General features: G+C 69.8%; 50 protein-coding genes and 3 tRNA genes (2 of these 53 only partly in view). 17 read left to right on the plus strand and 36 right to left on the minus strand.

Going from position 1 to position 57,019, the window contains the following annotated elements:
• Nucleotides 1–126 carry the start of an FtsK/SpoIIIE domain-containing protein gene (locus tag B7K21_RS05475; RefSeq protein WP_144016072.1) on the minus strand. The gene continues 4,320 nt to the left of window position 1, outside the view, so 126 of the gene's 4,446 nt are visible here — the first part of the coding sequence; its start codon is at nucleotides 124–126; its stop codon lies beyond the left edge, outside the window.
• A 148-nt stretch (nucleotides 127–274) separates the two neighbouring features.
• On the opposite strand from B7K21_RS05475, the gene B7K21_RS05480 reads away from it, so the two are divergent.
• The 4 genes from B7K21_RS05480 (at nucleotide 275) to B7K21_RS05495 (ending at nucleotide 5,701) form a co-directional block, all read left to right on the plus strand.
• Nucleotides 275–1,549, plus strand: coding sequence for a sensor histidine kinase (locus B7K21_RS05480; protein ID WP_159448421.1), 1,275 nt, complete (start codon nucleotides 275–277; stop codon nucleotides 1,547–1,549).
• Nucleotides 1,546–2,283 (plus strand): response regulator transcription factor, encoded by a 738-nt coding sequence (locus B7K21_RS05485; protein ID WP_234989187.1) that lies wholly within the window; start codon nucleotides 1,546–1,548, stop codon nucleotides 2,281–2,283. Before B7K21_RS05480 ends, B7K21_RS05485 begins: the two co-directional genes overlap by 4 nt.
• A gap of 146 nt (nucleotides 2,284–2,429) precedes the next feature.
• Complete coding sequence (locus B7K21_RS05490) at nucleotides 2,430–3,164, plus strand: ABC transporter ATP-binding protein (RefSeq protein ID WP_084074187.1); 735 nt, start codon at nucleotides 2,430–2,432, stop codon at nucleotides 3,162–3,164.
• Entirely contained in the window at nucleotides 3,164–5,701 is a 2,538-nt protein-coding gene (locus B7K21_RS05495; RefSeq protein ID WP_084074188.1) for an ABC transporter permease, read from the plus strand. Before B7K21_RS05490 ends, B7K21_RS05495 begins: the two co-directional genes overlap by 1 nt.
• Nucleotides 5,702–5,765: 64 nt before the next feature.
• Here B7K21_RS05495 and B7K21_RS05500 read toward each other — a convergent pair whose 3' ends face one another.
• Together B7K21_RS05500 and B7K21_RS05505 are read right to left on the minus strand one after the other, a co-directional pair.
• Nucleotides 5,766–6,833, minus strand: a complete 1,068-nt coding sequence (locus tag B7K21_RS05500; protein WP_255373743.1) for a UDP-N-acetylmuramate dehydrogenase — start codon at nucleotides 6,831–6,833, stop codon at nucleotides 5,766–5,768.
• A 5-nt stretch (nucleotides 6,834–6,838) separates the two neighbouring features.
• On the minus strand, nucleotides 6,839–8,164 hold the full coding sequence (locus B7K21_RS05505) for an MFS transporter (protein WP_084074190.1): 1,326 nt from the start codon (nucleotides 8,162–8,164) through the stop codon (nucleotides 6,839–6,841).
• Between the two features lie 106 nt (nucleotides 8,165–8,270).
• Between B7K21_RS05505 and B7K21_RS05510 the strand changes: the two genes are divergently transcribed.
• Nucleotides 8,271–9,356 (plus strand): LacI family DNA-binding transcriptional regulator, encoded by a 1,086-nt coding sequence (locus B7K21_RS05510; RefSeq protein WP_084074191.1) that lies wholly within the window; start codon nucleotides 8,271–8,273, stop codon nucleotides 9,354–9,356.
• 95 nt (nucleotides 9,357–9,451) lie between these two features.
• Here B7K21_RS05510 and B7K21_RS05515 read toward each other — a convergent pair whose 3' ends face one another.
• From B7K21_RS05515 to B7K21_RS05545, 7 genes are all read right to left on the minus strand, one after another.
• A complete protein-coding gene (locus tag B7K21_RS05515; protein WP_084074820.1) occupies nucleotides 9,452–10,927 on the minus strand; it encodes an NCS2 family permease in 1,476 nt (491 codons plus the stop codon).
• A gap of 96 nt (nucleotides 10,928–11,023) precedes the next feature.
• Complete coding sequence (locus tag B7K21_RS05520) at nucleotides 11,024–11,455, minus strand: MaoC/PaaZ C-terminal domain-containing protein (protein WP_084074192.1); 432 nt, start codon at nucleotides 11,453–11,455, stop codon at nucleotides 11,024–11,026.
• Nucleotides 11,452–11,898, minus strand: a complete 447-nt coding sequence (locus tag B7K21_RS05525) for a MaoC family dehydratase N-terminal domain-containing protein (protein WP_084074193.1) — start codon at nucleotides 11,896–11,898, stop codon at nucleotides 11,452–11,454. The genes B7K21_RS05520 and B7K21_RS05525 overlap by 4 nt, the downstream gene beginning before the upstream one ends.
• Before the next feature lie 55 nt (nucleotides 11,899–11,953).
• Nucleotides 11,954–12,982 carry an endonuclease/exonuclease/phosphatase family protein gene (locus B7K21_RS05530; protein WP_084074194.1) on the minus strand — a complete coding sequence of 343 codons (1,029 nt, stop codon included), beginning with the start codon at nucleotides 12,980–12,982 and terminating at the stop codon, nucleotides 11,954–11,956.
• A 124-nt stretch (nucleotides 12,983–13,106) separates the two neighbouring features.
• Nucleotides 13,107–13,271: a 50S ribosomal protein L33 gene (rpmG, locus tag B7K21_RS05535; RefSeq protein ID WP_084074195.1), complete on the minus strand. Its 165-nt coding sequence runs from the start codon at nucleotides 13,269–13,271 to the stop codon at nucleotides 13,107–13,109.
• Nucleotides 13,272–13,338: 67 nt separating this feature from the next.
• A tRNA-Met gene (locus B7K21_RS05540) sits at nucleotides 13,339–13,412 on the minus strand.
• 34 nt (nucleotides 13,413–13,446) lie between these two features.
• A tRNA-Thr gene (locus B7K21_RS05545) sits at nucleotides 13,447–13,519 on the minus strand.
• Between the two features lie 131 nt (nucleotides 13,520–13,650).
• Here B7K21_RS05545 and B7K21_RS05550 point away from each other — a divergent pair.
• The gene (locus tag B7K21_RS05550; RefSeq protein ID WP_084074196.1) at nucleotides 13,651–14,976 is read left to right on the plus strand and encodes a winged helix-turn-helix domain-containing protein; all 1,326 of its coding nucleotides are present in this window, start codon (nucleotides 13,651–13,653) and stop codon (nucleotides 14,974–14,976) included.
• A 101-nt stretch (nucleotides 14,977–15,077) separates the two neighbouring features.
• On the plus strand, nucleotides 15,078–16,511 hold the full coding sequence (locus tag B7K21_RS05555) for a sugar porter family MFS transporter (protein ID WP_084074197.1): 1,434 nt from the start codon (nucleotides 15,078–15,080) through the stop codon (nucleotides 16,509–16,511).
• 300 nt (nucleotides 16,512–16,811) lie between these two features.
• Here B7K21_RS05555 and B7K21_RS05560 read toward each other — a convergent pair.
• A tRNA-Tyr gene (locus B7K21_RS05560) sits at nucleotides 16,812–16,893 on the minus strand.
• A 74-nt stretch (nucleotides 16,894–16,967) separates the two neighbouring features.
• Here B7K21_RS05560 and B7K21_RS05565 point away from each other — a divergent pair.
• Entirely contained in the window at nucleotides 16,968–17,456 is a 489-nt protein-coding gene (locus B7K21_RS05565) for a YajQ family cyclic di-GMP-binding protein (protein WP_084074198.1), read from the plus strand.
• Nucleotides 17,457–17,463: 7 nt separating this feature from the next.
• Here the strand turns inward: B7K21_RS05565 and B7K21_RS05570 are convergent, their stop codons facing one another.
• The 6 genes from B7K21_RS05570 to B7K21_RS05600 form a co-directional block, all read right to left on the minus strand.
• The gene (locus tag B7K21_RS05570; protein WP_084074199.1) at nucleotides 17,464–17,823 is read right to left on the minus strand and encodes a nuclear transport factor 2 family protein; all 360 of its coding nucleotides are present in this window, start codon (nucleotides 17,821–17,823) and stop codon (nucleotides 17,464–17,466) included.
• A gap of 6 nt (nucleotides 17,824–17,829) precedes the next feature.
• Complete coding sequence (locus B7K21_RS05575; RefSeq protein WP_084074200.1) at nucleotides 17,830–19,557, minus strand: thiamine pyrophosphate-dependent enzyme; 1,728 nt, start codon at nucleotides 19,555–19,557, stop codon at nucleotides 17,830–17,832.
• A gap of 621 nt (nucleotides 19,558–20,178) precedes the next feature.
• A complete protein-coding gene (gene htpX / locus B7K21_RS05585) occupies nucleotides 20,179–21,087 on the minus strand; it encodes a zinc metalloprotease HtpX (protein ID WP_084074201.1) in 909 nt (302 codons plus the stop codon).
• An 88-nt stretch (nucleotides 21,088–21,175) separates the two neighbouring features.
• A complete protein-coding gene (locus tag B7K21_RS05590) occupies nucleotides 21,176–22,549 on the minus strand; it encodes an FAD-dependent oxidoreductase (protein WP_084074202.1) in 1,374 nt (457 codons plus the stop codon).
• A 129-nt stretch (nucleotides 22,550–22,678) separates the two neighbouring features.
• Nucleotides 22,679–23,335 carry a DUF4125 family protein gene (locus tag B7K21_RS05595; protein ID WP_200806272.1) on the minus strand — a complete coding sequence of 219 codons (657 nt, stop codon included), beginning with the start codon at nucleotides 23,333–23,335 and terminating at the stop codon, nucleotides 22,679–22,681.
• Nucleotides 23,336–23,375: 40 nt separating this feature from the next.
• The gene (locus B7K21_RS05600) at nucleotides 23,376–25,340 is read right to left on the minus strand and encodes a DUF4037 domain-containing protein (RefSeq protein WP_084074204.1); all 1,965 of its coding nucleotides are present in this window, start codon (nucleotides 25,338–25,340) and stop codon (nucleotides 23,376–23,378) included.
• A gap of 180 nt (nucleotides 25,341–25,520) precedes the next feature.
• On the opposite strand from B7K21_RS05600, the gene B7K21_RS05605 reads away from it, so the two are divergent.
• The 8 genes from B7K21_RS05605 (at nucleotide 25,521) to rarD (ending at nucleotide 34,384) form a co-directional block, all read left to right on the plus strand.
• Entirely contained in the window at nucleotides 25,521–26,567 is a 1,047-nt protein-coding gene (locus tag B7K21_RS05605; RefSeq protein ID WP_159448422.1) for a phosphatidylserine/phosphatidylglycerophosphate/cardiolipin synthase family protein, read from the plus strand.
• A gap of 313 nt (nucleotides 26,568–26,880) precedes the next feature.
• Nucleotides 26,881–28,641 carry a nitrite/sulfite reductase gene (locus tag B7K21_RS05610; RefSeq protein WP_304441279.1) on the plus strand — a complete coding sequence of 587 codons (1,761 nt, stop codon included), beginning with the start codon at nucleotides 26,881–26,883 and terminating at the stop codon, nucleotides 28,639–28,641.
• On the plus strand, nucleotides 28,638–29,357 hold the full coding sequence (locus B7K21_RS05615; RefSeq protein WP_084074207.1) for a phosphoadenylyl-sulfate reductase: 720 nt from the start codon (nucleotides 28,638–28,640) through the stop codon (nucleotides 29,355–29,357). The genes B7K21_RS05610 and B7K21_RS05615 overlap by 4 nt, the downstream gene beginning before the upstream one ends.
• Nucleotides 29,358–29,440: 83 nt before the next feature.
• The gene (gene cysD, locus B7K21_RS05620; RefSeq protein WP_084074208.1) at nucleotides 29,441–30,367 is read left to right on the plus strand and encodes a sulfate adenylyltransferase subunit CysD; all 927 of its coding nucleotides are present in this window, start codon (nucleotides 29,441–29,443) and stop codon (nucleotides 30,365–30,367) included.
• The gene (locus B7K21_RS05625) at nucleotides 30,367–31,767 is read left to right on the plus strand and encodes a sulfate adenylyltransferase subunit 1 (RefSeq protein ID WP_084074209.1); all 1,401 of its coding nucleotides are present in this window, start codon (nucleotides 30,367–30,369) and stop codon (nucleotides 31,765–31,767) included. Before cysD ends, B7K21_RS05625 begins: the two co-directional genes overlap by 1 nt.
• Complete coding sequence (locus B7K21_RS05630; protein WP_084074210.1) at nucleotides 31,767–32,570, plus strand: ABC transporter ATP-binding protein; 804 nt, start codon at nucleotides 31,767–31,769, stop codon at nucleotides 32,568–32,570. Before B7K21_RS05625 ends, B7K21_RS05630 begins: the two co-directional genes overlap by 1 nt.
• Nucleotides 32,557–33,363, plus strand: a complete 807-nt coding sequence (locus tag B7K21_RS05635; protein ID WP_084074211.1) for an ABC transporter permease — start codon at nucleotides 32,557–32,559, stop codon at nucleotides 33,361–33,363. The genes B7K21_RS05630 and B7K21_RS05635 overlap by 14 nt, the downstream gene beginning before the upstream one ends.
• Before the next feature lie 70 nt (nucleotides 33,364–33,433).
• Nucleotides 33,434–34,384 carry an EamA family transporter RarD gene (gene rarD, locus B7K21_RS05640; protein WP_234989188.1) on the plus strand — a complete coding sequence of 317 codons (951 nt, stop codon included), beginning with the start codon at nucleotides 33,434–33,436 and terminating at the stop codon, nucleotides 34,382–34,384.
• Between the two features lie 164 nt (nucleotides 34,385–34,548).
• On the opposite strand, the gene B7K21_RS05645 is transcribed toward rarD, so the two are convergent.
• The 18 genes from B7K21_RS05645 to B7K21_RS05730 form a co-directional block, all read right to left on the minus strand.
• A complete protein-coding gene (locus tag B7K21_RS05645) occupies nucleotides 34,549–36,111 on the minus strand; it encodes a hypothetical protein (RefSeq protein WP_084074213.1) in 1,563 nt (520 codons plus the stop codon).
• Entirely contained in the window at nucleotides 36,108–36,641 is a 534-nt protein-coding gene (locus tag B7K21_RS05650) for a sigma-70 family RNA polymerase sigma factor (RefSeq protein ID WP_234989189.1), read from the minus strand. Before B7K21_RS05650 ends, B7K21_RS05645 begins: the two co-directional genes overlap by 4 nt.
• Before the next feature lie 203 nt (nucleotides 36,642–36,844).
• Nucleotides 36,845–37,864, minus strand: coding sequence for a polyprenyl synthetase family protein (locus B7K21_RS05655; protein WP_084074214.1), 1,020 nt, complete (start codon nucleotides 37,862–37,864; stop codon nucleotides 36,845–36,847).
• 6 nt (nucleotides 37,865–37,870) lie between these two features.
• Nucleotides 37,871–39,442, minus strand: coding sequence for an NADH-quinone oxidoreductase subunit NuoN (gene nuoN / locus B7K21_RS05660; protein ID WP_084074215.1), 1,572 nt, complete (start codon nucleotides 39,440–39,442; stop codon nucleotides 37,871–37,873).
• Nucleotides 39,442–40,935, minus strand: a complete 1,494-nt coding sequence (locus B7K21_RS05665) for an NADH-quinone oxidoreductase subunit M (RefSeq protein ID WP_084074216.1) — start codon at nucleotides 40,933–40,935, stop codon at nucleotides 39,442–39,444. Before B7K21_RS05665 ends, nuoN begins: the two co-directional genes overlap by 1 nt.
• A complete protein-coding gene (gene nuoL, locus B7K21_RS05670; protein ID WP_084074217.1) occupies nucleotides 40,936–42,816 on the minus strand; it encodes an NADH-quinone oxidoreductase subunit L in 1,881 nt (626 codons plus the stop codon).
• A 3-nt stretch (nucleotides 42,817–42,819) separates the two neighbouring features.
• The gene (gene nuoK / locus B7K21_RS05675; RefSeq protein WP_084074218.1) at nucleotides 42,820–43,119 is read right to left on the minus strand and encodes an NADH-quinone oxidoreductase subunit NuoK; all 300 of its coding nucleotides are present in this window, start codon (nucleotides 43,117–43,119) and stop codon (nucleotides 42,820–42,822) included.
• A complete protein-coding gene (locus B7K21_RS05680) occupies nucleotides 43,116–43,901 on the minus strand; it encodes an NADH-quinone oxidoreductase subunit J (RefSeq protein ID WP_084074219.1) in 786 nt (261 codons plus the stop codon). Before B7K21_RS05680 ends, nuoK begins: the two co-directional genes overlap by 4 nt.
• A gap of 1 nt (nucleotide 43,902) precedes the next feature.
• Nucleotides 43,903–44,580, minus strand: a complete 678-nt coding sequence (nuoI, locus tag B7K21_RS05685; protein ID WP_084074220.1) for an NADH-quinone oxidoreductase subunit NuoI — start codon at nucleotides 44,578–44,580, stop codon at nucleotides 43,903–43,905.
• Entirely contained in the window at nucleotides 44,573–45,982 is a 1,410-nt protein-coding gene (nuoH, locus tag B7K21_RS05690; protein WP_234989190.1) for an NADH-quinone oxidoreductase subunit NuoH, read from the minus strand. Before nuoH ends, nuoI begins: the two co-directional genes overlap by 8 nt.
• Nucleotides 45,982–48,444 carry an NADH-quinone oxidoreductase subunit G gene (locus B7K21_RS05695; protein ID WP_084074221.1) on the minus strand — a complete coding sequence of 821 codons (2,463 nt, stop codon included), beginning with the start codon at nucleotides 48,442–48,444 and terminating at the stop codon, nucleotides 45,982–45,984. The genes nuoH and B7K21_RS05695 overlap by 1 nt, the downstream gene beginning before the upstream one ends.
• Complete coding sequence (gene nuoF, locus B7K21_RS05700; protein WP_084074222.1) at nucleotides 48,441–49,781, minus strand: NADH-quinone oxidoreductase subunit NuoF; 1,341 nt, start codon at nucleotides 49,779–49,781, stop codon at nucleotides 48,441–48,443. Before nuoF ends, B7K21_RS05695 begins: the two co-directional genes overlap by 4 nt.
• Nucleotides 49,778–50,440 (minus strand): NADH-quinone oxidoreductase subunit NuoE, encoded by a 663-nt coding sequence (gene nuoE / locus B7K21_RS05705; protein WP_084074223.1) that lies wholly within the window; start codon nucleotides 50,438–50,440, stop codon nucleotides 49,778–49,780. The genes nuoF and nuoE overlap by 4 nt, the downstream gene beginning before the upstream one ends.
• A complete protein-coding gene (locus B7K21_RS05710) occupies nucleotides 50,437–51,780 on the minus strand; it encodes an NADH-quinone oxidoreductase subunit D (protein WP_084074224.1) in 1,344 nt (447 codons plus the stop codon). Before B7K21_RS05710 ends, nuoE begins: the two co-directional genes overlap by 4 nt.
• Nucleotides 51,777–52,493, minus strand: a complete 717-nt coding sequence (locus B7K21_RS12740) for an NADH-quinone oxidoreductase subunit C (protein ID WP_084074225.1) — start codon at nucleotides 52,491–52,493, stop codon at nucleotides 51,777–51,779. Before B7K21_RS12740 ends, B7K21_RS05710 begins: the two co-directional genes overlap by 4 nt.
• Entirely contained in the window at nucleotides 52,490–53,041 is a 552-nt protein-coding gene (locus B7K21_RS12745) for an NADH-quinone oxidoreductase subunit B (protein ID WP_084074226.1), read from the minus strand. Before B7K21_RS12745 ends, B7K21_RS12740 begins: the two co-directional genes overlap by 4 nt.
• A 3-nt stretch (nucleotides 53,042–53,044) precedes the next feature.
• The gene (locus B7K21_RS05725) at nucleotides 53,045–53,404 is read right to left on the minus strand and encodes an NADH-quinone oxidoreductase subunit A (RefSeq protein WP_084074227.1); all 360 of its coding nucleotides are present in this window, start codon (nucleotides 53,402–53,404) and stop codon (nucleotides 53,045–53,047) included.
• A gap of 36 nt (nucleotides 53,405–53,440) precedes the next feature.
• Nucleotides 53,441–54,781, minus strand: a complete 1,341-nt coding sequence (locus tag B7K21_RS05730) for a geranylgeranyl reductase family protein (protein ID WP_234989191.1) — start codon at nucleotides 54,779–54,781, stop codon at nucleotides 53,441–53,443.
• A 78-nt stretch (nucleotides 54,782–54,859) separates the two neighbouring features.
• Between B7K21_RS05730 and B7K21_RS05735 the strand changes: the two genes are divergently transcribed.
• The gene (locus B7K21_RS05735; protein ID WP_234989192.1) at nucleotides 54,860–56,131 is read left to right on the plus strand and encodes an isochorismate synthase MenF; all 1,272 of its coding nucleotides are present in this window, start codon (nucleotides 54,860–54,862) and stop codon (nucleotides 56,129–56,131) included.
• Here the strand turns inward: B7K21_RS05735 and B7K21_RS05740 are convergent.
• Nucleotides 56,118–57,019, minus strand: the 3' portion of a protein-coding gene (locus B7K21_RS05740) for a hypothetical protein (protein ID WP_144016074.1). The gene runs 229 nt beyond the window's last position; 902 of the gene's 1,131 nt are visible here — the last part of the coding sequence; the start codon falls outside the window, past its right edge; its stop codon occupies nucleotides 56,118–56,120. The two genes, B7K21_RS05735 and B7K21_RS05740, sit on opposite strands and share 14 nt — an antisense overlap.

The raw sequence follows: 57,019 nt of genomic DNA on the forward strand, positions 1-57,019 counted from the left end.
ACCGCGGCTCGGGTCGGCGCGGAACAGTTGCTCGGCGAGCTCGCCGACGGTGGTACCCGCACCCGCTCCCACTGAGACCATGCGGACCGCACCCTGGGCGGAACCGACCGTCAACCTGTACGTCACGCGCACTCCCCTCTCCCCGCTGGCGATCGAACGGCCATCCTCGCCCGATCACGCATCCCAGCGATCCGTGACTGTGGATAACTCCTTGAAGGCGAGTGCTCGGATGTGCATCGGGGTGTCTGTCACCACGCCCGGCTACCCTGGGCGCGTGGACCTCAAGCTCCCTCGCGTCTCCGATGCGCTGATCGCCGCGGCGATGCTCGCGCTCGCGATCATCGTGGCGGTCGACCAGGGAGGGGAGCCGCCCGCGGGAGCCCACCCCTACGACGCGTTCGGCTACATCCTGCTCGTCCTGCAGGTCGGGCCGCTGGCGTATCGCCAGCGCTACCCGGTCGCTGTCCTGTGGATGTCGATGGTGACCTGGACCGTCGCGTCGGGCGTGGGCTACGTCGATACGCCCGCGACGCTGGTGGTGTTCGTCGCGCTGTACGGCGTGGCTGCATACATGCCGAGGCGGCTCGGCCTGCGGCACGGGGCCGCGGCGGCGCTGTGGCTGCTCGGCTGGACCGCGATCGGCATCGCGGCCACCGACTATGTCAAGCCAGGCGCGCTGCTCGCGAGCGTGCTCGCCGTGGTGGTGCCGATGACGATCGGCATGGTCGACTACCGGCGCAGCGAGCGCATCACCGAGCTCGAACTCGCGTCGCAGCGCCGGCGGCAGGCCGAGCGGGTGGCAGCGAACGATGCGGTGCGTGCCGAGCGCGCCAGGATCGCACGCGAGCTCCACGACGTGGTGGCCCACGAGATGACGGTGATGACGCTGCACGCCGAGGGAGCGCGTCGGCGCGCCGGCGAGGACCGCGTGCTGTCGGAGGCCCTGGAGACGATCTCCGACTCGGGACGCAAGGGCCTTGCCGAGATGCAGCGCATGATCGGCGTGCTGCGCACGTCCGAGCGCGAAGCGGAGGACGAGGCCGCCGAACTCACGGGCCGTACTCGCGGGGCAGCGATCGGGCCGGCTGTCGGTGATGAGTTCAGCCCGGTGCCGTCGCTCGCGACGCTGCCCGCGCTCGTCGAGCAGGTTGAGGAGGCCGGCATGCCCGTGGAGCTCTCGATCGAGGGCACGGCACACGTGCCGGCGGGAGTCGAACTGAGCGCGTATCGCATCGTCCAGGAGTCGCTCACGAACGCGCTCAAGTACGCCGGTCCCGGCGCCCGGGCACGCGTCGAGCTCACGCGCCGCGCCGGCGAGTTGTCGATCGTGGTCGAGGACGACGGCCGCGGAGTGATCGCCGAGGCCACGCGCAGCTCGGGAGGGCACGGTATCGCTGGCATGCGCGAACGCGTGCAGCAGTTGGGCGGCACGATGGACCACGGGCCGCGCAGCGGCGGCGGCTTTCGCGTCGAGGCGCACCTGCCCGCGTCCGACGACCAGGTGCGCGCGGCGGCCCCGCGCGACAGCACGCCGAAGGGGGCGAAGTGATCAGAGTAGGTCTGGTCGATGACCAGCAGATGGTGCGCGTCGGCCTGAGGATGATCCTCGAGTCCGAGGGCGACATCGAGGTGTGCTGCGAGGCCGCCTCCGGCGAGGAGGCGATCGCCGCTGCCGCGCACCACACGCCCGACGTGGTGCTCATGGACGTGCGCATGCCAGGCATGGACGGCCTCGCGGCCACGAGCGCCGTCGTGGAGGCGAACCCTGACGTGAGAGTCGTCATCCTCACGACCTTCGACGACGACGAGTACATCTACGGCGCGCTCCGCGCGGGAGCCTCGGGCTTCCTGCTCAAGAGCGCCGACGGCGACACCCTCGTGAACGCGGTGCGCGTCATCGCCGCGGGCGAGGCGCTGCTCGCACCCGAGGTGACGCGCCGCGTGATCGAGCGGTTCACGTCCACCCCGACCAGCGCGTCGGACGGGCCCGAGGCGACAGTCACGACGCCCGACGCCGGCATCGCCACCGCGATGGCCCCCGCCGATCCCGAGGCGTACGTGCCGAGCCCCGAGGCGGTGGGCGACCTGTCCGAGCGGGAGCTCGAGGTGCTCCAGCTCATGGCGCGAGGCATGTCCAACCAGGAGATCGCGCAAGCGCTCTACGTGTCGAACACCACCGTCAAGACCCACGTGAGCCACATCCTCACCAAGCTCGGCGTGCGTGACCGCGTGCAGGCGGTGGTCGAGGCGTACGACTCGGGCATCGTCCTGCCGCGGGGGTAGGCCCAGGGGATCACCCCCACATCATCCGGGGGGACGAGGGACGCGAACCGTCCTCGCGGACGATGACCCCGCGGAGTGACCCAGACCACACTGGGCACGTCAGACCTGCCGCGCCTCATGCGCGGACACAACGCAAGGGGAATCGCATGACCACCACCGCTCTGGCCGCGACGATGCGCGGCGGCTACAAGGACTACGGCTTCGGCGACACCGCGGTGCGTGCGCTCGACGGCATCAACGTCGACATCGCGCGTCACGAGTTCACGGCCATCATGGGGCCGTCGGGCTCCGGCAAGTCCACCCTTCTTCACACGCTCGCAGGGCTCGACCACCTCACTGCGGGCGAGTCCTCGATCGCCGACATCGTCATCACGAAGCTGCCCGAGGCCAAGGTCACCGAGGTGCGCCGCGACTACATCGGCTTCGTGTTCCAGTCGTTCAACCTGATCCCGTCGCTCAGCGCCAGGGAGAACATCACCCTGCCGCTCGACATCTCCGGCAAGCCCGTGGACCCGGCGTGGTTCGAGGAGATCATCGGGATCCTGGGGCTGGGCGATCGACTCACCCACCTGCCCGCCGAGCTGTCCGGCGGCCAGCAGCAGCGCGTCGCGGTGGCGCGCGCACTCGTCGCGCGTCCCGAGATCATCTTCGCGGATGAGCCGTCCGGCAACCTCGACTCTCGCTCTGGCGCCGAGCTGCTCGGCTTCATGCGCCGCGCGGTCAAGGAGTTCGGCCAGACCATCGTCATGGTCACCCACGACCCGACCGCCGCCGCGTACGCCGACCGCATCCTGTTCCTTGAGGACGGGCAGATCGTGGACGAGATGCGCGAGCCCACCGCGGACCGCGTGCTCGACCGCATGAAGCAGATGGGCCACTGATGTTCCGGCTCGCACTCAAGTCCGTCAAGCACAACCCCAAGCGGCTGCTGCTCACCGCCGCGGCGGTCGCGCTCGGCGTGGCGCTCGTCGCCGCGACGCTGACCCTCACGAACGCGCTCTCGAGCGGCTTCTCGAAGCTGTTCGACGAGATCTTCGCCGGCACCGACGTCCTCGTCGAGACGATGCCCGACGCCACGGGTGAGGACGGCGACGCCATGTTCGCCCCCGGCGAGTTCGCCTTCACCGCGGACGATGTCGCCGCCATCGCGGCGGTCGACGGCGTGCAGGGCGCGTACGGAGGCGTACAGGTAGGCGGCGCTGTGCTCCCCGCCGATTTCGAGCCGACCGGCGACCTCATGTCGGCCGGCGGCCCTCCGAGTCAGATCTACAACTGGGCGGGCCTCCCCGAGGTGGACCAGTCCACGCTCGTCGAAGGACGCGGCGTCGAGGCGGACGACGAGATCGTCATGGACCTCGATTCCGCGCCGTCGCTCGGGTACGAGATCGGCGACACCGTGACGATCGCCACCGAGACCGGCGTCGCCGAGTTCGAGCTCGTGGGCCTCGTGCGCTTCGGCGAGAGCAACTCGCTGCAGGGCGCCACGCTCGCGTACCTCAGCGACGCCGCGGCCCACGAACTGACGGGCGAGGAGGGCTATCAGCAGATCTCCGTGGTGACTGTCGAGGGCGCCGACAACGAAAATGTCGCGTCGGAGATCTCGCAGGTCATCCCGGACGGCACGCGAGCGATCACCGGTGAGCAGAAGGCTGCCGAGCAGGCGGCTGAGCTCGACGAGATCCTGCAGTACATCGACATCTTCGCGATCGCTTTCGCGCTCATCGCGCTGTTCGTCGGCTCGTACATCATCGTCAACACGTTCCGCATCATCGTGACCCAGCGCACGCGCGAGTTCGGCCTGATGCGGGCCATCGGCGTCAGCGGGCGCCAGCTGCGCACGATGATCCTGCTCGAGGCCGTGGTGATCGCGATCATTTCCGCGACGGTCGGCATCGTCCTGGGGTACCTGGGGGCGCTGGGCATGTCCATGCTCGTCGAGGCGTTCTCCGGTGACCTGTTCGGGGCAGTCACCCTGCCGTACGACGCGGTGCTCTACAGCTACGTGCTGGGCGCGCTCGTCACGATCATCTCGGCCCTGCTGCCTGCGATCCACGCCTCGTCCATCTCCCCGATGGAGGCCCTGCGAGAGTCGGCGACCGAGTCGAAGAAGCCGCTCAAGGTCCGCAACATCGTCGGCGGCGCGATCGCGCTGCTCGGCGCGATCGCGATCGCCGTGGGCCTCTACGCGGGTCTCGAGGGACCGTACTGGTACGTGGGCGCAGGCGCGATGATGCTCATCATCGGCGTCACGCTGCTCGCGGCCCAGGTGCTGGTGCCGCTCGCGTACGGGCTCCGGGACGTGCTGACGCGCGCATTCCGCATCGACGGCAAGCTCGCGGCGAACAACATCCGACGTGAGCCGCGCCGCTCGGCGAACACCGCCGCCGCCCTGATGATCGGCGTCATGCTGCTGGCGCTCGTCGCGACGTTCACGGAGTCGCTCAAGGCAGTCGTGACGAGCCAGTTCAGCCAGATCGAGGCCGAGTTCTTCGCGTTCGGCACCCAGGGGACCATCCCCGAGGGCGCGATCGACGTGATCGCAGGCGTGGACGGGGTCGATTTCGTGACCTCGGTCGGGATCTCCGAGGTCGAGTATGACGGCGCACCGCAGTCGCTCGGCGTGGTCGAGCCCGCGACCGCTGACGTCGCGTTCGACTACGACAACACCCCTGACTTCGACGAGCTCGACGGCGGCGTCTTCGTGAGCCCGACGATCCTGGAGTCGGGCGTCGAGGTCGGCGACACGGTCACGCTGACTGGAGATGCAGGCACGGTGACGCTCGACGTCACTGGCACCTACAACGTCGAAGGCGACGCGGCATTCTGGGTCGACTTCCCCACGGCACAGCAGCTCGTCGACGAGGTGCCGATCTTCCAGGCGCTGGTCGTCCTGGACGAGGGCGTCGACGTGGACGAGATGCAGAGCTCGATCACGAGCGCGCTGGCTGACGACTTCCCGCTCGTCGTGCTGCAGCAGCCGGGACAGCTCCAGCAGTTGGCCAACACGTTCATCGACCTGCTGCTCGGCGTCATCTCCGCGCTGCTGGGCGCCGCTCTCCTCATCGCGATCCTGGGCGTGGCCAATACGCTGCTGCTGTCGGTGACCGAGAGGACGCGCGAGATCGGACTGCTGCGCGCCGTGGGCGTGAGGAAGTCCTCGATCTGGCGGATGATCACCATTGAGTCGATGGTGATGGCGATCTTCGGAACCGTGCTCGGCATGATTCTGGGAGTCAGCCTCGGCGCGGCGCTCGTGGCCGCGCTCGAGGAGTTCGGCTTCACCACCGTCGCCATCCCGTGGGTGTGGCTGATCGTCTACACGATCGGGGCGGCGCTCGCGGGCGTGATTGCTGCCGTATGGCCCGCCTGGCAGGCCTCAAGAATGGACATCCTCAAGGCCATCGCCACGGACGGCTGACGCGGATACGGACGGCCCTCGACGCTTCGGCGTCGGGGGCCGTTTCCGTGCGTGGAGCTGGCCCCTAGAACTCGGCGCCCACGAGCATCGGCTCGGGGACGAGCGTGATGCCGTAGCTCTCACGAACGCCCTCGCGCACCGCGCGGGCCAGCGCGAGCAGGTCGGCGGCGTGGGCGCCTCCCCGGTTGGTGAGCGCGAGCGTGTGCTTGGTGCTCAGCGAGGCCGGCGCGTCGGGCGCGACGGCGTAGCCGCGGGGGAAGCCCGCGTGCTCGATGAGCCACGCCGCTGACGTCTTGACCTTCCCGTCGCCGACCGCGGGATAGGCGGGCGCACCGTCAGGCAGGACGTCCGACGCGATGATCGGGTTGGTGAAGAACGAGCCTGCCGACCACGTGTCGTGGTCGCGCGCATCGAGCACCATGCCCTTGGAGGCGCGCAGCGCAAGCACCGCGGCACGCACGTCGGTGATGGGCACTCGCGCCCCGATCTCGACGTCGAGAGCCGTCGCGAGCTGCTGATAGCGGATGGGCGCCGAGAGGGACGCCATGCGCGTGTGGAACGTGACGTCGAGCACCACATAGCGCGGCGTGGGACCCCATTCGCCCGAGGTCACGGTGCGCTTGAGCATCGAGTCGCGGTAGCCGAACTGTGCCTTGACGAGCGGGAGGGACTTCACGGCGCGCTCGGCGCGGTCCCAGGTGCGGATCAGCGCGACGATGTCGGCGACCTCGGCGCCGTAGGCGCCGACGTTCTGCACCGGGGTCGCGCCGGTCGACCCGGGGATGCCGGACAGCGCCTCGAAGCCGCTCCATTCGGACTCGACGGCCTGGGCGACCAGGTCGTCCCATGGCGTGCCCGCCGTCGCGGTGATCGACAGGCCCCCGCACGCGCCGTCGTTGACGAGCGTGACGTCCGCCCTGGTGTCGCGCACGACGACGCCGTCGAATCCATCGTCGCCGACGAGGAGGTTCGAGCCTCCTCCCAGCACGAGCAGGGGCGTGCCCGACGCGTCGGCCGCCTTCACCGCATCGATGAGCTCAGCCTCGGTGCCGGTCTCGACGAGCTCACGCGCAGGCCCCCCGACGCGGAGGGTGGTGAGCTCGGACAGGCGGGGGGTGGTCATGGGCTCCAGCGTAGTCAGCGCGGGTCGCGACCTGGCGCGGTGTCACCGCCGCTGGAGGCGGACAGCTCGTCGGCCGCGAGCACGGCGGAGCCCACGAGCCGCTCCTGGGCGCGCCGCGATCGGAACAGCCGCGCGTCGGCACGTACGGCGCGGGCGAGCAGGAACGTGGTGATGGCGGCGAGCACCACGAGGAGGATCGCCTTCTGGAGCGGAACCACCTCGGCGAGGTGTCCCACGAGCTGCGGCACGACGAGGCCTGCGACGGTCGAGAACGACGCGACGGCGGCCATGCGTGCGGCGGCGCGGCGCGGGTCATCTGCGGCGGCTGAGAATCCGATGGGTGCTCCCAGCGCGGCGCCCATGCCCCACAGGACGGCCGCGACCGGCACGAACGCGATGCTCGGTGCGAAGCCGTAGAGGAGCACTCCGGCGGCGACGAGTACCGCGGAGGTGCGCAGCGAGACCACACGGCCCAGACGGTCGATCACGTGGGAGCCGAACCAGCGCACGCTCACCATCGCGATGACGAACACCCAGTAGAGCAGGTCGCCGATCGCCTCGGGCTGCCCGAAGTCGTCCACGACGGAGAGCGGGAGCCACTGGGCGGCGATCATCTCTGTCATCGACGCGGCGAACACGATCAGCCCCACGAGCACGACGCGCCGGTCCTTGTACTCGGCCTTCGCGGTGGCGAACGGACCTCCCAGCCCGGCCGAGGCGTCGGGGTCGGGGCGTCCGTCCATCGTGGACAGCGGCACGACGTACAGGCGAAGGCCGGTGACAAGCGTGCCGACGGCGAGGAAGTGCCAGATCGGCGCGACGCCGCCATGCGAGAAGAGCACGCCCACGCCGAGTCCCACGGCCATGCCCACCGAGAATGCGGCATGGAACTGCGGCATGATCGCGCGGCCCACGCGGCGCTCGACGTTCGCGGCCTCCGCGTTCATCGCGACGTTGGTGAACGCGAAGGAGAAGCTGACGAGGAAGTAGCCGGCCGCGAACAGCGGACGGCTCGCGACCTCGGTGGCGACGCCGACCGCGGCGATCGCCACGAGGTAGCTGAAGCTCGACCACCACAGCAGCGCGCGCGTGCCGAACCTTCCGGCCGCCCATCCCGTGACGAGCAGGGCCGCGAGCGCGCCGAAGGCCCCGGAGATCAGCAGCAGGGCGAGACCGGAGGGGCTGACATCGAGCAGGTCGCGCATCGACGGCACACGCGACAGGAACGTCGCGGTGAGCAGCCCGAGCGAGCCGAACAGCGCGAGCACGCCGATGCGCGCGCCGCGCACGCGTGAGGCGTCGGGCGTGGTGGTCGAGGGGTGACCGAAGGCGGGAGTCATGTCATCCTGAATTCGAAACGTTTCGAGACCAGACGATGATACGGCTAGCCTGGACTCCTGACGAACTGGCACCCGCCGACTCGCGACCGTTCACGGAAGGACGCACATGGCACGCACCCGCCGGCCGACCATGGCCGATGTGGCGGCGCACGCGGGCGTGTCCGTCTCCACGGTCTCGCTCGTGTTCTCCGGCGCCGGGTCAGTCACCGCCGACACGCGTGCGAAGGTCGAGAACGCCGCAGCCGCGCTCGACTACGCGGGCCCGTCGCCGCAGGCCCGTGCGCTGCGCTCGGGTCGCACCGGCATCGTCGGGGTGGTCGTTCACGAGCGCTTGGCGCGGTCCCTGCGGGACCCGCTGCAGCTGCGCATCCTTGACGCCGTGGTCGAGGAACTGGGCGAACGAGGGCTCGGCGTGCTGCTGCTGCCCTCGCCCACGCCGACCGGCTCGGAGCGGCCCCTGCTCGAGTCGGCGGCCATGGATGCCGCCGTGGTGTTGCGCGTGCGCGACCACGACGAGCCCTCTCTCGAGATCCTGCGCCGGCGTGGGCTGCCCCACGTCGCGATGGAGGCGCCTCCGGGATCGGTCGCGACGCGCGTCTCGATCGACGACACCTCGGCGACGGAGGAGCTGATCCGGCGACTGCTCGACCTGGGCCACAAGCGGATCGCGACCGTCACCCTTCCGATGACCGACCGTGCGACCACACGATTCCGCACGCTCGACGACCTCCCCGACCCGATGTGGACTCCGGCCCGCCACCGCCTCGAGGCGTTCGCACGCGCGGGCGTCGAGCCGTGCGCCATCGTCGAAGCGGGTGCCTCCATGGTCGAGCCGGGCATCGAGGCCGGACGCATGCTCCTCGCGCACAACTCCGCGCCGACCGCGGTCGTCTGCCAGTCCGACCTCCTCGCGGGCGGCGTGATCGTTGCCGCGCGGGAGGCGGGACTCGACGTCCCCCGCGACCTCTCCGTCACCGGCTTCGATGGGCTCGACCTCCCCTGGCTCGCGCCGCTCGCACTCACCACGCAGGCGCAGGACGGCGAGTCCAAGGGGCGGGCGATCGCTGCGGCGGTCAAGGAGCTGCTCGACGGCGGCACGCCCGGCGAGATCGACATCCCGCTCGAACTGCGGGAAGGCACCACGATCGCTCCCCCGCGCCCGGAGACCCTGCGCCCCGCCCACCTTCGCTGACCCGCCGCAGGAAGCGTCGGTCCGGCGCGTCCACGCACGACGAAGGGGGCGCCGCCCGCTCGCGCAGACGGCGCCCCCTTCGGGCATGCGAAACGTCAGCCGATGCCGAGCAGGCTACGGATCGCCGGAAGAGCGAAGTACACGGCGAACGCCACGGCGCCCACCCACATGAGCGGCTTGACGTCCTTGGAGCGCCCCGTGCCCGCATTGATCACGACGTACGCGATGAAGCCGACGCCGATGCCTGCGGCGATCGAGTAGCCGAAGGGCATCACGATGATCGTCAGGAACGCAGGCACCGCGATGCGGAAGTCGCGCCAGTCGATGTCGGTGGCCGAGGCGAGCATCATCAGGCCGACCAGGACCAGCACGGGCGTCGCCGCCTCGAAAGGCACGATGTTCGCGAGCGGAGAGAGGAACGTCGCGACGATGAACGCAAGGCCCGTGACGATCGACGCGAGGCCCGTGCGCGCCCCGTCGCCCACTCCGGACGCGGACTCGATGTACGACGTGTTGGAGGACACCGACGCGGCACCACCGGCCATCGCCGCGACCGAGTCGACGATGAGGATGTTCTGAGAGTTCTCGGGAATGCCGTCCTCGTCGTTGAGGTGCGCCTCCTCGCCCACGGCGGTCATGGTGCCGAGCGTGTCGAAGAAGTCGACGACGAGCAGCGAGAAGACCGTCATGAGCACGGTCACGATCGCGACCCCGGTGTCGAAGCCGCCGAACAGGCTGACCTGGCCGATCAGACCGAGGTCGGGGATGAACGACCAGTCCTGGCCCACGAACGTGGGGACGACGAGCGCCCAGCCGCCCGGGTTCTCGGCCGAGGCCGAGCCGAAGCCCCAGATCGCCTCGACGATGAAGGCGAGCACGGTGATGCCAAGGATCGACAGCAGCAGCGCACCCTTGACCTTGCGGACCAGGAGGATGCCGCCGAGCAGGATGCCGCACAGGAACAGCAGCGTGGGCACGGTGTTGATCGAGCCGCCCTCGCCGAAGGCGCCAGGCGTGGCGGACGAGGCGTCGTCGGTGACCATGCGGGAGTCCCAGAACGCGATGTACGCGAGGAACAGGCCGATGCCTGCCGCGATGGCCTTCTTGAGCGGCATCGGGACGGCGTGCAGGAACTTGATGCGCAGCTTGGTGAGCACCAGGATCAGCACCAGCGCGCCCTCGAGCACGATCAGGCCCATCGCCTCGGGCCACGAGAACATGCCCGAGCCGACGAGTCCGTACGCGACGAAGGCGTTGATGCCCAGCCCGGCGGCGATCGCGATGGGGAAGCGCGCGTAGGCGCCCATCAGGATCGTGAGCACACCGGCCACGAGCGCCGTCGCGGCGGCGATCATGCCCAGGTTCGGCTCGGCACCGCCGCCGAGATAATTGCCGTCCTTGTCCTGGATGAAGCCGAGGATCAGGGGGTTGAGCACCACGATGTAGGCCATCGTGAAGAAGGTGGTGAATCCGCCACGGATCTCCTGCGCGAGGCTGGAGCCTCGCGCCGTGATGCCGAAGTACGAATCCAGGCGCGCGCGGACGTCAGTGTCCCGTGTGGTGGAGGTCATGCTCGCATCGTGCCAGTCCGGCGGCTCGCGTGCGCGCGCGAGCGGTCCCAAGCGTGGGAACGGTTCGTTGTGGGATTCCTCCAGGTCGGTGACGCGTCACGCGCAGCTGACGAGCGCCTGCGCCTTCGCGAGCACCTTCTGGCCCTCGAACTCGACCGTCACATCGATGCGCGCGGTGCGCGTCTCCTCATCCAGCAGACCCACCGCGGCGGTCAGCGCCACGACGGCCTCGCCGGGGTTCGGGACGGGGATCGGGCGCGCGAAGCGGCACTGGAAGTCGACGACATTGCCGGGGCCCGCCCACTCCTCCACGACGGACGCGGCGGTGCCCATCGTCAGCATGCCGTGCGCGATCACGCCCGGCAGGCCTACCGATGTGGCGACGACGTCGTTGTAGTGGATCGGGTTGAAGTCGCCCGAGGCGCCGGCGTATCTCACGAGCGTGTCGCGGGTGAAGCTCACCTCGCGGGTCGCCACGACCTGGCCCTTCTCGAGGCCGTCGAAGGACGGCGCGTCCTGCTCGCTCATGCGTCCTCCCTCACGGCAAGCGTCGACAGCACGGTCGCGACGGGCGCGCCGTCGGTGTCGGCGAGCTCGGCGCGCGTCGTCACGGTCGAGACGGAACCCCTGCTCACGACCTTGTCGATGTGGATCGTGGTCGCGATCACGTCGCCCGCCACGATCGGCCGGTGGTGAGTGAAGCGCTCGTCCGCGTGCACCACCTTCGAGAAGTCCACGCCCACCTCGGGGTCCTGCACCACGTGGAACTCCTCCCGCTGGGCGATGACCACGGCGAACGTCGTGGGCGCCACCAGATCGTCGTAGCCCTCAGCGCGGGCTGCCGCCACGTCGCGGTGCGCGAACGACCGCGCATCCACCGCGTCGGCGAACTCTCGGATCTTGGCGCGCGAGACCTCGTAAGGCTCGTGCGGGCCGTAGCTGCGGCCCTGGGCTTCGGGGTTCACTGGCACATCGCCAGCCTAGCGAACGCGCCCGACGCTCGGGCCCGGCTCGGCGCGGACGCTCCTACGCGTCGGCAGGGTCGGAGTAGACGACCACGAGCGCACGATGGTCTGCGCCCGGCAGGGTCACCGTCGTCGCCGACGACGCGACCCACGGGGTGTCGCGCGCGAGGATGTGATCGATCACGACGAGGGGGAACGGGCCCCGTCCCTGCGGGAAGGTGGGAGTGAAGCCGCTGCCCGCCGCGTCGGACGCGTCGACGTAGCCGAGGCGCTCGAGATCGCGAAAGGAGGCGTGATCCCGCGTGGTGTTGAAGTCGCCCATCACGATTACAGGATCGGACTGTCCGGCCAGATGCTCGGTGAGCCCCCGCATGCTCGCCGCCCACCCGGAGCTGTCGAACGCCCCCGGGGCCGCGGGATGCACCGCGAGCACCGTGACCGTCACGCCGGCCACCTCGACCTGCGCCTCCACAGCGCGCGACACGTAGCCGTCGGTCGAGGAAGCATCGGTCCAGCCGTCAAGGGTCTCGGCCTCCAGCAGCGGGAGCCGCGACCACAGGCCGGTGCCCGTCACTCCGCGTTCAGGGGCGGCCTCGGCGTAGGGCAGGAGCTCGTCCAGGCCCGCGTCCTCGAGGGCCTCGAGGACGTCCGGGGTGAGCTCCACGACCGCGAGCGCGTCCACGTCGTACTCCTCGACCATCGCCACCACCGCGTCGGCATCCACGTGCCCGAAGGTGGCGTTCACCGTGGCGACCGTGAGCACGGACTCGTTCCCCGCGTCGGCCGTGGTGAACAGGGGCGCCACCCACCAGACTCCGAGCGCGACCGGCACGGCGGTGAGTGCCACGGCGCCCCACGCGCGCCACAGCAGGGCGACGACGAGCAGCGCGAGCGCAGCGATCGTGAACCACGGGATGAACGCGACGGCGTACACGAGAGGTCCGAACTCGGCCCCCACGAGTCGCACCGCGAACGGCACGCACAGCAACACAGCAGCCACCATCAGCGCCGCCGCGACGGGCCGGATGCGTCGACGCCTCGGCTCGGAGCTCGCTGAGGTACCAGCGAGGTCCGGATCCCCCTGATCCATGCCGCGAGTGTCGCACACCACCCTGACGTGCTGGCGCAGCCCAGGGGGTGCCCCCAGGATGCACGAACGCCCGCTCCCCTGGGGGAACGGGCGTTCGGCGAAGCGGCTCAGGGCCGCCGAATGCTTAGCGCGTCTCGCGGTGCGCCGTGTGCTTGCCGCACTTCGGGCAGAACTTGGAGAGCTCCACACGGTCGGGGTTGTTGCGACGGTTCTTGCGCGTGATGTAGTTGCGGTTCTTGCACTCGGTGCACGCGAGGGTGATCTTCGGACGAACGTCGTTCTTTGCCATGCTGTCTCTCCCAGCCTTTGAGGACGCGCCGTGAAGCGCGAAGGCCCGGTGGGTCACCGGGCCTCAGTAGCGAGGGCGGGGCTCGAACCCGCGACCTCACGATTATGAGTCGTGCGCTCTAACCAGCTGAGCTACCCCGCCACGGTCCGACGCTCGCGAGAGACGTCGAACTGAGAGCCCCGACAGGGAATCGAACCCTGGACCTTTTCCTTACCATGGAAACGCTCTGCCGACTGAGCTATCGGGGCCAGCCGGAATAGGTTACACGCCGCGAGGCCCGAATGCGAAATCGGCATCGTGCCCCCTCTGCGCGCGCTGCGCACCGCCTCTGCTGCGCCCCACCGGGCCCGTGTCGGAGCCTCGCCCTAGAGTGACACGAGTGACCGAGACGATGTCCGCGGCCGAGGCGCGCCGCACCTTTCTGGAGGCACAGTCGCTTGCCCGCAGACGCCCGGCTCGGCGACCGCGGGCGCGGGACTTCCAGGCATACCTCGACCGGCAGGGCGTGCTGCAGCTGGACACTGTCAACGTGCTCGCGCGGGCGCACTACATGCCGCTGTTCTCGCGCCTCGGCCCCTACGACAGAGACGCGCTGGACGGCTTCCTGTGGGGCGACGCGAAAGGGCACTCGGCGCACGCGTTCGAGCACTGGGGGCACGAGGCATCGGTCATGCCCCGGGACCTGCTGCCGGCGATGCACAGCCGCATGCGCCGCACCACCACGTGGAAGGCGCGCACTCGCGATCGGCTCGAGCGCGAGCGGCCCGGCCTGCTCGCCGAGGTGCGCGAGGCGGTGGACCGCCTGGGACCCGTGACCTCCGCAGACCTCGAGCACCTCGCGCCGCATGCGGGCCCCCGGGGACCGTGGTGGGACTCGACGCACGTCAAGGTCGCGCTCGAGCACCAGTTCATCGTCGGGGAGGTGGCGGCGTCACGCGGGCGCCACTTCACGCGCACCTACGACGCCACGACACGCGCCTGGGGCCTGCCCGACGCAGGGTCGGTGGCCTCACAGCCCCCAGACGGGTGGGGCCTCACGCCAGGCGCGGCGCGGCAGCAGCTGTTCGATCGCGCGATCGGCGCGTGCGGCATCGGCACCGTCAAGGACCTGTGCGATCACTTCCGCCTGCCCTACCAGGCAGGGCCGCGCACACCGGACATCGAGGGCGGGCTCATGTGGGCAGCGTCGGCCGTCGATCGCGGGCTCGCGCGCTGGGTACAGGTCGAGGGATGGCGCGAGCCCGCACTGCTCGCCACCGAGGCTGCTGGGGCGCCGAGCTGGCATCGCCCGGCGGTCACACCAGGACGCGCGACGGGAGCGGCACTCCTCAGTCCTTTCGACCCCGTGTGCTGGTTCCGCCCCCGCCTGGAGCGCATGTTCGGCATGGACTACCGCATCGAGATCTACACCCCCGAGCCCAAGCGTGTGTACGGCTACTACTGCCTGCCGTTCCTGCTGGGCGACCAGATCGTCGGACGCGTCGACCTCAAGGCCGACCGCAAGGCAGGCACCTTGCGCGCACTCGCCACCTGGCGCGAGGAGCGACCGGTGCGCGGGGCGCGCCGCCGAGGCGACGAGGAGATCGCGGTCGCGCTCGCCGACGAGCTGCGCACCATGGCCGCGTGGCTCGGCCTCGAAGAGATCGTGGTGTCGCCACGGGGCACCCTCGCGACCGCACTCGCCGCCGCGACGATCCCCGGCTGAGCGCGCGGGCCTCGCCAGGCGGCGAGACCAGGGCGGAGATACGCTCAGAGCAGGTCGCGACGACCCGCGTCGCGCACCAGGGGGACGCGAAGGAGAGACGCATGGACGCGTCCACGGGGAATGCAGGCCCGCGCACACGGCGACTGCACCGCAAGGTCATCGCGATCAGCATCGGCGCCGCGCTCGGTGGCTTCCTGTTCGGCTTCGACTCCTCGGTGATCAATGGGGCGGTCGACTCGATCGCGGGCGAGTTCGCGCTGTCCGACGCGGTCACAGGCTTCGCGGTGGCTTCGGCCCTGCTCGGCTGCGCCGTCGGCGCGTGGTTCGCCGGCACGCTCGCCGACCGCCTGGGTCGCGTGCGGGTCATGGTCATCTCGGCCGCCGTTTTCCTCGTCTCCGCGATCGGCTCGGGATTCGCGTTCGGCGTGTACGACCTCATCGCCTGGCGCATCGTGGGCGGCCTGGCGATCGGCGCCGCGTCCGTGATCGCCCCCGCCTACATCGCGGAGGTCGCGCCCGCCGCGTTCCGTGGCCGGCTGGGATCGCTCCAGCAGCTCGCGATCGTCACAGGAATCTTCGCCGCGCTGCTGAGCGATGAGTCGCTCGCCGGTGCGGCCGGAGGCGCCTCAGAGGAGCTGTTCCTGGGGCTCGAGGCCTGGCGGTGGATGTTCATGGTCGCCGCGATCCCCGCTGTCGTGTACGGCGGCATCGCACTGACGCTGCCCGAGTCCCCGCGCTACCTCGTCGAGCGCCACCGCGATCACGAAGCGGCCGCGGTCCTCACTGAGTACACCGGCGAGCCGGACCCGCAGGGCCGCATCGCCGCCATCCGCAGTTCGCTCGCCGGCGACGAGCATCTGTCGCTCGCAGACCTGCGCGGTACCTCGTTCGGGCTCAAGCCGATCGTGTGGACCGGCATCCTGCTCTCGGTCCTCCAGCAGTTCGTCGGCATCAACGTGATCTTCTACTACTCGACCGCACTGTGGCAGGCCGTCGGCTTCGACGAGTCCGATGCGTTCACCACGTCCACCATCACGTCGCTCACCAACATCGTGGTCACCGTCATCGCGATCGCACTCGTCGACAAGATAGGCCGCCGCATCCTCCTGCTCGTCGGCTCCGCCGGAATGACAGTGTCACTCGGCATCATGGCTATCGCCTTCTCGCAGGCGACGCTCGACGCCGCGGGCGACGCGAGCCTCCCCGGCGCGTGGGCACCCGTCGCTCTGATCGCGGCGAACCTGTTCGTCGTGTTCTTCGGCGCCACCTGGGGCCCGGTGGTGTGGGTCCTGCTGGGCGAGATGTTCCCCAACCGCATCCGCGCCGCCGCGCTCGCCGTGGCCGCCGCCGCCCAATGGCTCGCCAACTTCACGATCACGATGACGTTCCCGATCATCGCGGGATGGAGCCTCGCGATCGCCTACGGCTTCTACGCGGCCATGGCGCTCGTGTCGTTCTGGTTCGTGCTCAAGCGCGTCCGCGAGACCAAGGGCGTCGAGCTCGAGGACATGCCCGAAGAGGCTTCGCTCGCCTGACGGCTTCCGGGTAGACCCCCACATACCACGGCCCCACCTTCGGCAAGAGGCCGGCGGGTGGGGCCGTGTCGCCGCATGAGGGGGGTCGAAGCGGCGATGTGGTCCCCGCAGACGAGGGGGGTGTCGCGGGAGCCATCGACGCGGACACAAGGGGGGTGGTCCGCGCTGACTCCGACGCTACACCGCACATGAGGCGCACGCGAACCAAACCGGAGGATTTCTCGAAGGGCGTGTCGCGCACGATGCGCATGCACCGCACCGGGAACGCAGAAGGCCCGGCGTGAGCCGGGCCTTCGAACGTGGCAGGTGAGGGATTCGAACCCCCGAAGTCAGTGACGGCTGATTTACAGTCAGCTCCCTTTGGCCGCTCGGGCAACCTGCCGTGCGCTCGATCGGAACCGGCGCGCATGGAAGGATAGCAAGGAATCGACCCCCCACGCGAACCAGGAGGATGGGATGGCGGACAGCAGCTTCGACGTCGTGAGCAAGGTGGACCACCAGGAGGTCGACAACGCTCTGAATCAGGCTTCCAAGGAGATCCAGCAGCGCTACGACTTCAAGGGCGTCGGCGCGTCGATCGAGTGGTCTGGCGAGGCCATCCTGATCAAGGCCAACTCGGAGGAGCGCGCGAACGCGGTCCTGGACGTCTTCCAGTCGAAGCTCATCAAGCGCGGCATCTCGCTCAAGGCGCTCGAGGCGGGCGAGCCGCAGGCCTCCGGCAAGGAGTTCCGCCTGGGAGCGACCATCAAGGAGGGCATCGCGCAGGACGTCGCGAAGAAGCTCACCAAGCTGCTGCGGGACGAGGGCCCCAAGTCTGTGAAGGCGCAGATTCAGGGCGACGAGCTCCGCGTCAGCTCGAAGTCGCGCGATGACCTCCAGGCAGCGATTGCGCTCCTCAAGGGCGCGGACGTCGACACCGCGCTGCAGTTCGTCAACTACCGCTGACGTCCGCTCACGGCGACTGCTGGTGCAGCATCATGCGCCAGCCGGCACGGGAGCGTACATACGTGCTGGAGAGCATCGCGTCGAACGGTCCCTCTTCGTCGCGTTCGGCGTGCGCGTGGTAGGTGACGACGACGATGCCCGCTCCGAGATCGTGGACCGTCACGTCCCGCAGCTCATAGTCCTGCCAACGCCGCGACTCGGCCATGCCGTCGATGGCGTCGTCCCTCTCCATCACGCCGAACGGGAACACCATGACGGCGTCCTGGGCGAGCACGTCGTCATAGAACTCGCGCGCTCGACCGTGCGTGAGGGCCTCCCACCCATCGCGCTCCAGCGCAACCAGCTGTTCAGCCTCTGCCGTTCTCATCGCCTCTCACCTGCTCTCTACTGCCTCTGTCAGCTTCGCGACCGCGTAGCCCCACGCCTGCGACACCTTCGGATGCGGCGGGACCGCGATCTCGTCCGGATTGGTCACCACGTCGAGCAGCACAGGCCCGTCCTGAGAGAACGCCCAGACCAGGGCGTCGTCGAGGGTGTCAGGCTCCTCGACGCGGCGCGCCGCCAGGCCCATCGCGGCCGCGACGGCAGCGAAGTCGGGATTGTCCAGCCCCGTGCCGAAGGACGCGAGGCCGCCCTCCTGCTGCTCGAGCTGCACCATGCCCAGCGAGCCGTTGTCGAAGACTACGACCACGAGGGGCAGCCGGTAGGTCACGGCCGTGCGGAGGTCACCCAGGAGCATCATCAGCCCGCCGTCGCCGGACAAGGACACGACCCGACGCGACCGGTCGAGCGCCTGCGCTCCGAGCGCCTGCGGCAGCGCGTTGGCCATCGAGCCGAGGTTGAACGACCCGAGCAGTTCGCGGTCCGCGCGCATCTCGATGAACCTGGCGGCCCACGTGGTGGACATGCCGGTGTCCGAGGTGAAGACGGCGTCGTCCGGCGCGTGGCGATCCACGGCGGCGGCGAGCGCCTCCGGCCGGATCCTGTCGTCGGGGTTGTCGAAGATCGACCGCACCTTGGCGACGATGCCTGACTCCTCGTAGTCGGGATCCGCGACATGCGCCTGGCGCTCGCGCCAGCCCTTGTAGGCACCACGTATGGACTCGAGATGCGCCCGGTCGTCGTGCGGCTCGAGGCGGGGCAGCAGCGCCGTCAGCGTCGTCTCCGCGTCTCCGGTGACCGCGATGTCCACGGGCACGCGACGCCCGATGTGGGTGGCCGCGTGGTCGATCTGGATCACCGTGGCGTCCGTCGGGTAGAAGTCCCGGTAGGGGAAGTCGGTGCCGACCATGAGCAGTACTTCGCAGTCCTTCAGCGCGTCGGCCGCTCCGGGATTGCCGAGCAGCCCTGCCTGGCCGACCTGATGCCCGTCGTCGGAGTCGAAACCAGTCTTGCCCTTGAGCGTCACGACCATCGGGGCGGCGAGGCGATCCGCTACGGCGAGCGTCGCGTCGTGCGCGTGCTCGGCTCCTCGCCCCACGAGCATCGTCACCTTGGTCGACGCGTTGAGGGCCGATGCGGCGGCCGCGAGGGCTTCGTCGCTCGGGACCGCGTCGGCGGTCGGGAGAGTGAACTTCGCGGCGGGCGTGCCGTCGGGCAGGTCCAGCCCTCCGACGTCGCCGGGGATGGTGAGCACGGCGACGCCTCGCTGGGCGTAGGCGGCATTGACCGCCTGGACGAGCATCTGCGGCAGCTGCTCCGGGGAGGTGAGGGTCTCGTTCCAGATCGAGACGTCATCGAACACGCGGTCGTTCGCCACCTCCTGGAAGTAGTCCGTGCCGATCTCCTCGCGAGGCACCTGGCCCACGACGGCAAGGACCGGCGCATGCGACTTCTTGGCGTCGTACAGCCCGTTCAGGAGGTGCAGCGCGCCCGGGCCGACGGTGCCCATGACCACCCCGATGCGCCCCGTCAGCTGCGCCTGGGCGGCCGCGGCGAACGCGCCTGCCTCCTCGTGCCGAACCCCGACCCATTCGACGCGCTCCTCCGTGCGGATCGCGTCGGTGAGCGGGTTGAGGGCGTCGCCGACGACGCCCCAGACCTGCGTCACGCCGTGGTCGGCGAGCGCGTCGACGATGTGATGGGCGACGGTGGTGCTCATCGGGTGTCTCCTCTCGTGGTGACGTGCGGAGTGCGGAAGACGAATGCGCTCGGGCCCATCCGGCCCCCTGTCAGGGCAACGCAGAGGTCTGCAAAATGGGGCTCCTAAGCCCGCATTGCAACGTAGATGTCCACGTCTACCTGGGATGTTGAATGTGGAGTCCACGGAATAGCCTCGCCTTGCGCGTTGTGTCACGGCCAGGGCTGCGCCTCCGCAAGGAAGGCATGCGCGTGCGACGCTGCGTCGATGGGACAGTTGCGCGTCCACCACCTCGCGGTCTCGCTCGATGGTTTCGCGACGGGAGTCGGGCAGAGCGTCGGCGCGCCCTTCGGGCACGCGGGCGTGCGCCTCATGGACTGGTTTCACGACACGGCGACGTTCCGCGCGAACCTGGGTCAGGATCCGGGCGAGCCGACCCCGGCTGGCATGGCCGGTGGGAAGACGAGCAGCCGTTCCACACGCCGGTCGTCGTCCCGGTCGTGCTCGGCCGCCGCACCAGCCCGTGGGAAGGGCTCGACGGGCTCGAGAGCCGATTCATCGTGGAGGCGGCGAGCACGCCTTCGGGTGTCACTCACCTGACCTTCGCGCGCCGCTGATCCTCCGAGTGCCCGACGCGTCCCGTCAGTTGAGCGTGTAGCCCCCACCGAGGTCGCCGCCGCCGTGGCCGTTCTGGCGGGCCATGGCCTCGAGGCGTCCGATGCGCTCGTCCATGGGCGGGTGCGTCGAGAACAGCTTGGCCATGCCTTCGCCACGGAACGGGTTGGCGATGAACAGGTGGCTGACGTTCTCGAACTGCGGCTCCTGCGGCAGCGGCCTGCGGGCGGCGCCGGACTCGAGCTTGCGCAGCGCGGACGCGAGCGCGAGCGGGTCGCCGGTGAGCGTGGCGCCGTCCTGGTCCGCGTCGTACTCGCGCGTGCGCGAGATGGCCATGCGGATAAGCGTGGCGGCGATCGGCGCGAGGAACAGCATCGCGAGCATCGCGAACGGCCCCAACGGGTTGTCGCGCGAGTTCGAGCCGCCGCCGAAGAAGAACATCATCTGCGCGACGGCCGTGATCATGCCCGCGAACGCCGCGGCGACGGAGCCGATGAGCACGTCGCGGTTGTACACGTGCATGAGCTCGTGGCCCAGGACGCCGCGCAGCTCGCGCTCGTCGAGCAGGCCGAGGATGCCCGTCGTGCAGCACACTGCCGCGTTCTGCGGGTTGCGACCGGTCGCGAACGCATTGGGCGCGTCAGTGGGCGAGACGTACAGGCGGGGCATCGGCTGGTTCGCCTCGCGGCTGAGCTCGCGGACGATGCGGTACATCGCCGGCTGCTCAACCTCAGTCACCGGTCGCGCGTGCATCGCGCGGATCGCGAGCTTGTCCGAGTTCCAGTAGCCGTAGATCGTGCCGAGCACCGAGAGTCCGGCGAAGATCCACAGGTACTGGCCGCCGCCGATGATCGAGCCGAGCCCGAGCATGACGACCCACAGCAGCACGAACAGACCCATCGTCTTGAGCCCGTTGAAGTGATTCGTCCCGCCCACCGGTCCTCCGTCTCCGTATCAGCAGGAGAACGGACGCGCGGGCGCGCGGGTTCCCCCTCAGCGCACGAATTCTCGCATGCGAGAGCGGTCAGCCATTGCCGAGGGCGACGTCCGTCATCTCGTCGCGCGGGACCACCTTGACGCGCTCGCGGCCGGCGGCCTCGCCCAGCGCACGCTCGTGCGCGTCGAGGACCTCCCAGCCGGACCACTCGACGACCGGCACGCCGCGGCTCTTGAGCAGGCGCAGCAGGTTGTCGGGACTGAGCTGCTCGGGGCTCGCCTGCGTGCCGGCGTACAGCGCGTCGGCGTCCTCGACGAGGTTCGCGATCGTCTCCGAGGCGTCGGACTTGGTGTGCCCGATGAGGCCCACGGGGCCGCGCTTGATCCAGCCGGTGGCGTAGAAGCCCGGCACACGCTCGCCCGACTCGTCGATCACGCGGCCGCCCTCGTTGCGGATGACGCCCTTGCCGTCGTTGAAGGGGACGCCGTCGATCTCGGTGCCCCAGTAGCCGACCGCCCGGTAGACGGCCTGCACCTCGTAGTCCAGGTACTCGCCGGTGCCCTTCACCGAGCCGTCGCCCTGCAGCGCGGTGCGCTCCATGCGAAGCCCGACGACCTTGCCGTCCTCGCCCAGGATCTCGACGGGCTCCTGGAGCAGGTGCAGGTGGATGCGACGCGAGGCGCCGGTGGGCTCCCGCAGCGTCCAGTCGGTGAGGGTCTTGACGACCTGCTTGGTCTGGTGGTGCGACTCGATGGCGGCCATGGAGCCCTCGTCGAAGTCGTAGTCCTCGGGGTAGACGATCACGTCGACGTCCGGCACCTGGCCGAGCTCGCGGAGCTCGAGCGGCGTGAACTTCACCTGCGCGGGGCCGCGGCGACCGAAGATGTGCACGTCCGTGACGGGCGAGGCCTCGAGGCCCTCCTGCACGTTGGCCGGAATCTCCGTGCTCAGCAGGTCGGGCACGTGCTTGGCGAGGATGCGCGCGACGTCCAGGCCGACGTTGCCCACGCCGAGCACCGCGACCTCCTTGGCGTGCAGCGGCCAGGTGCGGGGCACGTCGGGGTGGCCGTCGTACCAGGACACGAAGTCGGCGGCGCCGTACGAGCCGTCGAGGTCGATGCCGGGGATGTCGAGATCGGCGTCCTTGAAGGAGCCGGTCGCGAAGATCACGGCGTCGTAGTGCTCGCGCAGGTCCTGCAGCGTGAGGTCGGTCCCGACGTTGACGTTGCCGAGGAAGCGGATGTCGCCGCGACCCAGCACGTTCGCGAGCGCGACGATGATCTGCTTGATGCGCGGGTGGTCGGGCGCCACGCCGTAGCGCACCAGGCCGAAGGGGGCGGGGAGCCGCTCGATGATGTCGATCGAGACGTCGAGGTCGGTCTTGGACAGGATGTCGGCGGCGTAGGTTCCGGCAGGGCCGGCGCCGACGATGGCCACGCGGAGCGGGCGATTGGCAGTCACGATGATTCCTCGGGGATGGGCTTGAGCGGCGGGTGGCGGACGCGCTGCTGGATCAACGGCGCGCGTTCCGGGCGAACGGCACCAGAGTATAGACACAGTTTTCGTGCGCGCTACGTGACGAAAATACGCCTATCCCCCAGGGGGGATGGGCGGCTGAGACGCCTCGGCGGCCTCGATGTTGGCATGCCCGGCCAGGATCGCGGTGTACGCCACGGTGCGCCAGGTGAGGTTCTGACCCGCGCCGGCGAGGGCGTTCACAAGATCGCCGTAGAGCGCGAGCGTCGCGTCGGAATAGGTGCCGAGCTCTCCGCGCAGATACGTCTCGAACGACGTCGACTCGAGGGTGTCCTGTCCCGTAGTGAGCACACGCATCGCCGCGCCCAGCCGGGGGTAGTCGTGGTGGAACGCGCGCGCCCACGCCACTTGGACCGCGATGATCCGCTCCTGCGCCGCGACCCGCTCGTCGTCGAGCCCTGGCAGATGCGGCTCGAGCTCGCGGGCGTACCTCTCCGGCTCCGTCGACTCCATCATGCGCGCGTACTTCTCGGTCAGCAGATTGCGACCCGCGGCGTCGGCGTCCGCGAGATCGGCCGCATAAGAGTCGAGCAGCGCCATGGGCCACGTCATGAACTGGCCGAGCCGCTGCACCTCGAACTCGGCCGGGTTGTCCTGGCACGAGGCGCGCCCGCCTTCGCCCTGGACCTCCTGGAACTGCCGCCACTCGTGCGCGACGATCTCTCGCGCGCGCTCGAGCCGCGCGGCGCGCTCCTCGTAGGTCTCTGTCACCTCTGCTCCTTCACAGTGTTCTCTTTCACAGTGCTCTCTTTCACAGCGCTCGCAGCCAGGGGTCTGCGATGCGCGCCTGCACCTCGTCGCGGTGCCGCTCGAGGAACGGGTCTGCGGAGTCGGTGAGTCGCTGGGCTCGGAGCTCTGCGGCGACGTCGGCGCACGCGGCGTCGATCGACTGCTCGAGCGCGGCGCGGGCGGGGGTCGCTCCCGCGCCGCCCTCGCCGAACCCTGGGCCGCCGAGGCATGCCGCCGAGGCGAGGCGCACGGCATCCGCGAGGTGCCGGTGCACCTCGGGCAGCCGGGAGGCCGGCCTTGCCGCGAGCGCGCGCAGGGCGGCGAACTGCCATTTGTAGTACGGGAGGTAGCCGACGGCGGCGGGCCGGTTGAGAAGGAACACCACAGATGCGGTCGCCCGCACGAACTCCGCGACGGCGAGCCAAGCCGCCTCGCCGTCCCCGCGCGCGAGCATCCGCGGCACGTTGTACTGGCCTGCCTGCGCCATCATGCCCAGGCGGCGGCCGATCAGCGCGAGCCGGACGTCCTCGGGCATGCGCCTGAACGAGTTGCGCACGCCGCTGAAGGCGCCGAGCGGGTCGACGAAGACCTCACCGCCAGTGGCGGTCGCGAGGGTCGCCTCCTCCAGCATGAGCCATTCATGGGGCCGATCGGCTGCGGGCGCGCGCTCCAGCCCTGTCAGGGACGAGAAGAACGCCCCGATCTCGAACACCCCCACCCGGCGCTGCGAGCCTTCGGAGCGTCGGGTCGTCACGCGTGGCCCGACGCCGCGGAACGTCACTGGCAGGGCGTCGTAGTCGGCTTGCAGCTCCTCGCCGATCGCGGCGTGGTCGTCAGCCGTCAGCCACAGGCAGAAGCCCGGGCCGAAGTCGTGGTCGCGGGAGTGTTCGTCGTCGAAGCCGAGCGCATCGGAGCCGTGCCCCACGAGCCCCACGGCGATGCGTCCGGCCTGTGCCGGGTACCGCTCGCGCAGCATCGGCCGCCCGTGCGTCTCCCAGTAGGCGCGGGCCAGCTCCATGCCCGACGCGAGACTGACGTCCTCGCGTGGCGTCGTCCGGTCCACGCCTGGCTTCGGGCGCGCCGCGGGAGTGGTGCGGTGCGTGGGCGCGAGCGCCGGAATGGACCCGCTCGTGGGACGACGCCGGTCGGCGGCGTCGATCGCGGCGAGAGCCTCCTCGAGGTTGTCGGCGACGATCTCATGCGCCTCGCTGTCCGGGCCGTAGCAGGCGTCCACGATCGCGAGCGCGCGTCGGTAGAGCTCGACGGCTGCCGTCGCGTCGCCGAGCTCGATGCGCACGGCAGCGAGCGAGGCGAGCGCTCCCGCGTAATGGCCGTCTTCGCGGCGCGTGCGCTGGAAGATCGCCATCGCCGACCCCGCGTGGGACTGTGCCTGCTCGGGCCGGCCGAGCCGCAGGCTGACCAGGGCGAGGTTGGTGTGCGTGGTCGCGATGTCGACGTCGGCCCCGGGGTCGACGGAGGAAGCCTCGAGGATCCTGAGCGCTGCGAGCAACTCCGTGCGCGCGGCCGCAGGGTGGCCGGAGTCGCTGTGCAGCATCGAATGGTTGTTGTGGAGGGCCGCGAGTCGGCGATCGTGCGGGCCCAGGGTGCGCTCGGCGTCGGCCAATGCACGCACGTAGGTCTCGTGCGCTTCCTCCAGCAGGCCCGCGGCGCGCTGAGCGGTCGCGACGTTCACGAGCGTAGTGGTGTACGCGTCTGACCCGGCGAGGCCCATCCTGTCGGCGAGCGCGAGCGCCTCCTCGGCGAGCGTCACGGATTGCGCGTGGTCGCCGACCGACCTCAGGTGTCCCATGAGCTCGTTGAGGATCGCGAGCCGCCCCGGCTGGTCCCCGAGCTCCTCGGATCGCGCGAGCGCCGCCTCCAGGTGTGCGCGCGCACGCTCGGGACCGCCGCCCGCGGCGTGGATCCTGTCCAGCTCGGCGAGCACGGCCGCGACGTCGATGGCCTCGGAGCCGGAGGAGCGCTCCATGGTGTCCCTTCGGATGGCGCGACAGTGCGGGGCCGCGGGGACTCGACCTCCGCCCAGGCTAGCCCCACCGGGGACACATCAACCGGGCCGGACGGCCTGGTGTGCGACACGAGATGAAGCCTGGGTGAAGGTCGTGCCGACTCGGGGTGAACGCGCGTGGCGGCGTGTCAGCCTGAGGAGGTGGCGAGCGCTCCCACCCGCAGCCCCGGCGCCGCGTCCGATGGGCGACGCCGGCCCCTCGCCGCGCCCACGCTGCTGACGGGCACCGAGTACATCGCCGACGCGACCCGGCACATCCACGCGGCGAAGCGGCGGGTGCTGCTCACGACGCTGACGATCGCGGATGACCACCGCACGGACGCGCTGATCGATGCGCTCATCTGGGCGGCGCGGCGCGGCGTGAAGGTCTCGGTCGCTGCGGACGTCTTCACCTACGCCGACGCGGCCGGCACCTTCCTGCCCACGGGCTATCGCGGCGCGCGCTGGCGGGCGGGCAACCGTCTCGCGGGGAAGCTCTCGCGCGAGGGCGTCGCGTTCTCGTGGCTGGGGCGCGAGAAGGGACTGATCTGGCGAGGCCGCACTCACACCAAGTTCTGCGTGACCGATGATGTCGCGTATGCGTTCGGCGGAGTGAACCTGGACCACCGGGGAATCGAGAACGCGGACTTCATGCTGCGGATCCAGGACGAGCGCGTGGCCGACGATCTCGAGGACGTGTACGGCCGCATCCAGCGCATGAACCTCCACGAGCGGGGTCATCGGTCGCTCGAGCTGCGGTACGGCAGGGATCGAGTGCTGGTCGACGGCGGCATCCCGGGGGACTCGATCATCTACCGGCGGGCGCTCAAGCACGCGCAGAGGGCGGACCGGGTGCTGCTCATGTCGCAGTACTGCCCCACGGGCGAGCTGGGACGTACTATCGCCGAGCGCGAGCACGAGCTGTGGTTCAATCCGCCGCGCAATGCGGGGCCGGCCAACCGGGTGCTGATCGCCTCCTCGATGGCGTGGACGGGCTACCGGACGCAGTACCGCAGTGCGCGCTACCTCCATGCGAAGGCGATCGTCTTCTTCCGGGGCGGTGCGCCGCGGGCGGCGATCACGGGCTCGCACAACTTCGTGAACGGCGGCGTGCGGCTCGGCACGCGTGAGATCGCGCTCGAGACGAGGGACCAGCAGACGATCGCCCAGATCCTGCGGTTCCACGAGACCGAGGTCAGGGGCCGATGACGAGCCCGCCCGACGCTGCGGCGAGCGGCGAGCGGGACCTCGCCACACCGTCGAGCCTGCTACAGATACCCCGCCAGGCATCGTTCCTGGTAGGGGGCTGGTCATCCCTTCGTGGATGTGTCACACTCTCAGCCATGACGACCACGGCACCCCTCTCGCTGCGCTCCATGCGCGCGATGTGCTGCGTCATGTGTCCGTCGGCCTGAGCCGCCCCGGATACCCCACTCGTACCCAGGGCGCTCGGCTGAACCGGGCGCGACTGAACCACGCCCGCGCAGGCCGAGCTCCCGCTGACAGAAAGCCAGGAGCCACGGTGAACCCGGACACCACCACCACCTCCTCAGAGGCCGACGAGCGCCGTCGCCACCGCGAGGAGGCGCGCCTCATTCGCACCCGCGAGGCGGCCGCGCGCAAGAACACCGCGTCCAAGGACGGCCAGTGGGCCGCGGGCGACCGCACGCCGCTGAACCCCAACGAGGAGATGAAGTCCACGGGCGATCCGCTCGAGGTGCGCACGCGCATCGAGAACCTGTACTCCAAGTGGGGCTTCTGGTCCATCCCCCCGGGCGACCTGCGTGGACGCTTCCGCTGGTGGGGCCTGTACACGCAGCGCCGTCCCGGGATCGACGGCGGCAAGACCGCGATCCTCGAACCGCACCAGCTCGACGACGAGTACTTCATGCTCCGCATCCGCTCCGACGGTGGGCAGCTGAGCGTGGCGCAGGCCCGCACCATCGGCGAGATCTCGCGCGACCTGGCACGCGACACCGCCGACGTCTCCGACCGCCAGAACATCCAGCTGCACTGGGTGCGCATCGAGGACGTGCCTGACATCTTCCGTCGCGTCGAAGAGGTCGGGCTCCTGTGCGCCGAGGCGTGCGGCGACGTGCCGCGCGTCATCCTCGGCTCCCCCGTCGCCGGCGTCGCCAAGGACGAGCTGATCGACCCCACGCCGCAGATCCGCGACATCATCGACCGCCACATCGGCAGTCCCGAGTTCTCCAACCTGCCGCGCAAGTTCAAGACCGCGTTCACCGGCCAACCGATCCCCGACATCCTTCACGAGGTGCAGGACATCGCCTTCTGCGCGGTAGAGCACCCCGAGTTGGGCGTCGGCTACGACCTGTGGGTGGGCGGCGGGCTCTCCGTCAACCCGTTCCTGGGCCAGCGCCTGGGCGTGTTCGTGAAGCCCGAGATCGCGCACGAGGTGTGGGCCGGCGCCGCCGGGATCTTCCGCGACCACGGCTACCGCCGCCTGCGCACCCGCGCGCGCCTCAAGTTCCTCGTCAAGGCGTGGGGCCCCGAGAAGTTCCTGCAGGTGCTGCAGGACGACTACCTCGGATACGAGCTCCCCAAGGGCCCGGCGCCGCGCGAGGCGTCCCGCGGCGATCGCGGAGACCACGTAGGCATCCATGAGCAGCAGGACGGCAACTGGTACGTGGGCGTCGCCCCCGTCGCGGGTCGCATCTCCGGCGAGAAGCTGCTTGAGATCGCGCGCATCGCCGAGTCCGTCGGCTCCGACCGGATCCGTCTCACGCCGCTGCAGAAGATCCTCATCCTCGACATCCCCGAGGATCGCGTCAGCGACGTTGTCAACGGGCTGCGCGCGCTCGAGCTCGAATCCCAGCCGGGCGAGTTCCACCGCAACGTCATCGCGTGCACCGGCATCGAGTACTGCAAGCTCGCGATCGTCGAGACGAAGGCCACCGCGCGCGAGGTCGTGAAGATCCTCGACGACAAGTTCCCCACCCTCGACAGCCCCATCACCGTGCACGTCAACGGCTGCCCCAACTCGTGCGCGCGCGTGCAGATCGCGGACATCGGCTTCAAGGGCCAGCTGGTGCTGGACGACGAGACCGGCGAACAGGTGCCCGGCTTCCAGGTGCACCTGGGCGGCAGGCTGGGCCGCGGGGACGACAACGACTTCGGTCGCAAGATCCGCGGACACAAGGTCAAGGCCGACGGCATGCCCGAGTACGTCGCGCGCGTCACCCAGAACTACCTGGACACCCGCGAGGGCGACGAGCCGTTCGCCGACTGGGCCTTCCGCGTGGACGAGGAGCTGGTCCGATGACCGTCGCCTCGCTCACCCTGCTCAACCCCACCGAGTGGAATGCGGGGACCACCGCGGAAGTCAATGCGCGGCTCGAGCACGCCTCCGCCGAGCACATCGCCGACTGGGCCGTCGCGACGTTCGGCAAGGACCTCGCCGTAGCAGCGTCGATGCAGGACACGATCCTGCCGCACCTGTTCGGCACGCGCCTGAACGGGATCGACGTGGTCTTCCTCGAGACCGGATACCACTTCCCCGAGACCATCGCCACGCGCGACGAGGCGGCGAGGCGCCTGCCGATCACGATCGTGAACGCGACTCCCGCGCAGACCGTTGCCGAGCAGGACGCGGAGCACGGCGCGAGGCTTCACGACCGCGACCCGAACTTGTGCTGCGCGCTGCGCAAGGTCGAGCCCCTGCGCCTTGCACTGCAGGGCTACAGCGCGTGGGTGACGGGCGCGCGCCGCGCTGACGCCGTCACCCGCTCCGAGCTGCCCGTCGTGAGCTGGGACGCGAAGCACGGCCTGGTGAAAATCAACCCGCTCGCGTTGTGGGATGACGACAAGGTCGAGCAGTACCAGGTGCAGTACGACCTGCCCCGCAACCCGCTCGTCGCCCAGGGCTACCCGTCTATCGGCTGTGCCCCCTGCACCCGCAAGGTCGCCCCGGGCGAGGACCCGCGCTCCGGGCGCTGGGCTGGCCAGGACAAGACCGAGTGCGGCATCCACGTGAACTGACACCGGCGTCGGGCAAATGCCGCCCGCCCCGCCGCGAACCGAACAACCGTCCCCGAACCCCCAGCTCGTAAGGCAATCGACTCATGACTGATGTCACCACCGCCACCGTGGCTCCACCGCGGCCCACGACCCTGGACACGCTCGAGTCCGAGGGCATCCACATCATCCGCGAGGCAGTCGGCGGCGCACGCAAGCCCGCGCTGCTGTTCTCCGGCGGCAAGGACTCCGTAGTGGTGCTTCACCTCGCCGCCAAGGCGTTCTGGCCCGCGCGCGTGCCCGTGGAACTGCTGCACGTGGACACCGGGCACAACTTCCAGGAGGTCCTCGACTTCCGCGACCGCACGGTCGAGCGACTCGGCCTGCGCCTGCAGGTCGCGAGCGTGCAGGACTACATCGACGACGGGCGCCTGCGCGAGCGTCCCGACGGCACCCGCAACCCCCTGCAGACCGTCCCCCTGCTGGACGCGATCGCCGGCCACGGCTACGACGTGGTGCTCGGCGGCGCGCGACGCGACGAGGAGAAGGCGCGCGCCAAGGAGCGCGTCGTCTCGCTCAGGGACGAGTTCGGCCAGTGGGACCCGCGCAACCAGCGCCCCGAGCTGTGGAACCTGTACAACTCCCGCCACCTGCCGGGCCAGCACGTGCGCGTGTTCCCCCTGAGCAACTGGACCGAACTGGACGTGTGGCGCTACATCGAGCGCGAGGGCATCGAGCTGCCTGGCCTGTACTACGCGCACGAGCGCGAGGTGTTCCAGCGCGACGGCATGTGGCTCACCCCGCACCACTCGGTGCGCGTGAGGGAGACAGACACGATCGAGACGCGCGTGGTCCGCTACCGCACCGTGGGCGATGCGAGCTGCACGGGAGCCGTCGAATCCTCGGCGGCCACCGTCGACGAGGTCATCGCCGAGGTCGCCGCGACCCGCATCACCGAGCGCGGCGCCACGCGCGCCGACGACCGCCTCACCGAGGCCGCCATGGAGGACCGCAAGAAGGAGGGCTACTTCTGATGGCCACGGAGATCATCGCCACCCCGTCCCTGCTGCGCTTCGCCACCGCCGGCTCGGTGGACGACGGCAAGTCGACCCTCGTGGGGCGCCTGCTGCACGACACCAAGTCGATCCTCGCCGACGCCTACGAGGCGGTCGCGCGCGTGAGCCACGAGCGCGGCTCCACCGAGGTGGACCTCGCGCTGCTTACCGACGGATTGCGCGCCGAGCGCGAGCAGGGCATCACGATCGACGTCGCGTACCGCTACTTCTCCACACCCAGGCGGACGTTCATCCTCGCCGACTGCCCCGGGCACGTGCAGTACACCCGCAACACCGTCACCGGCGCCTCGACCGCCGACGCCCTGGTCGTGCTCGTGGACGCGCGCTATGGCGTCGTGGAGCAGACCCGGCGCCACCTCGCGGTGGCCTCGCTGCTGCGCGTGCCCCACGTGATCGTCGCGGTCAACAAGATCGACCTGCTCGACTACGCCGAGGCGCCGTACCGCTCGATCGCTCGCCACGTCGAATCGCACGCCGAAGCCCTCGGACTTCCCTCGGTCATCTCGATCCCCGTGAGCGCCCTGGTGGGCGACAACGTGGCCGTGCGCTCGGAGCAGACCCCCTGGTACGACGGCCCCACTGTGCTCGACGTGCTGGAGACCGCCCCATCGATCGACGAGGGAGCCGACGCTGTCGCCGCCGCGCATCGGCACGGCATCGCCCACCCCACCGCCGCCGACGCCGCTGCCGCCGAGCCCGGCTGGCGCCTGCCGGTACAGCTCGTGCTGCGCCCCCAGGACGCGGCCGTCGATCCTGCCTACCGCGAGTACCGCGGCTACGCCGGCCAGGTGGCCGAGGGCACCCTGCGCGTCGGCGACCACGTCGTGGTGCAGCCCTCGGGCCGCCGCACCACCGTCGCCGGCATCGATACGCCCGACGGGCCGCTCGAGTTCGCAGGTCCCGGCCGCTCAGTCGCGGTGCGCCTGGCCGACGACGTGGACGTCTCACGCGGCGACCTGCTCGCCTCCGCATCGGACGCGTCTGGTGCCGTGAAGGCCTTCGCCGCGCACGTCGCATGGCTCGCCGAGCGGCCGCTGCGCGTGCGAGACCGCGTGCTCGTCCAGCACGGCTCCGCCACGGTGCAGGCGATGGTCACGTCGATCGACGGCGTGCTCGACATCGGCCTGCCAGGAGGCACGCTCGACGCCTCCATCAAGGAGGGTCACGAGTTGCTGCTCAACGACATCGGCGTGGTGCGACTCCAGCTCGCCGCGCCGCTCGCCATCGAGGACTACGGCCACCGCCGACGCACGGGCGCGTTCGTGCTGATCGACCCGCAGGACGGAGCCACCTTGGCCGCAGGCACCGCCCGCGACAAGGCTCTCGGAGTCACCGGCGACGCGTACGTGAGCATCTGATGGGAGGTGCGGTCGCCCTCACCGAGGCAGGGCAGGAGTTCGTGCGGCGCGGCCGCACCCGGCTCGCGCTGCAGCCCACCACGCTGGACATCGCTCCCGGCGAGTTCGTGGCGGTCGTCGGCCCGTCCGGGTGCGGCAAGTCGACCTTGCTGGACCTCGTCGCCGGGCACGCCACACCCGCCACCGGCACCGTGACCGTCGACGGCACCCCCGTCACCGGCCCGGGGCCCGACCGCATGCTCGTGTTCCAGGAGCACGCACTGTTCCCCTGGCTCAGCGTGCAGGAGAACGTCGAGTTCGGGCTGCGCGCCGCCGGCGTGCCGGAGGCCTCGCGTCGGTCCGTCGCGAGCGAGTGGATCGGGCGCGTGGGGCTAGCCGATGCGGCTCGGCTTCACCCGCACGAGCTCTCCGGAGGCATGCGTCAGCGCGCCGCGCTCGCGCGCGCGTTTGCGCTCAAGCCCCGCGTGCTGCTCATGGACGAGCCGTTCTCCGCGCTCGACGCGCCCTCTCGTGACCGCCTGCACGTGGAGCTCCAGGAGCTGTGGCGCGAGACTGGGACCACGCTCATCTTCGTCACGCACAACGTGCGCGAGGCCGTCACGTTGGGCGACCGCGTCATCGTCATGTCCTCCGGCCCCGGCCGCGTGATCGCGGACGTGCCCATCCAGCTCGCCCGCCCCCGCGTCGTCGAGTCGCGCCAGGTCGTGGACCTCGCGCAGCACGTGCGCGGGCTGCTCGACGCTGCCGACCAGATGGGCATCACGACGCCCCGCGAGGGACGGGACGGCTATGTCAGCATCTGAAACCGCCCGACGCCGCGGACGCTTCACCTCCGGACCTTTCCCCATGCTTGTGGCGGGGTTGGCGCTGGTGGTGCTGTGGTGGCTCGCGTCCCTCGTGGCCCCCACGCTGCCCGACCCGGCGGCGACGTTCGCCGAACTCGGCTCGATGATCGCGGATGGTCGCGCGTGGTCTCTGCTGTGGCGCACCACCGTGTTCATGGCGGTGTGCTTCGCGGTCGCTGTGATGCTCGGGGTCTCCGCCGGTCTGCTGTTGGGCGCGCGCGGGTCGCTCGACCGCGCGCTCTCGCCCTATCTCGCGGCGTTGCAGGGCATGCCCACCTCGATGTGGATCCCCGTCGCAGCGATCGTGCTCGGCACCGAGATCTGGTCGCTCGCCGCCGTCGTCTCGCTGGGCGCCGTGCCTGCGATCATGCTGGCCACGCGTACCGCGGTAAAGGGCGTCCCGCCTCTGCTCGTGAGGGCCGGGCGCACCCTGGGCGAGTCAGGCTTCTCACTCATCCGCCGCGTCGTCCTGCCCGCCGCAGCGCCCGGCATCCTCACCGGCGTCGAGCTCGGCTGGTCCATCGCGTTCCGCTGCCTCGTGGCCGGCGAGATCTTCTCCGGTGCGCTGTCCGGCACCGGCATCGGCGATGTCATCTCCCGCTCCCGTGAGACCGGCGACCTGACCGAGATGATGGCCACGATCCTCATCGTGCTCGCCTTCACCGTGCTCGCCGATCGCCTCGCATTCGCCCGCGCTCATGCGCGACTCCGGGAGTCCCGCGGACTGGTGGACGCAGGCCTGCCGCACTGAGCCAGCCACCGCGTCGGGCATGGCCAGTAGCCACCACGGCGGCACCCCGGCCGAGTGGTTGACTGGGCGAGTGACCGACTCCCTCGACCGCCGCGGGCTGGCCCTGGGGGCCGGCGCCTACCTCGTATGGGGCCTGTTCCCGCTGCTGATGCACGCGCTGGAGCCGGCGTCGGCGATTGAGATCACCGCGCAGCGCGCCATCTGGTCGCTGCTCGTGTGCGCCATCATCGTGGCGTTCGTGCGGGGCTGGCGACGGGTGCTCGCAGTGCTGCGGTCGCCGCGCACGCTAGGCATCCTCGCACTCGCCGCCGCGCTCATCGCCACCAACTGGCTTATCTACGTGTTCGCGGTCGTGACGGACCGCGTGAACTCCGCCTCGCTCGGGTACTACATCAACCCCCTGGTGCTCGTCGCCCTGGGCGTGTTCGTGCTCGGGGAACGACTGCGGCGGCTGCAGATCGTCGCGGTGGCCATCGCCTCGGTGGCGGTGGCGGTCATCGGCGTCGAGATGGGCGGGCTGCCGTGGATCTCGCTGGCGCTCGCGTTCTCCTTCGGGCTGTACGGGCTGATCAAGAAGCGCGTCTCCGTGGACCCGATCACGGGGCTCACGGTCGAGACACTGGTGATCGCGCCGTTCGCGCTCGTGGGTCTGTGGTGGCTGTCGTCGTCCGGGGAACTGACGTTCGGTGCGCGCGGGTCCTCGGGGCTGGGGGTCGGGCACGACCTGCTGCTCGCCTCGACCGGCGTCTTCACCGTGGGCGCGCTGCTGCTGTTCGGAGCGGGTGCGCAGCGGCTGCCGCTCAACGTCACCGGGCTGCTGCAGTACATCGCGCCCACCATGATGTTCATGCTCGCGGTGTGGCACTTCGGCGAGCCGATGCCCGCAGGGAGATGGATCGGCTTCGTGCTCGTATGGGCCGCGCTGATCGTCCTGACGCTGGATGGCTTCCGCGCCGCACGTCGACCGCGTGCGCTGCGCGATCCCGACGAGGCCGAGGTGGAGCCGGCCGAGCCGGTCTAGCGCGCACTTCACCTCGATACTCCCGCCGCCACCCGGCAGTGTGAACCAATGTCAGCGCGACTCGCCGCGTGACGGCGCCTCCGACCTTGGACTCACCGGGGTGTCGGTAGCAGATCTGGTTCGCACTGTTGAGACGGGCTTCGGGCTATCCGAAGCGTCACCGGTCAGGGCTCGAGCGCGAACCACATCCACGTCATCGTGTCCGTCGTCGCACCCTCGCCGTAGAGGATCACCGGCTGCGCATCCGCGGACACAGGCTGCGCCGCGTCAACGCACGGGATCACCGGTGCGTCGTCATACAGCACCGCGTCCCCCTGCACGGGGCCGTTGAGCCCCTCTCCGAACCATATGTCGACCGGCTCGAAGCCCGCGACCAGGCGCCGTTGCCCCTCGATGCTCGTGTGATCGAGCACACCGACGATGAGCCCTGCGTCGTTCACCCACACTGGCGCCTGATACTGGTGGACGCCCTGCTCGCCTTCGCTCGACGAGTCCCCAACTCCGTAGCTTCCCTCCCAGCCCGGACTCGCGACGTCCGCCCACTCGTAGTCCGGGAAGATGCCGTTCGGCACGGTGAATGTGACGATCGTCGCGCCGGACCCGTAGTCGCGCTGCCCCTGGTGCTCCTCCTCCCACACGATGCCGTCGACTCGGCGCACCTCATCGACCTGACGCTCGAGCGCCGGATCGAGCGGAGCCCCACACTGGAACGCCGCTGACTCCGGACCCGTGAGGTAGGGATCCCAGGAGTAGGACTCGTCCACGTCGGGCGGCACGTTCGCGAATGTGACCGGTCGCCACTCGGACGTGTTCTCGCCGCACACCGCGTCGTAGCTTGCCCCCGCCGCGCGCGTCGAGACGATCTCGTACGGCTCCTCTCCCGGGATGGAGATCCTCGTCGTCACGCGCACCACGTCACTGAGATCGTCGATCACCTCGACAGGTCCGTTCAAGAGGAGCGGCTCGCGCGTCACGGTCCCGTCCTCGCGCTCAACAGTGCGCCAGACACGCGTGTCGTGGTCGACGTCGCCGAGCGCCACACCGAAGGCGTACTGCCGCAGGAAGCCGTCATGCACCAGTCCAGCAAGGCCCGCACTCAGGCCCGCTGGCGTCTGGTCCGGTACGTCGGTGGTCCACTCCCACCACAGCTCGGTCGGATCCTCCACCACCTGCGGAGTCTGTGCCGCCGTGACATCGACGACCACGCGATCGGCGAAGGTGCCCGTGTCAGCGTCGAGCCACTCGTCGAGCCACAGGTCCCTGAATACGAGGACGGGCATCTCATCATCGTCATAGCGCCAGGCCTGAATCGGGCTCTCGTCGTAGCCCAAGTCGCTCCAGCGTCGCACCTCGTCGTCGTCGTGATCACGCACGATGTCGATCAGCTCACCGTTCGCGCGGTGATACACGCCGGTCTCAGTCTCGAGATTCAGGTAGGCGCGACCGTAGTACTGCGAACCCGCGAGTGCTTCGACTCGCGGCAGCGGATACTCGTCGAGGTTGCACATCCCCTCGAAAGCGGCGGACTGCTGCTCATCGGGTCCGAGAGCCGCGACCGCGCCCGCGGCGACGGCACCTACGGCGATGGCGGCGGCCGCGACCGTGCCGCCCGCCCGCCACGCGCGTCGGCGACGAACCGCCGCCACGGTGCGCCCCGCGTCGGGCGTGACGAGCACCGCCTGGTGCTCGCCGTGCGCGTTCTTGAGGGCGTCTCCCAACTCGCTCATCGGCTCCTCCTGGTGGTCACAAGGTCCACGACATCGGGCTCGGGCCCGGGATCCTCCACGCCCAGCATCGGCGCCAGCCGTGCCGTCGCGTCGTGGAGGTAGCGCTTCACGGTGCCCTGCGCGAGCCCCAGTTCGTGGGCGATCTGCGGCACCGAGAGGTCGTCGAAGTAGCGCATCACCACGCACGCCTGCTCGCGCGGGCTCAGGCTGCGCAGCGCCCGGCGCACGTCGAGCCCTGCGTCGAGGTCAGCGGGTGCGGGCTCCCGCTCGAAGGACCGGGTACGAGTCCTGTCTGCGGCACCACGGCGTCGGGCACGGTCGATCGCGAGCGTCGGCATGGTGCGGCGCACGTAGGCCTCGGCATGATCCAGATCGGCGAGGCGCCGGGGACGGCTGAAAACCTTCACGACCGCGTCATGCAGCAGGTCCTCGGCGTCGCCGTCGCGTCCCACGAGCATCGCGGCATACGCCGTCAGGCTGCGCCCGCGCTCGCGCATCAGCTGCTCGACGAGCTCCTGCCAGTCCCCCACGGGTCCCCCTTGTCGGTCCTCACCCTGTCACACGCGACAGGGGCACGAAACGTTGGGGTCCCCGCAACAGTCCGCACGGATTCAGATCCGACGCGCCGGCAACGGCCATGCCCGACGCCGGGGTCGCCGGGGTGTCGCGCCAGGTTCCGTGCGGAGTGTCCCCACGGATGGGGAGGGGTTGGTCGGGGAAGGGTCAGGGTGTGTCAGGCCGCGCGGGCGACCAGGGCGTCCGCGAAGGACAGCAGCGCGTCCTTGACCTCGCCCTCGGGCAGAGCGGCGATCGCGGCCTTCGCCTTCGCACTCCACTCGTGCGCCAGCGCGGCAGTCTGGTCGACCACGACGTGCGCGCGCAGCCGCTCGACCACGGAGGCAAGCGCCTCGTCCGAGCTCAGGTCGCCGTCGATGTCGGCGAGGAGCGCCACGTCCGCCGCATGCTCCTCCTGTGTCACGTCCGCGCCCACGCCTGCGGCCACGCGCTTGCGAAGCAGCAGCACCGGCATGGTCGCGACTCCCTCACGCAGGTCGGTGCCTGGCGTCTTCCCGGACACTTCAGTGTCGGACCGGATGTCGAGCACGTCGTCAGCCAGCTGGAACGCGACGCCCGCAAGCTCGCCGTACTCCGTCACCTGACGCACTACCGAGGGGCCGCAGCCACCGAACATCGCGCCGAAGCGCGCTGACGTGGCGACGAGCGATCCGGTCTTGTCGGCGAGCACCTGGACGTAGTGCGCGACCGGGTCCTCGCCCTCGGCCGGTCCCACGGTCTCGTGCAACTGTCCGATGCACAGTCGCTCGAAGGTCGTCGCCTGCAGGCGGACCGCTTCGGGGCCGAGGCCCGCGACCACCACAGACGCCCGCGCGAACAGCAGGTCGCCGGTGAGGATCGCGACCGAGTTTCCCCACACTTCGTGCGCGGCGGGAGCGCCCCGACGCGTCGGCGCCGAATCCATGACGTCGTCGTGATAGAGCGTCGCAAGATGCGTCAGTTCGCACACGACCGCGGCATCGAGCACCTCGGGACGCGCACCCTCGCCCAGCTGAGCCGTGAGCAGCACGAGCATGGGGCGCAGGCGCTTGCCACCTGCATCGACCAGATGACGCGACGTCGCATCGGCAAGGCGATCCGACTGTGCGACGGCGTCGCGCAGGCGCTCCTCGACCACCGCAAGCCGCGGGGTCAGCGCCTCCTCGAGGTTCGCGTTGCCGATGGGGAGCGCCGCCATGACGCCCTACAGGCCCGTCAGGAGCGTCGCGGCGTCCTCGAACAGCGTGAGCACGCCGCCGGGGAGGATGCCGAGCAGGATGACAGCAGCCGCCGTGATCCACACGACGACGCGGGCGTACGGGTGGTAGTCGACCTCGATCGACTCCTCCTGGTCCTCAGGCACGTCGGTGAAGAACATCAGCACGATGAGACGCACGTAGAAGAACGCCGCTGCGGCCGAGCACAGCACCGCGACGAACACGAGCGGCCATGCACCGCCGTCGATCGCGGCGGCGAACGCCTGGAACTTCCCGATGAAGCCCGCGGTCAGCGGGATTCCGGCGAAGGACAGCAGGAACAGACCCATCGACGCCGCGAGCAGCGGCTCGCGCTTGCCCAGACCGGCCCACTGGCCCAGGCGCGTCGCCTCGGCGCCCACGGTGCCGTCGACTGCCTTCTCGCGCACCTGCGTCAGCACCGCGAAGGCACCGATCGTCGCGAGGCCATAGGTCAGCAGATAGAACGGCACAGCCGAGAGCGCCTGAGGCGAGAACCCGGCGAAGGCCACGAGGATAAAGCCCGCGTGCGCGACGGACGAGTACGCGAGCATGCGCTTGAGGTCCGTCTGCACCAGCGCGAGCACAGTGCCGACGACCATCGACAGGATCGCGACGGTCCAGATCAGCCAGTTCAGCTCCCATTCGAGCGGGAACAGCGCGGTGAACACGACGCGCAGGAGCGCGGCGGCAGCCGCAGCCTTGGTGGCGGCTGCCATGAAGGCGGTGACCGGAGTCGGGGCGCCCTGGTAGGCGTCGGGCGACCACGTGTGGAACGGCACCGCGCCCAGCTTGAACAGCAGTCCGACCAGCACCATGACGGCACCGATCACGAACAGCGGCGACATGTCCGGCAACGCGATGATCGCGGCGGCGACGTCGGCGTACGAGAGCGAGCCTGTGGCGCCGTACAGCAGCGCGACTCCGAACAGGTAGATCGCCGATGAGAACGCGCCGAGCAGGAAGTACTTCAGGGCGCCTTCGTGAGACAGCAGGCGCTTGCGACGCGCCAGCGCGACCATGATGTACAGCGGCAGCGAGAAGACCTCGAGCGCCACGAACAGCGCGAGGAAGTCGACTGTCGCCGCGAACAGCATCATGCCGCCGACTGCGAAGAGCGCGAGTGGGAACACCTCGGTGAGCTCGAAGCCGCGACGACGCGCCTCCGCCTCGTCCTCGGAACCCGGAGCGGTCGAGCCCAGCGGCGTGAACGCCTCCTCACCCGCGCGGGTGCGGGCAGCGAACAGCAGTACGCCGAGGATGCCGAAGACAAGCAGCATGACGTGCCACGCGAGAGCCTGGCGGTCCATGACGAACATGCCTGCCTGAGCGACCACGCCTGCGGCGTCGTACGTGGCCCACTGGACGATCGCGGTCCCGGCGGCGGCCACCATGGCGCCGAGCGCCAGCCCGAGCTGCACGTGACGGCGGGTCGTGTGGGTGCGGATAATCGCCTCGAGCAGGATGCCGACGGCGCCGGCGAGCAGCACGATGATCGTCGGCGCGAAAGCCGCGTAGGAGATCTCGGGGGCGGTGAACATCACTCGGCAACCTCCGCGGAGACGACCGGGATCACGTCAGCCGACGGCTCCCGGAGATAGTCGATGGCGAGCGAGGGCAGGAAGCCCAGCAGCAGCATGAGGCCGATCAGCGGCCACAGCACCAGGCGCTCGCGCACGGACAGCTCGCGCGTGGACTCGAGGCCCTCGCGAGTGGGGCCCGTGAAGACCTTCTGGTAGGTGAGCAGCACGTACAGGGCGGCGAGGATCACTCCGAGCGCGGAGATCACGACTGCGGTCTTCGCGACGCCGAAGGCGCCCACGAGCACCATGATCTCCGAGACGAACGGGGAGAGTCCGGGCAGAGCGAGCGCGCTGAGGCCGATGATCAGGAACGTGCCGGCGAGCACCGGCACAACCTTCTGCAGGCCGCCGTAGTCCGCGACGTCGGCGCTGCCCGTGCGGCGGATGAGGAACCCGACGACCAGGAACAGCGCGCCCGTGGACAGGCCGTGGTTGAACATGTAGAAGGCGGCACCCTCGACCGAGGTCGGCTGGAACGCGAAGATGCCCAGCACCATGATGCCGAAGTGGCTCACCGAGGTGAAGGCCACGAGGCGCAGCATGTCCCTCTGTCCGATCGCGAGCAGCGCGCCGTAGATCACGGAGATCACGGCGAACACGATGATGACCGGCGCCGCCCATGCGGAGGCCTCCGGGAAGAGCACCAGGCACAGGGTTAGCATGCCGAAGGTGCCGATCTTGTCCAGCACCGCCACCAGCAGGGCCGTCGTCCCGACGCGCGCCGTCTCGGCCACCGTCGGCAGCCACGTGTGGACGGGCACCATCGGCGCCTTGATCGCGAAGGCGAGGAAGAACGCCAGGAAGATCAGCCGCTCTGCGGTGGTGCCGAAGTCAGTGCCCTGCAGGTTGTCAATCAGGTACGCGTGCTCGCCCCCTGGCCCCACGAAGTACAGGGCCACGACGCCGACCAGCATCACGAGACCGCCGACCAGGGAGAAGATGAGGAACTTCACTGCGGCGTAGCGGCGCTGGGCACCGCCGAACGAGCCGATGAGGAAGTACAGCGGGATGAGCATCGCCTCGAACAGCACGTAGAACAGGAAGACGTCGCGCGCAGCGAAGATGCCGACCATGAACGCCTGGCTGAGCAGCACGAGCGCGAGGTAGCGCGAACCGCGGGTCGCGTCGCCCTCGTCATCGCGCCAGCCGGCGAGGATCACCAGCGGCGTGAGGAGGAGCGCGAGCACGATCATCGACAGACCGAAACCATTGACGCCCAGCGCCCAGCTCGCCCCGATCTGCGGGATCCACGAGTACATCTCGGTGAACTGCTGAGTGCCGGCCGAGCCGAGGTCGAACTGCGTCAGCATGACGACGCCGAGCACGAGCTCGAGCAGGGTCACGCCGAGCGCGACCTCGCGGGCTCGGGCACGCGCGCCCTCCGGCAGCGCGAACAGCACGGCGGCGCCCGCGGCTGGCAGCGCGACCAGCACGGTCAGGAACGGGAACATCTACAGCACCCCCAGGACGACGAAGGCCACAAGGCCCGCGAGGCCGATCAGGATCAGCGCCGCGTAGGAGCGCACCTGTCCGGACTGGAATCGGCGGAGGGACTCTCCGAGCTTGGACACCCCGGTCGCGGTGCCGTTGACGGCTCCGTCCACCACGGCTGCGTCGGCATAGACGAGCGTGCGGGTGAGGTGCGTGCCCGGCCGCTCGAAGACGGCGCGGTTCACGGAGTCCTGGAAGAAGTCATTGCGTGCGGTCAGCGTGGCGAGCGAGGGCGCCGGGGCCTCCGTCGGCACGTCAGCCCTGCCGTACTTGAGCCATGCGACCACGACGCCGACGGCCACGAGCGTGAGCGTGAGGGTCATGATGACCGGCACCGACAGCACGGGCTCGTGGTGCTCCACGTGACCGGTGACGGGCTCGAGCCACGTCGAGAACCGGTCGCCCGCGGCAAGGAACCAGCCGAGCCCGGCCGATCCGACGGCCAGCAAGATCATGGGCACCGTCATGAGCCACGGGGACTCGTGCGGGTGCTGATCGTCGGTCCAGCGCGCCTTGCCGTGGAACGTCATGAAGAACAGGCGCGACATGTAGAACGCGGTCAGGCCAGCGCCGATCAGCGCGGCGAGGCCGAACACCCAGGGCTGCCACCCCTCGCCCACAAACGCGGACTCGATGATCTTGTCCTTGGACCAGAAGCCCGCGAACGGCGGCACGCCGAGGATCGCGAGCCAACCCAGCCCGAAGGTGACCCACGTGACGACCATCGCGGTGCGCAGCGCACCGAAGCGCCGCATGTCCACCTGGTCCTTCATGCCGTGCATGACGGATCCGGCGCCGAGGAACATGCCTGCCTTGAAGAAGCCGTGCGTGACCAGGTGGAAGATCGCGAAGGCGTACCCGACGGGGCCGAGGCCAGCGGCGAGCATCATGTACCCGATCTGCGACATCGTCGACGCAGCGAGCGCCTTCTTGATGTCGTCCTTCGCCATGCCGATGATCGCGCCGAGCAGGAGCGTCAGCGCACCGACCGCGGCGACCACGAGCCGGGCGGTCTCGGTGAGGTCGAAGATCGCGGACGAGCGCACGATGAGGTAGACGCCCGCCGTGACCATGGTCGCGGCGTGGATGAGGGCCGAGACCGGCGTCGGGCCTGCCATCGCGTCGCCCAGCCAGGACTGCAGCGGGAACTGTGCCGACTTTCCGGTCGCGGCGACGAGCAGGGTGAGGCCGATCGCGGTGAGCGTGGCAGTGGAGGCCTCGCCCACCTGGGCGAAGACCTCCTCGAACCCGAGCGAGCCGAAGGTGGCGAACATGAGGCCCATCGCCACGATGAGGCCCACGTCGCCGACGCGGTTGACCACGAAGGCCTTGTTTGCCGCGGTCGCGTACTCGGGCTTGTGGTTCCAGAAGCCGATCAGCAGGTACGACGCGAGTCCCACGCCTTCCCAGCCGACGAACAGCAGCAGGTACGAGTCGGCGAGCACGAGCAGCAGCATCGCGGCGACGAACAGGTTGAGGTACGCGAAGAACACGCGGCGGCGCGGGTCATGCTCCATGTACGCCACGGAGTACAGGTGGATGAGCGTGCCCACGAAGCTGACGAGCAGCACGAAGGTCACGGACAGCGGGTCCACCAGCAGCCCGGCGTCGAGCTGAAGCTCGGAGCCGGAGATCCACGTGAACAGGTGCACGGCGTGCTCGCGCGACTCGGCGTCGAGTCCGAGCAGCTGGAGGAACGCCCCGAAGCCGACGACGAACGTCGTCGCGGAGGCGGCCACGCCGAGCCAGTGTCCCCACGCGTCCGCGCGCTTGCCGGCGAGCAGCAGCGCGAAGCTGCTGGCCAGCGGCACGGCGATGAGGAGCCAGGTCAGGTCAAGCATCGATCAACCCTTCAGTTCCGCAGGCTCGTCGAGAGAGATGGTCTGGCGGGCGCGGAACACCGCGATGATGATCGCCAGGCCCACCACCACCTCGGCGGCCGCGACGACCATGACGAAGAACGCCATGACCTGTCCGTCGATGGTGCCGTGGATGCGCGAGAACGCGACGAGCGCCAGGTTCGCGGCGTTGAGCATGAGCTCGACGCCCATGAACGCGACGATGGCGTTGCGGCGCAGCAGGACCGCGGCCGCGCCGATCACGAACAGCACGACGGCGAGGTACACGAACGCCATGGGGCTCATCGCTCGTCCTCCTTGTCGGTGGGCTCGGGCTTGGAGATGCCCGACGCCGGACGCGCCTTCTTCTTGGACGGATCGGTGAGCGCGGCGCGCCACTCGAAGCCCTCGGTGGTCTGGTGGCGCGCCTCGAGCACGCGCGAGACCGACTCGTCGATCGGCTTGCCCTCGGGGTCGAGCGCGGGCACGTCGAGCGCGTTGTGACGCGCGTAGACGCCAGGCATCGGCTTGTTGACCGGGTTGGCGCCGGCGAGGACTCGCTCGCGCTGCAGCTCCTGCTGCGTGCGGCGGGGCCTGAGGCGCGGGGTGTGGGTCATGACGAGCGCGCCCACGGCGGCGGTGATGAGCAGCGCGCCGAGGATCTCGATGACGACCACGTAGTCGGTGAAGAGCAGCATCGCGACGGCGTCGGGCTCTCCGGACACGCCTTCCTCGGCCGGCTCGAACGCCACCTCGGAGATGGCTGCAATGAGCAGGATTGCGAGGCCGGCTGCGCCGACGAAGGCGATCCAGCGCTGGCCCGTGAGCGTCTCCTTGAGCGACTCGCGCTGGTCGACGCCGACCAGCATGAGCACGAACAGGAACAGCATCATGACCGCGCCCGTGTAGACGACGATCTGCACGACGCCCAGGAACGGGGCGCCGAGCGTGACGTACGCGACCGCGAGCCCGATCATCACGCCGATGATCGACACCGCGATGTGCACGGCCTTGCGTGCGAACAGCAGCGATAGCGCGGGGATCACCGTGAGCGCGGCGATCGACCAGAACAGGACGGGGGAGATCACGTCACGCCTCCTTGCCTGCGACCGCGGCGTTCTCGGGAAGCGTGGGGTCCTCGGGGCGGTTCTCGCGCACCCAGTCGACCTGCGCGTCGACGACCTCGGTCACGTCACCGCGGTAGTAGTCGCCGTCGGTGGTGCCCGGGACCATCGGGTGCGGGGCCTGGAGCATACCGTCCTCGAGGGGTGCGAGGAGGTCCTGCTTCTCGTAGATGAGGCCCTCGCGCGTGGGACCGGCGAGCTCGTACTCGTTGGTCATGGTGAGCGCACGGGTGGGGCACGCCTCGATGCACAGTCCGCAGAAGATGCACCGCAGGTAGTTGATCTGGTAGACGCGGCCGTAGCGCTCGCCAGGGCTGTACTGCGCGTCGGGCGTGTTCGAGTCGGCCTCGACGTAGATCGCGTCCGCGGGGCAGGCCCAGGCGCACAGTTCGCAGCCGATGCACTTCTCGAGCCCGTCCGGGTACCGGTTGAGCTGGTGGCGGCCGTGGTAGCGCGGCATCGGCGGAGTCTTCTTGCGCGGGTACTGCTCGGTCACCGTGGGCTTGAAGAAGTTGCGCAGCGTGATGCCGAATCCGGCCACGGGCGCGAGCGGTCCGGGCTTGGGCAGGTTGGACTCGAACCGCTCGGTCGCCTCGGCGTCCTTGGCGCGGTTGACCTCCCAGGTCTCGTCAGCGTCAGTCATCGGCGCCTCCCTCGGTCGAAGTCTTCTGGGCCTCCACAGTGCGGCCGGTGCGCGGCGACGGCGGGAGGGTCTGGTGCGGCAGCGGCGGCACGGGGTAGCCTCCGGCGAACGCGTCGAACGGCTCCGGCTCCGCATCGGGCTCCGGCTCCTCGACCTGCTGCGTCTTGGAGTCCTTGATGAAGCCCCAGAACGCGTAGACCAGGAGGATGGCGACGATCGCGGCGACCGCGTCGAACAGGTTGAGGTCGCGCTCGAACTCGGTCATGAGCTGGCGGCCGACCGCGAAGAACACGAGCCAGCCGAGTCCCACCGGGATGAGCACCTTCCAGCCGAACTTCATGAACTGGTCGTAGCGGAAGCGCAGCAGCGAGCCGCGGACCCACACGAACACGAACATGAGCAGCCAGATCTTGATGATCAGCCATACGGGCGGGAAGATCCCAGTGTTGAGCATCTCCGCGCCCGGCCACGAAGCCGGCCACGGGGCGTGCCAGCCTCCCAGGAACAGCACGGAGGCGACTGCCGAGACGTTGATCATGTTCATGTACTCCGCGAGGAAGTACCACGCGAACTTCATGGACGAGTACTCGGTCATGAAGCCCGCGACCAGCTCGCCCTCGGCCTCGGGGAGGTCGAACGGCAGGCGGTTCGTCTCGCCGATCATGGAGATGACGTACAAGACGAAGGCGGGCAGCAGCGGCCACACCCACCAGCGGTCGGTCTGCGCATCCACGATCGCCGAGGTGCTCATCGAGCCGGAGAGCATGAAGACGGTGACGAGCGACAGGCCCATCGCCAGCTCGTACGAGATGATCTGCGCGGTCGACCGCACGGCGCCCATGAGCGGGTAGACCGACCCCGACGCCCACCCACCGAGCACGATGCCGTACACGCCGATCGCGGCGCACGCGAGGATGAACAGCACCGCCACGGGGAAGTCCGTGAGCTGCAGCGGCGTCGTGAAGTCGGTGAACGGGATGTGCGTCGCGGGCCCGAACGGGATGACCGAGAAGATCAGCAGTGCGGAGAACACGGAGATCATCGGCGCCAGGATGTACAGCGCCTTCTCAGAGGCGCGCACCGTGATGTCCTCCTTGAAGAGGAGCTTCATCGCGTCGGCGACGGACTGGAGCAGACCGAAGGGGCCGCGCATGTTCGGGCCTGGGCGCTGCTGGAGGCGGCCGATCACGCGGCGCTCGAACCACACCGCGAACAGCACGGACGTGAGCAGGAACACCAGCAGAATGACGGCCTTGATGATGCTGACCCACAGCGGGTCGCCCGCCAGGGTGCCGTAGTTGTCGAGGCACGTCTGCTGCGCCTCGGTCACGGCGGCGGCGTCGGTGACGTCGCACCACCGCTGCGCCATCTCGGGGTCGATCTCGGTGAGGAGGCCGAGCATCAGGCACCGCCCTTCACGGCGACGGCCGCGCCGGGCTCGACGCGCAGCTCCTGCGCGATCCAGCAGCCGGGCGACTTGGTGGGCATCCACACCACGTCGTCGACCATGTCGGTGACGACGGCGGGCAGAGTGATCGCGCCACGGCCGGAGCCGGTGACGGTCACGACGTCGGTCACGCCGAGTCGCTCGGCGGTCGCGGCGGAGAGCCGCGCCACAGGCGCGCGGCCGGTGCCGGCGAGGTAGGGCTCGCCGTCCTGCAGCGCGCCCTCGTCCACCAGCAGGTGCCACGAGGCGAGGGTGATCACGCCCGACGCAGGGGCCGGGGCGGCCTTCGCCTTGGGGGCGGCGGGGCGCTGGCTGTCGTCGGCGCCGAGCGCGGCGAGCTCGGCGTTGATCGCCTCGATCGTGCCAACGTTGAGCTCGACCCCCAGCTCGCGGCCGAGGATGTCGATCACGCGGTGGTCGGACAGCGCGTCGGTGGGGATGGCGGTCGCGAACGAGCGCAGGCGACCCTCCCAGTTGACGAACGTGCCGGACTTCTCCGACGGCGGCGCGACGGGCAGCACCACGTCGGCGTGCTCGGCGACCTCGGTGCGGCGCACCTCGAGGCTGATCACGAAGTCGGCGGCGGTGAGGGCGGCGGTCATGTCTGCCGTCACGTCGGACGGGGTGACTCCGCCCACGACGAGCGCACCGATCGCACCCTTCGCGGCGTCGGACACGATCGCGGCGGCGCTGCGGCCCTTGGCCTTGGGGAGGTCCTCGACGTTCCACGCGGCGGCGACGGCCTTGCGAGCCGCGGCCTTGGTGGCGTCACGACCGCCTGGCAGCAGCGTCGGGAGGGCGCCGGCCTCGAGAGCGCCACGCTCACCGGCACGGCGAGGGATCCACACGAGCGAGGCGCCCGTCCTCTCGGCGAGGGCGGCGGCCGCAGTGAGCGCACCCGGCGCTCCCGCGAGACGCTCGCCGACGATGATGACTGAGCCCTCGGCACCGAGCGCCTCGAGGGCGTCGCCGTCGAGTCCGTCGAGCGCCGCAGCCTCCTGGCCGGGCGCGGCGGGCACGAGGGCCGCGTCGAGCTTCGCGGCGCCGCGCGACACGAACGGCGCGGCGGTGAAGACCTGCTGCTTGCCGAGCGACTTGCGCAGGCGCAGGAAGACCACGCCACCCTCATCCTCGGGCTCGAAGCCTGCCATGAGGACCGCCGGAGCCTTCTCGAGGTCGGCGAACGTCACGCCCAGGCCGTGGCCGGCGACGTGCGCACCGAGGAACGCGAGCTCCTCGTCCGAGGCGACGCGCGTACGGGCGTCCACGTCATTGGTCCCGAGCGCGACGCGCGCGAGCTTGGCGTACGCGTACGCGTCCTCGAGCGTGACGCGACCACCGGGAAGCACTGCCGCTCCCTTGGGCTCCTCGCCCGTCGTCGCAGCCTTGAGGCCGGCAGCGGCGGCGGCGATCGCCTCGGGCCACGAGACCTCAACGAGCTCGCCGTCCTTGCGCACCAGGGGGCGCGTGAGGCGGTCGGGCTGGTTCTGCCACGAGAACGCGAAGCGGTCCTTGTCGGTGATCCAGTCCTCGTTGACCACCGGGTCGTTCTGCGCCATGCGGCGCATGATCGAGCCGCGACGGTGGTCGGTGCGGATGGCGGAGCCGGAGCTGTCGTGCTCCGAGATGCCGGGCGTGCTCACCAGGTCGAACGGACGCGAGCGGAAGCGGTACGCCGAAGACGTCAGCGCGCCGACCGGGCAGATCTGCACGGTGTTGCCCGAGTAGTACGAGCTGAATGCGCGACCGGACTCGTCCTCCGCGGCGGGACCCTGCGGGCTGTAGCCGTCGAAGTCGAGCACGTTCTCGTCGAACGTGCCGATCTGCTGCATCGCGCCACGGTTCTGCAGGTCGATGAAGGCGTCGCCCGCGATCTCCTTGGAGAAGCGGGTACAGCGCTGGCACAGCACGCAGCGCTCGCGGTCGAGCAGGATCTCCGAGCTCAGCGCGAGGGGCTTCTCGAAGACGCGCTTGACGTCCACGAAGCGCGACTCGGGGCGGCCGTGGTTCATCGCCTGGTTCTGCAGGGGGCACTCGCCGCCCTTGTCGCACACCGGGCAGTCGAGCGGGTGGTTGATCAGAAGCAGCTCGAGCACGCCCTTCTGCGCGCGGTCGGCCTCCTCGGAGGTGTGCTGCGTGTTGACGACCATGCCCTCGGTGACGGTCATGGTGCACGACGCCTGAGGCTTGGGGAAGGCGCGCAGGTTGCCGTCGGGGCCGGGGCTGGCCACGTCGACCAGGCACTGGCGGCACGCGCCTGCCGGCTTGAGCGCGGGGTGATCGCAGAAGCGGGGGATGTCGATGCCGACCTGCTCCGCGGCGCGGATGATGAGCGTGCCCTTGGGAACGGTCACCTCCGTCCCGTCGATGGTGAGCGTGACGGTCTCGACGGCGGCCTTGTCCGCGGTCGCGGTCATGCGTGCGCCTCCTCGGTGGTCGGCTCGGAGGTGGACGATGCGGCGGTGTAGTCGAACAGCGCCGAGGCGGCGTGGTCGAACGGGCACTTGCCCTCGGTCACGTGCCGCTCGTACTCCTCGCGGAAGAGCTTGACGGAGCTGATGATGGACGACGTCGCACCGTCGCCGAGCGCGCAGAACGAGCGGCCAGCGATGGAGTCGCACGTGTCGAGTAGCTGCTGGATGTCGGCCTCGGTGCCGTTGCCGGCTTCGAGGCGCTTGAGGATCTGGGTGAGCCAGAAGGTGCCCTCACGGCACGGCGTGCACTTGCCGCACGACTCGTGCTTGTAGAACTCCGTCCAGCGGGTGACGGCGCGCACCACGCACGTGGTCTCGTCGAAGATCTGCAGCGCTCGGGTGCCGAGCATCGAGCCCGCGGCTCCCACGGACTCGTAGTCCAGCGGTGTGTCGAGGTGCTCCTCGGTGAAGATCGGCGTGGACGATCCTCCCGGGGTCCAGAACTTCAGAGACTTGCCCCCGCGCATGCCGCCGGCCATCTCGAGCAGCTCGCGCAGCGTGATGCCTAGCGAGGCCTCATACTGGCCCGGCTTCTCCACGTGGCCCGAGAGCGAGAACAGGCCGTGGCCCTTCGAGCGCTCGGTTCCCATGCCCGCGAACCACTCGACGCCGCGCTCGACGATCGCGGGGACCGAAGCGACAGACTCGACATTGTTCACGACGGTGGGTCGCGCGTACAGGCCCGCGACGGCGGGGAACGGCGGCTTCAGGCGCGGCTGGCCGCGGCGGCCCTCGAGCGAGTCGAGGAGCGCGGTCTCCTCGCCGCAGATGTAGGCACCGGCGCCCGCGTGGACGGTGACGTCCAGGTCGAAGCCCGAGCCGTGGATGTTCTTGCCCAGGTCTCCCGCCTCGTACGCCTCACGCACCGCCTGCAGCAGTCGGCGGTACACGTGCACCACCTCGCCACGCACATAGATGAAGGCGTGGTTGCAGCCGATGGCGTACGACGTGATCGCGACGCCCTCCACGAGCACGTGAGGGTTCGCCATCATGAGCGGGATGTCCTTGCACGTGCCCGGCTCGGACTCGTCGGCGTTGACCACGAGGTAGCGCGGCTTGCCGTCGTCCGGGGGCAGGAAGCCCCACTTCATGCCGGTGGGGAAGCCCGCGCCACCGCGACCGCGCAGCCCGGAGTCCTTCACCATCTGCACCAGGTCGGCCTTGTCGATGCCGAGGGCCTTCTTGAGGGCGCCGTAGCCGCCGCCCTTGACGTAGGACGCGTGCTTCCAGGACTGCTCCTGGTCCCAGTTCGCGCTGAGGACGGGTACGAGTTCGGTCACTTCGCGCCTCCCTCGGCCGTCCAGCCCTGATCCTTGGCGACCTTGAGGCCGGCCAGCGTCGGCTCTCCGGCGCCCACGCCCTCGTCGGCACGCCCGTCCTCGAAGCCGGCGAGCACGCGCGACACCTCCTTGAAGGTGGGCACTGCGTCGGGCCCGCGGGAGGGCTTGACGGGCTTGCCGTCGAGGATGTCGTTCACGACGGAGAGCGCCGACTCGGGCGTCATGTTGTCGAAGAACTCCCAGTTGATCATCATGACGGGCGCGAAGTCGCACGCGGCGTTGCACTCGAGGCGCTCAAGCGAGATCTTGCCGTCCGCGGTGGTCTCGTCGTGGCCGACGCCCACGCGCTCGGACACGCGCTTCCAGATCTCGTCGCCGCCCATCACGGCGCACAGCGTGTTGGTGCACACGCCCACCTGGTACTCGCCGTTGGGGCGGCGCTTGTACTGCGTGTAGAACGTGGCGACGGCGCTCACCTCTGCAGAGGTGAGACCCAGCTGGTCGGCGCAGAACGCGATGCCGTCGGGGCTGACGAAGCCGTCGACGGACTGCACGAGGTGCAGCATCGGCAGCAGCGCCGAGCGCGGCACCGGGTAGCGCGAGACGATCTGCTCCGCGTCGGCGGTCAGCTGCGTCAGGGTGGACTCGTCGTAAGTCATCGGTCGACGCCTCCCAGCACCATGTCGATCGTGGCGATGGCGACCACGACGTCGGCCACCTGGCCGCCTTCCGTGAGGATCGACAGCGCCTGAAGGTTGTTGAAGCCCGGGTCGCGGAAGTGCGCGCGCCACGGCTTGGTGCCGCCGTCGCTGACCACGTGGCAGCCGAGCAGACCCTTGGGGTTCTCCACCGCGGCGTAGGCCTGGCCGGCGGGGACCTTGAAGCCCTCGGTCACGAGCTTGAAGTGGTGGATCAGCGCCTCCATGGACTCGCCCATGATGTGAGCGATGTGCTCGGGCGAGTTGCCCTGGCCGTCGGCGCTCAGCACGAGCTGCGCGGGCCAGGCGATCTTCTTGTCGGCGACCATCACGGGCTGGCCCTCGGTCGCCTCGAGGCGATCGGCGCACTGCTCGACGATCTTGAGCGACTCGTAGCACTCCTCGAGGCGCAGGATCACGCGCGAGTACGCGTCGCCGTCGGTGCTGGTGGGCACCTGGAAGTCGTACGTCTCGTAACCCCAGTACGGCTCGGACTTGCGCAGGTCGTACGGGAGGCCCGCCGAGCGCAGGATGGGGCCGGTGATGCCGAGCGCCATGCAGCCTGCGAGGTCAAGCTCCGCGACGCCCTTGAGGCGGCCGATGAAGATGGGGTTCTTGAGCTGGATCTGCGCGAGTTCGTCGAGGCGCTGCTTGACCTTCGGGATCATCTCGCGCACGTACTCGACGAAGCCCTCGGGCGTGTCGACGGCGACGCCGCCGGGGCGGATGTAGGCGTTGTTGGTGCGCAGGCCCGTGAGCATCTCGATGACACGGAAGGTGTCCTCGCGGCCCACGAAGGCCGTCGTCATGACGGTGGTGGCGCCCATCTCGTTGCCGCCGGTGCCGATGGCGACCAGGTGCGAGCCGATGCGGGTGAGCTCCATCATGAGGATGCGCAGGATGTTGGCGCGCTCGGGCACGTCGTCCTCGATGCCGAGCAGCTTCTCGACGCCCATGACGTACACGGCCTCGTTGAACATCGAGGCGACGTAGTCCATGCGGGTCGCGAACGTGACGCCCTGCGTCCACGTCCGGAACTCCATGTTCTTCTCGATGCCGGTGTGCAGGTAGCCGATGCCAGCGCGGGCCTCGGTGACGGTCTCGCCCTCGATCTCGAGCATGACGCGCAGCACGCCGTGCGTGGACGGGTGCTGCGGGCCCATGTTGATGACGACGCGCTGCTGGCCGAGACGCGTGGCCTCGTCGGCGATCTCGCTCCAGTCGCCGCCGTAGGCGGTGAACTCGGGCGCGCCCTCGTCGTCGACGAAGCCCTGGGTGGCGTGCGGGGTCTCGGTGGTCATCGGTACTGCCTCCGCGTGTCGGGCGACGGCACTTCGGCGCCCTTGTACTCGACGGGGATGCCGCCGAGCGGGTAGTCCTTGCGCTGCGGGTGGCCCACCCAGTCGTCGGGCATCTCGATGCGCGCGAGGTACGGGTGGCCGTCGAAGACGATGCCGAAGAAGTCGTACGTCTCGCGCTCGTGCCAGTTGTTCATGGGGTAGATCGGCGTGATCGAGGGGATGTGAGGGTCCTCCTCGGAACACGCGACCTCGACGCGAAGGCGCCGGTTGTGCGTGATCGACTGCATCGGATAGACGGCGTGGAGCTCGCGCCCCTCGTCCGCCGGGTAGTGGACGCCGCTGACGCCGAGGCACATCTCGAAGCGCAGGTCCTGATCGTCGCGCAGATGCTGCGCGACCTCGTACAGGTGCTCGCGCGCGATGTTGAGTGTGAGCTCGCCGCGGTCGACGACGACGGACTCGATCGCGTCGGCCGCCTTGTCGCCCAGCAGCTCCTCGAGCACGTCGACCACGCCGTCGAACCATTCGCCGTACGGGCGCTCGGACGCGCCGGGCATCTCGATGACGCGCTTGAGCCCGCCGTAGCCCGACGTGTCTCCGCCAGGCCCGCCGAACATGCCCTGACGGACGTTGATGAGGGTGCGGCCCTCCGGGCGCACGTGCTCTCCGCCCTGGGCGTCGCCGGCGCCGGACAGGTCCTGGGTCTCGCTCAACGGAGCAGTCCCTTCATGTCGGAGGTGGGGGTCGCCTGCAGCGCGGCGGCCTCGGCCGCGGCGGCGATCTCCTTGCGGTTGCGGCCCATGGGGCGGTCCGCGGCGAGCTCCTGCACCTTGAGCAGCGCGTTGATGAGCATCTCGGGACGCGGCGGGCAGCCGGGAAGGTAGATGTCCACGGGGACCACGTGGTCCACGCCCTGGACGATCGCGTAGTTGTTGAACATGCCGCCCGACGACGCGCACACGCCCATCGCGAGCACCCACTTGGGCTCGGGCATCTGGTCGTAGACCTGACGCACGATGGGCGCCATCTTGTTGGACACGCGCCCGGCGACGATCATGATGTCGGCCTGGCGCGGGGAGCCGCGGAAGACCTCCATGCCGATGCGGGAGATGTCGAACCGGGATGTGCCCGTGCCCATCATCTCGATCGCGCAGCATGCGAGGCCGAACGTCGCGGGCCACATCGATCCGGCGCGGGCCCAGCCGACGAAGTCCTCGACGGTGCCGAGCATGAACGGAGGTGCGCTCTCTTCAATACCCATGGGTCACTCCCAGTCGAATCCGCCGCGGCGCCACTCGTACACGAACGGGATCGTGATGAGGACGAGGAAGGTCATGATCGCGATCAGGCCGAACCAGCCCAGGGCGTCGTGCGTGACGGCCCACGGGTAGAGGAAGACGACCTCGATGTCGAAGATGATGAACGTCATAGCCGTCAGGTAGTACTTGACCGGGATGCGTCCGCCGCCTGCGGCGAGAGGAGTCGGCTGAAGTCCCGACTCGTAACGGTCGAGCTTGGCCGCGTTCTTGCGGTGGGGCCCGAGGAGTCGGCTTGCGGCGAGTCCGGCGACAGCCATGAAGGCGGCTACGCCGATCATCACCAGGATCGGCACGTAGGGGTTCACGCGCGCTCTCCCTCCCTGGTCGCGATATTCATCGTCTCAGGCCGCCGGTGCCACGCGCACCAGAGCCGACAGGAGCTTGTCGGCCCAGTTGCCATTCCGGGGCTCGTAGACATCTGCCAGCAGTCTAGACGTGAACTCCATGATGAGCGGACGGGGTAGTCCGTACTTGGTGCACACGTGCATCACCGTCGGGTGCTCCACCAGCGAGGCGAAGACACGGCCGAGCGAGTAGTAGCCGCCGAGGTCATCCTTCATCATTCGCGAATAGTTCGCGAGCGCGTCCTCCTTGGCTGCGCCCGACGCGGCGGCCCGGTGGGCAACGGCGGCCTCCGTGGCGCGTCGGGCGGCCTGCATCGCGTACGCGATGCCCTCCCCGTTGAACGGGTTGACCATGCCGCCGGAGTCGCCGACGAGCATCATGCCCGGCACGTAGTGGGGCTGGCGGTTGAAGGCCATGGGGATGGCGGCGCCCTTGATGTCGCCCACCTGCTTGCCGAACTCCCAGTCCTTGGCCGAGTGGTCGAGCCAGTCGCGCATGAGCGCACGGTGGTCGAGACCCGAGGGCGTGCCCTTGGCGCTCAGGGTGCCGAGCCCGACGTTGGCGGTGCCGTCGCCGAGCGGGAAGATCCAGCCGTAGCCGGGCAGCAGGTTCGAGTGCCCACGCTCGCCGTCCCAGATCTCGAGGTGCCCCTCCATCCACTCCTCGTCGTGGCGCGGGGTCTCGTAGTAGGTGCGGACCGCGACGCCCATCGGCCGGTTGGCCTTGCGCTCGATGCCGAGCCCTAGGGCCAGGCGTCCGCTGACGCCGTCGGCGGAGATGATCAGCGGGGCGCGGTACTCGACGGGCTCGCCGATCTTGCGGCCCTTCTCGTCGGTCTCGCGGGCGACGACGCCCACGACGCGCGCCTCGCCCCCTGGTCGCACCGCGGCGGCGCGCTCGGCGTATGCCTTGTCGGCGACGAACTCGCCGAGGCTGTCCCGCACGATGACGGCGTCCACGTGCCATCCCTCGCGCACGTCGGCGCCAGCGGCGCGCGCGTGCTCAGCGAGACGGTGGTCGAACTGCGCGCGCGGGAGGCTCAGGCCGTACTGGGGGAACGATTCCAGGTCGTGCCACGGGAACTCGAGGCGGTGGCCCCCTCCGATCATGCGCAGGCCGTGGTTGGGGATCCATCCCTCGTCGCGCGGGGTCTCCAGCCCGATCAGCTGCAACTCCTTGACCGCGCGCGGGGTGAGCCCGTCGCCGCAGACCTTCTCGCGCGGGAAACGGGACTTCTCGAGCGCGATGACGTCGAAACCCTCAGCGGCGAGGTAGCGAGCTGCGGCGGCGCCGCCTGGTCCGGCGCCGACGACGATGACATCGGCCTCGTTCTTCACCCGCACAAGCCTAGTTGTGCCACGAGGGTGATCTGTCACCCGCGTCGGACGGGCTTCAGCCGGTCCTAGGCTGGAGGGGTGACGCTTCAGCTCCCCCCTTCACCGACGCTCGCGGCGCGCACGGTCGCCGTGGACGCTCCCGACGACCTGCTTGCGTGCCTGCCCGACGCGGGCCTGGCCTGGTTGCGCCGCGGCGAGGGCATGGTGGCGTGGGGCGAGGTCACGCGTTTCGAAGCGCGCGGATCATCCCGGATCGACGACGCAGGTGCGTGGTGGAGGCGCCTCACCCGGCACGCGATCGTGCGGGACGACGTCCGGATCCCCGGCACGGGCCTGATCGCGTTCGGCTCGTTCTCGTTCGCCGACGGGTCAACCGCGGGCGGCTCGCTTGTGGTGCCCCGATTCGTGCTCGGCCGACGCGGCACGACGGCCTTCCTCACAGAGATCTCGACCGACGGAGCGCACGAACGCGAGCCCGACCTCGCCTCCGCACTCTCCGGCGCAGCGCCCGCCTCCCCATTGCCAGCGCTGACCGCCCAGCAGGGTGACAAGGACGCGTGGGAGACCGCCGTCACCTCCGCCGTCGCGCGCATTCGTGCCGGAGAGGTGGACAAGGTGGTGCTCGCCCGCGCGGAGACCGCCGTCGCCGACGCACCGATCGATACTCGCTCGGTGCTCCCGACCCTCGCGCGTGAGTACGACTCGTGCTGGACGTTCCACGTCGACGGCCTCATGGGGGCCACCCCGGAACTCCTGGCACGACTCGACCACGGACTCGTCACCTCACGCGTGCTCGCCGGAACGATCCGGCGCACCGGGGACGAGTCCGCGGATCTCGCCCACGCCGCCACGCTCGCCCACTCCTCGAAGGACCGCGAGGAGCATGGCTACGCGGTGCGCTCGGTCACCCAGGTGCTCGCGGCGCACTGCGCATCCGTGAACGTGCCAGACGAGCCGTTCGTGCTGCATCTGCCCAACGTGATGCACCTCGCGACCGATGTGACAGGCTCCCTCGACCACGCAGCCTCGTCGCTCGAACTGGTGCGTGAACTGCACCCGAGCGCGGCAGTATGCGGCACGCCCACACTCGCGGCCGCGCGCGTGATCGACGAGCTCGAAGGCCTGGACCGTGCGCGCTACGCCGGGCCGGTCGGCTGGATCGACGCCGCCGGCGACGGCGAGTGGTGCATCGGACTGCGCTCCGCCGAGATCGACGCAGAGGATCCACGCCGCGTGCGGATGTTCGCAGGCTGCGGCATCGTCGCTGCGTCCGAACCCGAGTCGGAGTGGGCCGAGTCCGAGGCGAAGCTCGAGCCCATGCGCCGCGCGCTGGGCCTCACGGCAGGCTGAGCACGGGCGCCACGACGTCGAGGTAACCGCCCGAGCCTGCGGCGGTCTCGCGCGTGTAGTTCTCTACCCCTGCGGCCGACAGAAGCGTCAGCGTGGGCGAGGCGCCGTCGTCGCTCGGCATGAGCAGGGCGAGCGCGTCACCGGTCCACACCGCTTCAGTCGCGCCCATCACGCTCTCCGGCAGACTCCACACCGGGTTGCCCGCGACCGTCGCGACCTCGCCCGCCACGAGCGCGCGGGTTGCCGAGACGGCCAGTGCCACCTCGCCGGCGGCGGGTCGCGTCGACGCCTCCGCATACGCACCGGTGGTCGCCTCGAGCGCCCAGAGCCGGGTCTCCTCGCCTCCGAGGCAGGTCACGATCGCCTGGCGCCCCGGGGCCCACGCCGACGGCAGGCAGCCGCCGCTCGCCGCGGGCGGCTGGAGCGTCTCCGTCGTCGTCACGCCATCGACGAGCGTGCCGAGCCACATGCCGGAGTCCCCTCCGGCGAGCAGCTCTGTGCCGTCCGGCGACGCGACGAGCGCGGTGATGCCGGGGACCTTCATGCGCTCGGTGACAGCGCCGTCGGCGAGTGCGACCTCGTCGACGGTCGCACCGGTCGCCGCATGCGACACGATGTACACCGCGCCGCCCTCGGGGTCGGCGACGGCCGTGGGCGACTCCCACGAGCCGAGCGGCGTGCGCTCTCCGTCAACGAGGTCCACGAGGTCCACCGCGTCGCCCTCAGCGATCACCGCGCGCCCATCGGGAAGCCACGCGAGAAGGTCGGTGTCCTGCGTGAGCCGCACCCCGTCGTACGCGGCCCCCGCAGGGTCGATCACGCGCAGCGCGATCGCGCCGGTCGCCGCGATCCGCTCGGTCACGAGCAGCCAGCCCTCGTCCACAGCGG

Origin of the sequence: Demequina sp. NBRC 110052, from assembly GCF_002090075.1 — a bacterium.
GTDB lineage: Bacteria > Actinomycetota > Actinomycetes > Actinomycetales > Demequinaceae > Demequina.

What these genes read in the sequence shown, in the direction of transcription:
- B7K21_RS05555 (WP_084074197.1), top strand. Translation starts at nt 15,078, where the DNA reads ATGGACGCGTCCACGGGGAATGCAGGCCCGCGCACACGGCGACTGCAC.
- B7K21_RS12745 (WP_084074226.1), bottom strand. Translation starts at nt 53,041, where the DNA reads ATGGGTATTGAAGAGAGCGCACCTCCGTTCATGCTCGGCACCGTCGAG.
- B7K21_RS05530 (WP_084074194.1), bottom strand. Translation starts at nt 12,982, where the DNA reads ATGGATCAGGGGGATCCGGACCTCGCTGGTACCTCAGCGAGCTCCGAG.
- B7K21_RS05505 (WP_084074190.1), bottom strand. Translation starts at nt 8,164, where the DNA reads ATGACTCCCGCCTTCGGTCACCCCTCGACCACCACGCCCGACGCCTCA.
- nuoI (WP_084074220.1), bottom strand. Translation starts at nt 44,580, where the DNA reads ATGACTGACGCTGACGAGACCTGGGAGGTCAACCGCGCCAAGGACGCC.
- B7K21_RS05645 (WP_084074213.1), bottom strand. Translation starts at nt 36,111, where the DNA reads ATGAGCGAGTTGGGAGACGCCCTCAAGAACGCGCACGGCGAGCACCAG.
- B7K21_RS05490 (WP_084074187.1), top strand. Translation starts at nt 2,430, where the DNA reads ATGACCACCACCGCTCTGGCCGCGACGATGCGCGGCGGCTACAAGGAC.
- B7K21_RS05655 (WP_084074214.1), bottom strand. Translation starts at nt 37,864, where the DNA reads ATGGCGGCGCTCCCCATCGGCAACGCGAACCTCGAGGAGGCGCTGACC.
- nuoK (WP_084074218.1), bottom strand. Translation starts at nt 43,119, where the DNA reads ATGAGCCCCATGGCGTTCGTGTACCTCGCCGTCGTGCTGTTCGTGATC.
- B7K21_RS05520 (WP_084074192.1), bottom strand. Translation starts at nt 11,455, where the DNA reads ATGAGCGAGCAGGACGCGCCGTCCTTCGACGGCCTCGAGAAGGGCCAG.
- nuoN (WP_084074215.1), bottom strand. Translation starts at nt 39,442, where the DNA reads ATGTTCACCGCCCCCGAGATCTCCTACGCGGCTTTCGCGCCGACGATC.
- B7K21_RS05695 (WP_084074221.1), bottom strand. Translation starts at nt 48,444, where the DNA reads ATGACCGCGACCGCGGACAAGGCCGCCGTCGAGACCGTCACGCTCACC.
- B7K21_RS05515 (WP_084074820.1), bottom strand. Translation starts at nt 10,927, where the DNA reads ATGACCTCCACCACACGGGACACTGACGTCCGCGCGCGCCTGGATTCG.
- B7K21_RS05625 (WP_084074209.1), top strand. Translation starts at nt 30,367, where the DNA reads ATGGCCACGGAGATCATCGCCACCCCGTCCCTGCTGCGCTTCGCCACC.
- B7K21_RS05510 (WP_084074191.1), top strand. Translation starts at nt 8,271, where the DNA reads ATGGCACGCACCCGCCGGCCGACCATGGCCGATGTGGCGGCGCACGCG.
- B7K21_RS05570 (WP_084074199.1), bottom strand. Translation starts at nt 17,823, where the DNA reads ATGAGAACGGCAGAGGCTGAACAGCTGGTTGCGCTGGAGCGCGATGGG.
- B7K21_RS05635 (WP_084074211.1), top strand. Translation starts at nt 32,557, where the DNA reads ATGTCAGCATCTGAAACCGCCCGACGCCGCGGACGCTTCACCTCCGGA.
- cysD (WP_084074208.1), top strand. Translation starts at nt 29,441, where the DNA reads ATGACTGATGTCACCACCGCCACCGTGGCTCCACCGCGGCCCACGACC.
- B7K21_RS05495 (WP_084074188.1), top strand. Translation starts at nt 3,164, where the DNA reads ATGTTCCGGCTCGCACTCAAGTCCGTCAAGCACAACCCCAAGCGGCTG.
- B7K21_RS05615 (WP_084074207.1), top strand. Translation starts at nt 28,638, where the DNA reads ATGACCGTCGCCTCGCTCACCCTGCTCAACCCCACCGAGTGGAATGCG.
- B7K21_RS05630 (WP_084074210.1), top strand. Translation starts at nt 31,767, where the DNA reads ATGGGAGGTGCGGTCGCCCTCACCGAGGCAGGGCAGGAGTTCGTGCGG.
- B7K21_RS05565 (WP_084074198.1), top strand. Translation starts at nt 16,968, where the DNA reads ATGGCGGACAGCAGCTTCGACGTCGTGAGCAAGGTGGACCACCAGGAG.
- B7K21_RS05600 (WP_084074204.1), bottom strand. Translation starts at nt 25,340, where the DNA reads ATGGAGCGCTCCTCCGGCTCCGAGGCCATCGACGTCGCGGCCGTGCTC.
- nuoL (WP_084074217.1), bottom strand. Translation starts at nt 42,816, where the DNA reads ATGCTTGACCTGACCTGGCTCCTCATCGCCGTGCCGCTGGCCAGCAGC.
- B7K21_RS05710 (WP_084074224.1), bottom strand. Translation starts at nt 51,780, where the DNA reads ATGACCACCGAGACCCCGCACGCCACCCAGGGCTTCGTCGACGACGAG.
- nuoE (WP_084074223.1), bottom strand. Translation starts at nt 50,440, where the DNA reads ATGACTTACGACGAGTCCACCCTGACGCAGCTGACCGCCGACGCGGAG.
- B7K21_RS05665 (WP_084074216.1), bottom strand. Translation starts at nt 40,935, where the DNA reads ATGTTCCCGTTCCTGACCGTGCTGGTCGCGCTGCCAGCCGCGGGCGCC.
- rpmG (WP_084074195.1), bottom strand. Translation starts at nt 13,271, where the DNA reads ATGGCAAAGAACGACGTTCGTCCGAAGATCACCCTCGCGTGCACCGAG.
- B7K21_RS05575 (WP_084074200.1), bottom strand. Translation starts at nt 19,557, where the DNA reads ATGAGCACCACCGTCGCCCATCACATCGTCGACGCGCTCGCCGACCAC.
- nuoH (WP_234989190.1), bottom strand. Translation starts at nt 45,982, where the DNA reads ATGCTCGGCCTCCTCACCGAGATCGACCCCGAGATGGCGCAGCGGTGG.